This is a genomic window from Pseudomonas defluvii, assembly GCF_001695625.1.
GTDB lineage: Bacteria > Pseudomonadota > Gammaproteobacteria > Pseudomonadales > Pseudomonadaceae > Aquipseudomonas > Aquipseudomonas defluvii.
Genome location: NZ_MBPN01000030.1, coordinates 1 through 54,779, shown reverse-complemented (window position 1 = coordinate 54,779; position 54,779 = coordinate 1). Strand labels below are relative to the sequence as shown.

Genomic DNA, 54,779 nt, shown 5'->3' with positions numbered 1-54,779 from the left:
GAAGATATCCTGACCCCCGGCCGTTCACTTGTGAACGTGCCGGGCGGCAGTAAAAAACGCGTACTCGAACACATTGCCAACCTGATTGACCGGGAAGTACCGGATCTGGAAATGCAAGATGTCTTCGAGAGCCTGATTGCCCGCGAAAAACTGGGTTCAACCGGTTTCGGCAACGGTATCGCCATTCCACACTGCCGCCTCAGTGGCTGCACCGCACCGATCAGTGCGCTGCTCCACCTGGATGCCCCCATAGATTACGACGCCATCGATGGTGCTCCCGTAGACCTGCTGTTCGTACTGCTGGTTCCGGAAGCCGCCACCGACGAGCACCTGGAGCTGCTGCGCCAGATCGCCAGCATGCTTGACCGCAAGGACGTTCGCGAAAAACTGCGTGCGGCCGGCGATAGCCAGTCCCTGTATCAGGTCGTACTGGATGTACAGAACGGGCACTGAACATGCGTTTGATCATCGTCAGCGGCCGGTCCGGCTCAGGTAAAAGCACTGCCCTCGATGTGCTTGAGGACAATGGCTACTATTGCATCGACAACCTTCCAGCCGGCTTGCTGCCGCAGCTTGCCGAAAATGCGCTGATCAATACCGAACTGATGCAACCCAAGGTTGCCGTGTCCATTGATGCACGCAACCTGCCAAGCCATCTATCCCGGTTCCCGGAACTGCTTGAAGATGCACGCAACCGGCATATCCAATGCGATGTGCTGTATCTGGACGCCGATGAAGAAACCCTGCTCAAGCGCTTCTCGGAAACCCGTCGCCGTCACCCGCTGACCAACGCTCAGCGCTCGCTGGCTGAGGCCATCCGGGTCGAGACCGAACTGCTCGGTCCTATTTCCGATCTGGCCGACCTGAAGATCGACACCACCAACCTCAACCTGTACCAGCTCAAAGACTCGATCAAGCTTCGCCTGCTCAATCAACCCGAGCCGGGTACTGCGTTCCTGGTCGAATCATTCGGCTTCAAGCGTGGAATGCCCGTAGACGCTGACGTGGTGTTCGATGTGCGCTGCCTGCCCAACCCCTACTGGAAGCCAGAACTGCGGGATCACTCCGGGCTTGAGCAACCGGTAATCGACTACCTGGCCGCCCAGCCGGATGTCGAAGACATGTTCCAGGATATCTCCGGGTATCTTCTCAAATGGCTACCCCGCTTTGCCGCCAGCAACCGTGCGTATGTCACCATTGCCATCGGTTGTACCGGTGGTCATCATCGCTCGGTCTATCTGACCGAACGCCTGGGTCAGTTGCTGCAGCAATCGCTGAAGAACGTCCAGGTCCGCCACCGCGACCTCTAGCCACAGGACTCTTGTGCGATGCCTGCTCTTGAAATAACCATCATCAACAAGCTGGGCCTGCATGCCCGCGCAGCCGCAAAATTCGTTGGCGTTGCCGGCCGTTTTCCTTGCCAGGTACGAATTGGCCGTGCACCGGACAAACTGGTCGATGGCAAGAGCATCATGGCCGTGATGATGCTCGCAGCAGGCAAAGGTACTCAGGTACACCTGCACACCGAAGGTGAAGACGACACAGAGGCACTCAACGCACTGGTTGAGCTGATCAACAATCGCTTTGACGAAGGCGAATAACGCACAAGCATTCTACTGCCCCCTTGTCTCACACAGCCGCGTGCCCTTCTGGTAGCCCAACACCAAGCCGAGCTACCAGACGTAGGATCCACTACGACAGTTGCTCAATCACTCACGATATCTAGTTGTTCAATCAGAAGCGAGCGCCCCAATGAGCGTCCAACGGGCTCGCGATCACGGCCTACAGCAACGATTTGCTTGAACAGTGCGTTCATATTGCCCGAGACAATAAACGGGTTCAGCGCATGCTGCACCTCGCCATGCTCAATCCAGAAACCAATGCCGCGCATGGAGAACTCACCGCTTCATCAGGCGAGAATCCCTCATTCAGGTCGATGCTCACCTCAGCCTTGCACTGACCAACGTAGACTGCCAGCCCAAGCCAAGCTGTAGCGTCGGTGTACAGGGGTCCACGTGATCATCTGCCACCCGCTGCACACGGTGTGCCGTACGCAGCGCAAGCGCTTCACAGGCATCGGCACCTTGTGCGCGAGCCTCAGCAAGCAGCACTTCGACATGCGCCTTCAAGTCGGGCAGATTTTCAGGCCCTACAGCCTCCGGCGCCTTGTTCACATCATTCATCATTGGGAAATCCTTTTCTTGAGCCAGGTAAAGTGAGGCCTGCGCAGCGCTAACGCGCACGTTCGCCGGGCAAGCGATACGTTCAAGAAGGACGAACAGCGAAGAAGGGCTTACGCCACGACAGTACGAGAGTCCGTTTCAGTGTTCGTATCCTTATCGAACGACAGAACGGACTCTACGCCTGCAAACAGATGACCTGATCCTACATAGTTATGGCCAGGCCCAAGGGAATCAGCTACCAGCGACCGTCATTTTCTCGATCAGTACGGAGCCAGTGTGGATATTGCTGCGGGTTTCCAGATCATTACCGATTGCAACGATTTGCTGGAACATGTCTTTCATATTGCCGGCGATCGTCACCTCCTGAACCGCAAACTGGATCTCACCGTTCTCCACCCAGAAACCTGCCGCGCCACGGGAGTAATCGCCTGTCACCATATTCAGGCCATGCCCCATCAGTTCAGTGACCAACAGGCCGCGCCCCATGCGACGCAGCAGTGCAGCCTGATCTTCATCACCATGGGTGACAAACAGGTTGTGCACACCACCGGCGTTGGCGGTGCTCGGCATGCCCAGTTTGCGCCCGGAATAAGTGCCCAGAACATAAGACACCAACTCACCGTTTTTGACGAATGGCTTGGCATAGGTTGCCAGCCCATCACCATCGAAGGCCGCACTGCCCAAGGCACGCTGCAGGTGCGGACGCTCATCCAGGGTCAGCCAATTCGGGAACAACTGCTGGCCCATGGCGCCATCGAGGAACGACGATTTGCGGTACAGGTTTCCACCGGAGATCGCCGACAGGAAGCTGCTGAACAGCCCACCGGCCAGTTCCGCCGAGAACAGCACCGGCACCTCGCAGGTGGGTACCGGGCGCGCGCCCAGACGGCTGGCAGCACGCTGCGCAGCGCGCCGGCCAATGCTCTGCGGGTCGGCCAGCAACTCGCCCTGACGATTGACGTCATACCAGTAGTCGCGCTGCATCTGCCCATCGCCCTCGGCGATCATCACGCAACTCAAGCTGTGACGCGTCGAGGCATAACCGCCGATGAAACCATGGCTGTTGCCGTAGACGCGGCAGCCCTGATGGGTATTGAGGGTGGTGCCATCAGCATTCTTGATCCGTGGATCGGCCTCGAATGCCGCCGCCTCGCAGGCCAAGGCCTTCTCGATGGCCTGTTCCGGAGTGATGTCCCAGGCATGGTAAAGATCGAAGTCCGGCAAATCGCGAGCCATCAACGCGGCATCAGCCAGCCCGGCGCAATCGTCTTCGGAGGTGTGCTTGGCAATCGCCAGTGCGGCAGCAACGGTTTCACGAATCGCCTCACTGCCGCTGGCCGAGGTGCTGGCCGAACCTTTGCGCTGACCAACGTACAAAGTGATACCAAAGCCTTGGTCACGGTTGAACTCAACCGTCTCTACTTCACGTTGACGCACCGAGGTCGACAGCCCCTGCTCCAGCGAAACGGCTACTTCGCAGGCACTGGCGCCTTGGCGCCGGGCCTCGGCAATGATCTGCTCGACCTGCTCCTGCAGTGCCGGCAGGGCTTGCGGACCTACGCTCTGGACTGAACTCATGGTCTTCTCCACTCAAAATCTGCTCTCGGCACGGGTCAACTCACGACCGGGCCGGACAAGCGGCCCCCGACTGGTTATCATGGCGGCGTTTCCACGCGGACTGCCACCATGGTTGATTCTTACGACGATGCCTTCGACGAAGGCGAAAAAAGCAAAACCCAGATCAAGCGCGAACTGCATGCGCTGGTCGACCTCGGCGAGCGCCTTACAACGCTCAAGCCGGACACCCTGGCACGCCTGCCGCTGACCGACGCCCTGCGCCGGGCCTTGGCCGATGCCAGCAAACACACCGCCCACATTGCCCGTAAACGCCACTTGTCGTTCATCGGCAAATTGATGCGCGATCAGGACATCGAGGCCATTCTTGCGCTGCTGGACCAACTCGATGCCTCCACTCGCCAGTACAACGAACGATTCCACAACCTTGAACGCTGGCGCGACCGTCTGATCGGCGGCACCGACGAAGACCTCGAGCGTTTCGTCAACGAATACGCCGAAGCGGATCGCCAACAGCTGCGCTCGCTGATCCGTCAGGCCCAGCATGAGCTGGCGCGCAACAAGCCGCCAACTGCCAGCCGCAAGATCTTCAAGTACATCCGCGACCTCGACGAAACCCAGCGCGGCCTGCGCTGATCTTCGTAGCCGAGCCGGCACCCTGCCGGCTCGACCTTTTCGTCATGCGCCCGTGCCACCCACGGTGATCGCATCGATCTTCAGCGTCGGCTGACCCACACCCACAGGCACCGATTGCCCATCCTTGCCACACGTGCCGACACCACTGTCCAGCGACAGGTCGTTACCGACCATCGACACACGGCTCATGGCCTCCGGCCCGTTACCGATCAGGGTCGCTCCCTTCACCGGCGTGGTAATCTTGCCGTCCTCGATGAGGTAGGCCTCACTGGTGGAAAACACGAACTTGCCACTGGTGATATCCACCTGCCCGCCGCCAAGGTTTGCGCAGTACAGGCCACGCTTCACCGAAGCGATGATTTCAGCCGGGTCGCTATCACCGGCGCGCATGTAGGTGTTGGTCATGCGCGGCATCGGCAAGTGTGCATAGGACTCACGCCGGCCGTTACCGGTGCGCGCCATCCCCATCAAGCGGGCATTGAGCTTGTCCTGCATGTAGCCTTTGAGGATGCCGTTCTCGATCAAGGTGGTGCATTCGGTGGGGGTACCTTCGTCATCGACGCTCAGCGAGCCGCGGCGCCCTTCCAGGGTACCGTCGTCGACAATGGTGCAGAGACTGGACGCGACCTGCTCCCCCAAACGACCGCTATAGGCCGAGCTGCCCTTGCGGTTGAAATCACCCTCAAGACCATGGCCGACCGCTTCATGGAGCAACACCCCTGACCAGCCCGGGCCGAGAACCACCGGCAATGTCCCGGCCGGCGCCGGAACCGCCTCAAGGTTGACCAAGGCCTGACGCAATGCCTCACGGGCATAGCCCATGACACGCTCATCGGTGAAGAAACGGTAGTCGGTGCGCCCGCCGCCGCCGTGGCCGCCGCGTTCACGGCGACCATTCTGCTCGACGATCACGCTGACGTTGAAACGCACCAGCGGTCGCACATCGGCAGCCAGGCTACCGTCGGCGGCCGCGACCAGGATGCGCTCCCAGACGCCGGCCATGCTGACACTGACCTGCTGGATACGTGGGTCCAGCTTGCGGGTTGCCGCATCGACACGCTTGAGCAGCTCGACCTTCTCGGCACGGCTGATGACCTCAAGTGGATTGTCCGGCGAGTACAACTGCACCACGTCCTGGCTTTTGAACGCCTGAACACTGCCGTTCTGTCCAGCTCGGGAAATTGAACGGGCAGCACGAGCCGCCGAGCTCAAGGCCTCAAGGTTGATCGCATTGCTGTAGGCGAAACCGGTTTTTTCACCGGATTGGGCACGAACACCTACCCCCTGATCGAGGTTGAAGCTGCCCTCTTTGACAATGCCGTCCTCCAGTGCCCACGACTCGGAAATCTGCCCCTGAAAGTACAGGTCGGCGGCATCGATACCGGGCCCGGCCAGCTCACCGAGCACCGACTGCAGGCTGTCCAGGGTAAGACCACCTGGCGCCAGCAGGTGCTCACTGACGGTGGATAACAACTCGCTCATAGTCACTCCGAGGTGTGCGCAGGCCGCAAGGCGTCCTGCGAAAAAAAGCGCCGGTGCAAGGCCACCGGCATCCGCGCCCGGATGGACGCCTGTTCGCTGCTGTCGCGTTCGGCCAGCAGCACGGCTTCGCCGGTGTCCTGTTCGGCGACGATGCGCCCCCATGGATCGACGATCGCCGCATGACCAAAGGTTTCCCGTGGACCGGGATGAGTGCCGCCCTGAGCCGCAGCCAACACATAACACTGCGTTTCAATAGCCCGGGCACGTATCAGCACTTCCCAGTGTGCGGCACCGGTTACCGCGGTAAACGCCGCCGGCGCACTGATCAATTCAGCCCCCGCTTCGCGCAAGGCGCTATAGAGCTCCGGAAAGCGCAGGTCATAGCAAACACTGAGCCCCAGACGGCCAACCGGCGTATCGGCCACGACCACCCGACTTCCATGGGCATAATCATCGGACTCACGATAACGGCCACGGTTGTCGGCCACATCGACATCGAACAGGTGCAGCTTGTCGTAGCGCGCCACCTGCTGCCCCTGATCGTCGATCAGCAACGAACAGGCATGGGCTTTCGCGTCGGGCTGCCCGACCGGCGGCAAAGGCACGGTTCCGGCCACAATCCATAACCTGAGGTCACGTGCCGTCTGTTTCAACCACGGCAGGATTGGCCCCTCGCCAAGCGCTTCGGCTCGGCCGATTGCGGCACTGTCACGACGCCCCATGGCCGCAAAGTTTTCTGGCAAGACTGCCAGCCGCGCACCGCCATGGGCTGCACGCTCAAGCAATGCGTGGGCCTGGGCCAGGTTGCCAGCAATATCGCTCTGGCTGACCATCTGAATCACGGCTGCTTTCATCAACGGTTCTTCTCGAAAGGTTTGATAAAGCTAATCTTAGGCTCTTTCCACGGGCCTTCGACGCGATAGTGCACGCTGGCATAACGTGCCACCCGATCCCCCAGCAGGCGGTCAACCAGGAACAGGGCACCGCCAATGGCCGGCGCACCGACAATCAACGCCGCCAATGGCAGGTTGTTGGTCACCGGCAAGGTCACCAGCAGGTTGGCATCGATCTGGTCTCGAACCATGTCCAGTGTGCCATCCAGCTCCAGATTACTTGAGGGCCCCGTCACGGTGATCGGTTCACGCGTCACGTAGACGCCCTCACTGGCGACCAACAAGCCTTTGACCCGGTCATAACTCAGGCCTTTGCCAAGCAGGTCGGAGAAGTCCAGGCGCAAGCGACGGCCAATCGAGTTGAAGTTCAGCAGACCAAACACCCGCAGCGCCTGAGCACCACCTTCCACCTCGACAAACTGGCCTTTGCGTAGCGAGGCATCAAGGCTGCCGGAAAACCGCTTGAGGCCAACCCAGGCGGGCGAGCCTGGCCAGCGGCCGTCGGCGTCCAGACGAAAATCCCGACTGGTCACGGTCGGTGCGAACTTCCAGGCCTTGAGCACATCTGCCACGTCCTTGCCTTCCAGACGGCCCTTGTACCAACTACTGCTCGCCCCCGGCACACCCTCCCAGCCAGCGTTGCCATCAATCATCAAGCCTTTGAGATTGAGGTCCAGATCCTTCAGCGCTACGCCCTTGGCCGTGGGCCGCAGCTTCAGCGACCAACTGCCCAACAGATCGTCACCCAGGAACAACTTGCCGATGGTCAGGTCGACTGCAGGAATTTTGCGCGGATCGACAGTAGCCAAGGGGTCAGGGGCATCCGGGGCCGTAACCTCAGCGGGATCAGCCGACGGCAGATGAATGGTCTGCAAATTAAGGGTGATCGGTTGTGCCTGGTTATCCGGCAGGCGCGCATTACCTATGACCTCCTTGCTGTCCAGGCGCACGCCCCAACTGTCATTGCTACGGTTGACACGAACCACCGCCTGGTTGAGGTCAAGACCGAATGCCTTGACCTGCCCAATGCTCACATTGGCACTCTGGAGGGCTTGCCGGGCACTGCCGCCTGGATCGTTTCCGGCATAACGTTCCAGCTGTTTCTGCCAAAGCGCCACGTCCAGCTCGGCCAGCTTGCCACTCAACCGCACGCCCTGGGCAGAGGGCAACTGGGCATTGCCTTCGCCAAACAACAGTTCGCCGCGCCCTTGGCCGGGCTTGCCCACCGGCGATGCGTACACCAGGTTGGCAAGGTCTGCGTAATCAACATCGTAACGGCGCTCAGGGCCTTGCAGGTTCATCCGAAACTGGCTGTTACGCACCTCGCCAGCGGATTTGCCAAACGGTGCAGGCAAGTCGATTGCCAGCCCCTTGAGCGTGGAGTTGATCGTCAGTTGATTGCTGCGGCTACCCAAGGCTACCTGCAGCTCGTAGGGCAGTTCGCCAGACAGCGGCAAGGCTTGGTTGAACTGCAGCCAGTCGGTCAGCGCCTTGAGCCCGATCTGCCCCTTGGCAGCGAGGCGGGTCTGCAACTGACCGGGCTTGCCTTCCGCGAAAATCTGCGCAGTGAACGGCTTGTCGAACGCCCGGGCCGTAATGCCCTGACCGCTCAGACCTTTGTCATAATCAAATCGAAAATCGCCCTTGAGCTGGCTCAATTCCAGCGCCGGCTCACGGATCTTGAGGCGTGCATCAGCCGTACTGAAGTCCACAAGCACCTTGGGCTGTTGCCCCTTCACCAGTGGAACATCGAGCTTGAGCTTGCCCACCAGGCTGCCCTCGCCCTCCCAACCGGCAAAGGTCGGCCCGGTGCCAATAGGTGCCTCCTGGAGAATCTTCAGACCATCGCCAAGCCCGCCGGAAAATTCGCCATCAAGGTACAAGTGGCTGTGCTCGCCACTGTCCACATGGGGAATATCGACTATCACGTTGCTGACCTGGGTATTGAGCAACTCCCCACTGCGGGCCTTTACCCGCACCCCGGCATCGTCGATGAACACGTCGCCGTCGACGTTGCGCACCGTCGGCCAGCCCGGCTGAAAATCGAGGGCCGCATCATGCACCTTGAAAAACAGGCTGATGCTCCGAGCCTCAGGGGATGCCCCGTGGTTCAGCGAGCCCTGGTACTGAAAATAGCCCTCATCGACCGCACCCTTGAGAATTGCCGTGCGCAGCCACTCATCCAATGCGGGGCTCAAGACTGCCGGCAGGTACTTGCCAGTGTAACGACCGTCACCCTCGACCAGACCGACACGCAGGTCCATGTAGTCCTCAAGCGCAGGGTCGAAGAGCAGACGAATCAGGAAATCGCCAGCGATCTTGCCTTCCTCTCCCAGCACCTTGAGGTAAGGCGCAATGAGGGTGAAGCCGTCCTGATCCAGACGCCAGGTCAAGCGTGCATTGGCTTTCTGGTAATGCCAGGGTTTGGCGAAGATAGGATCGAGATGCAGCATGAATGCATCGGTATCAAGGCGTAGCTCACCCTGACCAAGGTCACCACTGATGCTGCCACTGACGTTTCCTGCCGCCGGTGCACCGTGGTAGGCCGAAAACCCCACCCGGTCGAGGTTGGCTGCAAAGCTCAGGCGCTGATCGCCACTGGCCTTGGGTCGAATATCCAGCCGCACGTTGCGCAAGCCACCGGTCACCTTGAGACCATCAACCACGGCCATCAGAGTGTCCGGCAGCGGAGCCAGGGCATCGATCAACGGCGTGAGCGGGGCAAGGTCCAGGCGATCGGCCTGCACCTCCCAGGTTTCTTCGGTTTTCTCGGTGGCCGCCAACTGGCGCAACTGGATACGAGATTCCCAGCGGATTTCGCCCAGGCTCATCGCCAGGGAGTCTACGGCCACTTCGAAGCCCTGCTCGCTACGCTGGAACCAGGCGTTGAGGGCCAGGTTATCCAGGGCGATGGCTTTGCGCCCGGTATAGGCACCGCGCAACCGCGGCGCGTTCATGCGCACCACCGCACTGCTCACCGCACCGTTCGACCAGTTGAGCCAGACCTCGCCGCCACTACGCAACTGCTCGGCCTTCCACTGCCCCAGCCATTTCGGCGGTATCCACTTGGCCCAGTCACTCTGCGGCAGGCTCAGGTACGCCTCTAGTTGCGCCTCACGCCATTGAGCCGGGCGAATCCGGCTGCGCAGGCTCAAGGCCAGCGGCTGGCCGTCGGGCAGGGTCGCACGCGCATCAAGACGCTGGCGCACACTGCCGGTCTGTAGCCCGAGGCTGACATAGGTAAGGGTTGTCGGATCACGCTGGAACGGCTCAAGGGTCACCTGGCTGTCGAACAGGGAAACCTTCGAGACCACCTGAAGTTGGGTCAGCACCTGCTCAGGGTCGAGTGATTGCGCTTGCGTGACGGGCAAACCCTTCAGCGCCCAACGGCCATTCTCATCTTCATGCAGGCTCACCTGCAGGCCACCCAACTCGATCTGGGCAATGCGTAGCTGACGCTCCATCAAGCTGGCCCAAAGGTCTGGCACGACCCTGACCGCATCCAGGCGCAAGGCGTTGGGGCCATCACCCAACTGCACATCACGCACCAGCAAAACCGGCGCCAACCCACTCCAGCGCCCCTCCAGGGCGCCGATATGGACAGGCATGCCCAAGGCCTGCTCGGCCTTGTCCTGAGCGTCATTCCGGTATTCAGCCACCAACGGCACCAACTGCCGCCCAAGGCTTACGTAAAGTGCGACAAGCACTGTCAGCAGGGCGCAACCGCCCAAGCCCCAGCGAGTCAATGCGATCAGAACGCGCGTCAGACGTTCCATGTCGATGTCTCCCCGAGTCGAGCTTTAACTATGGCCCGGACTACCGGCTTTGCCAGCAGCCACAGCTCAAATGAACAACAAAAGCGAATCAGAGCAGCACCACATCATATTGTTCCTGGGAATACATCGACTCGACCTGGAAGCGAATCGTTCGCCCGATGAACGCCTCAAGTTCGGCAACATTGCCAGACTCCTCGTCGAGCAACCGGTCCACCACCTTCTGGTTGGCCAGCACTCTATAGCCTTCAGCCTGATAGGCGCGGGCCTCGCGAAGGATTTCCCGGAAAATCTCGTAACAGATTGTCTCGGGTGTTTTCAGCTTGCCGCGACCATGGCAACTGATGCAGGGCTCGCAGAGCACCTGTTCGAGGCTTTCACGGGTGCGCTTGCGGGTCATCTGCACCAGGCCCAACTCGGTGATACCAATGATGTTGGTCTTGGCATGATCACGTTCGAGCTGCTTCTCCAGCGTACGCAATACCTGGCGCTGATGCTCTTCGTCTTCCATGTCGATGAAGTCGATGATGATGATCCCGCCAATGTTGCGCAGGCGCAGTTGCCTGGCAATCGCGGTTGCCGCCTCCAGGTTGGTCTTGAAGATGGTCTCTTCAAGGTTGCGATGCCCGACGAAAGCCCCGGTGTTCACATCGATCGTGGTCATCGCTTCAGCCGGGTCGACCACCAGATAACCACCGGACTTGAGCGGCACCTTGCGGTCCAGCGCACGCTGGATTTCGTCCTCGACGCCATAAAGGTCGAAAATCGGACGCTCACCCGGGTAATGCTCCAGCCGGTCGGCGATTTCCGGCATCAGCTCGGCGACGAACTGCGTTGTTTTCTGGAACGTTTCCCGAGAGTCGATGCGGATCTTCTCGATTTTCGGGTTAACCAGGTCGCGCAGGGTACGCAAGGCCAGGCCCAGATCCTCATAAATGACGGTCGGCGCCCCCACGGTCTTGATCTGATTACCAATCTGCTCCCAGAGTCTGCGCAGGTAGCGAATGTCCATGAGGATTTCATCGGCGCCCGCGCCTTCGGCAGCCGTGCGCAGGATGAAACCACCGGCATCCTTGATATTTTCCTGGGCCACGCAGTCACTGACCACCTGTTTGAGACGCTCACGCTCGGCTTCGTCTTCGATTTTCAGGGAAATACCGACATGGCTGGTGCGTGGCATGTACACCAGATAACGCGAAGGAATCGAAAGCTGTGTGGTCAGACGAGCGCCCTTTGAGCCGATAGGGTCCTTGGTCACCTGCACCACCAGGCTCTGACCTTCATGCACCAAGGCACTGATGGTTTCGACTGCCGGCCCTTCACGCAGGGAGATTTCCGACGCATGGATGAACGCTGCGCGCTCCAGGCCAATATCGACAAAAGCTGCCTGCATACCCGGCAGTACACGCACCACCTTGCCCTTGTAGATGTTGCCGACAATCCCGCGGCGCTGGGTACGCTCGACATGCACCTCTTGCAGGACACCGTTTTCCACCACCGCCACGCGTGATTCCATCGGCGTGATATTGATCAGAATCTCTTCACTCATGGCTGGCTCTCGTCAAAGGTGTTCAGGTAATGATGGCTCGCTCATGGAAGACTGGCGAGCGCAGGCAGCTTCAGTGCATCCTCGCTCAACAGGCCTGTAGGCGTTGCCAGCAAGGAATGCCGAACCGCGCCAGCAGTTCGGCCGTTTCACAAAGCGGCAAGCCGACAACGGCGGAATAACTACCACTCAGGCCCTGCACAAACACGGCCCCCAAGCCCTGGATTGCGTAAGAGCCGGCCTTGTCATGCGGCTCGCCACTCTCCCAGTAAGCCTGCGCTTCGGCCGGGCTGATCGAGCGAAACGCAACGCGGCTGCTCACAGACAGGCTCTCGCAACGGGAACCGTCGGTAATGGCAACAGCGGTCAACACCTCATGCTCGCGCCCGGAAAGCGCAGCAAGCATCGCCAGGGCTTCGGCACGGTCCTGCGGTTTACCCAAGATCTGCCCATCCAGAACCACCGCGGTATCAGCCCCCAAGACCGCCAAGGGCGCGTGCGCCTCCGTGGCGGCGAGCATTGCCAGCCCGGCCAATGCCTTGCCACGCGCCAGGCGCTCGACATAGGCACAGGCCGACTCACCGGCCAGGGGGGTTTCATCGATGGAGGCACTGATGACCGTGAATGGCACACCAATCTGGGTCAACAGTTCACGACGGCGTGGCGAACCAGAGGCCAGGTACAGCGGGGTCATCTTGACGTCTCCCTGTCAACGGCGGGCAGTGGAATCAGTGGATGCCGAGTCGGCGGCGCAAGCCTTGCAAGGCATAGCTGATCCAGGGCCAGAGCAAGGCACTGACAACGGCAGGCCAGAGCAAGGCGAGGGTCGGCTGGCGGTTACCGGTCAGGGCGCTTAGCCACAGTTGGACCAGCTGCGCCAGACCAAAGATCACCAGCACCACCAGGCTCTGTTGCCACATGGGGAACATGCGCAACCGCTGCTGCAGCGACAGGATCAGAAAGCTGATCAAGGTCAGCACCAGTGCGTTCTGTCCCAACAGGGTCCCACACAGCACATCGGACGCCAGGCCGAGCACAAAAGCCGTAGTCATTCCGACCTTGTGCGGCAGCGTCAGCGTCCAGAACACCAGCAATAACGCCAGCCACAAGGGTCGCAGGTGATCGGAGCCCTCTGGCATGGGGGCAACGCTCAACAGTATGCCGATCACGAAGCTCAGCCAAATGACCCAGCCATTTCTGCTTTGGGTACTAACCATTAGTGTCTCTCCCGGGAGTGGACCGGCGCAGCACCTGCGCCACGGGCCGGGGCAGTTGCCGCGGGAGCAGGTGCAGCAGGCACTGCAACAGGTGCCGTGGCAGCAGGCGTGGCCGGCGCGGGCGCAACCGTGGCCGGGGCATCACCTGGCACGGCGAGCTTCTGCCGGTCCGCGGCTTCCTGGGCCTGAGCCGCTTCGGTGGCACGCTGCTCAGGAGAACGACTGTCACTGAACACCAACAGCATGTAGCGGCTGCGATTGAGTGCCGCCGTTGGCACCGCACGGACAATAGCGAAGGGCTGGCCTGAGTCGTGAATGACTTCCTTGACCGTGGCCACCGGATAACCGGCCGGGAACCGCTGACCGAGGCCAGAGCTGACCAGCAGGTCGCCCTCCTTGATGTCGGCGGTATCGGCAACATGACGCAGCTCAAGGCGCTCCGGGTTGCCGGTACCGCTGGCAATGGCGCGCAAGCCATTGCGGTTGACCTGCACGGGAATGCTATGGGTGGTATCGGTGAGCAGCAGCACACGGGACGTGTAAGGCATCAGTTCGACCACCTGCCCCATCAGGCCGCGAGCATCGAGCACGGGCTGGCCCAGAACGACGCCATCACGCTCGCCCTTGTTGATCAGGATACGGTGGGTGAACGGGTTCGGATCGATACCGATCAGCTCGGCGACCTCGACCTTTTCGTTAACCAATGCCGAGGAATTGAGCAGTTCGCGCAAACGCACGTTCTGTTCCGTCAGGGCAGCCAGCTTCTGCAAGCGACCTTGCAGTAGCAGCGCCTCGGTCTTGAGTTTCTCGTTCTCGGCCATCAATTCGGCACGGCTGCCGAACTGGTTGGAGATGCCCTGCCAGAACTGCTCCGGCAGGTTGGTAACCCAGTAGGCTTTGATCAGTACCCGCGACATTTGCTGACGCACCGGCTGCAACACCGAAAAACGCGCGTCGACCACCATCAGGGCGACCGAAAGCACCACCAGCACGAGCAAGCGAACACCCAGTGAAGGGCCTTTGGCGAAAAGCGGTTTAATGGGCCGTTCCTCGTGGGCGACTATTCAGGAGGTCAATCATACGGCAACACACGTGCCGACGCCTGGCGTAACGCGATGCGGCGCCTGAAGGCGCCGACAACCGCATACAGGTAGCACCCTTGGCACTACCTGTAAACCACACATCGGATGGCTGCCGGCAAGATCACTCGCTGGAGAGCAGGTCCATGGTGTGCTTGTCCATCATCTCCAGCGCACGACCACCGCCACGGGCGACACAGGTCAGCGGATCTTCGGCGACGATGACCGGCAGGCCGGTTTCCTGGGCCAGCAGCTTGTCCAGATCGCGCAGCAACGCGCCACCACCGGTCAGCACCAGGCCACGTTCGGCGATATCCGAAGCCAGCTCGGGCGGTGATTGCTCCAGCGCGCTCTTGACCGCCTGGACGATAGTCGCCAGGGACTCCTGCAGCGCTTCGAGCACCTCGTTGGAGTTCAAGGTGAAAGCACGTGGAACGCCTTCTGCCAGGTTACGGCCGCGTACATCGACTTCGCGGACTTCGCCGCCCGGATAAGCGGTACCGATTTCCTGCTTGATGCGCTCGGCGGTGGACTCACCGATCAGGCTGCCGTAGTTACGGCGCACGTAGGTCACGATGGCTTCGTCGAAACGATCGCCGCCCACACGCACGGACTCGGCATAAACCACGCCGTTCAAGGAGATCAGTGCAATCTCAGTGGTACCACCACCGATATCGACGACCATCGAACCGCGCGCCTCTTCAACCGGCAGGCCTGCACCGATCGCAGCAGCCATTGGCTCTTCGATCAGGAACACTTCACGGGCACCGGCGCCCAGCGCCGACTCACGAATGGCACGACGCTCGACCTGGGTCGATTTGCACGGCACGCAGATCAGCACACGAGGGCTGGGCTGCAGGAAGCTGTTTTCGTGAACCTTGTTGATGAAGTACTGCAACATTTTTTCGCAAACGCTGAAATCGGCGATAACGCCGTCCTTCATCGGACGAATGGCAGCAATGTTACCGGGCGTACGGCCCAGCATGCGTTTGGCTTCGGTACCGACAGCGACGACACTTTTCTGGTTGCCGTGAGTACGAATGGCCACGACCGAGGGCTCATTCAGGACGATACCGCGCTCACGCACGTAAATAAGGGTGTTGGCAGTGCCCAGGTCGATGGAAAGATCGCTGGAAAACATGCCACGCAGTTTCTTGAACATGGGAAAGTGACCCTAGGCAACGCGTGGGTAAAAAAGTGCGGCAAACTCTAACAACGGCGGGGATTTTGGGCAAGGCGCCAATATGTTAAATTGGCAGTTTTTCCGAGCAAGCCAGCACATGATCGCGGCCGTATGACCGTAAAATTGCCGGCATGTTCCTCATCACGGATGAAATCCGTTTTTTTGTTTCCCTGGAGATTCCCATGGCGCTTCAACGCTGCGACGTGGAAAAGATTGCTCATTTGGCCCGTCTGGGCCTGAATGAAAGCGATCTGCCACGCACCACTGATGCCCTGAACAGTATTCTGGGGCTGGTCGACCAGATGCAAGCCGTCGACACCACCGGCATCGAACCACTCGCCCACCCGCTGGAAGCCAGCCAGCGCCTGCGCGCTGACGTGGTCACCGAAAGCAACCATCGCGACCAGTACCAGGCCATCGCCCCGGCGACCGAAAACGGCCTGTACCTGGTTCCGAAAGTCATCGAGTAAGGGAAAAGAGCCTGCCATGCATCAACTGACCCTGGCCGAGATCGCCCGCGGACTCGCCGACAAACGTTTTTCCTCCGAAGAACTGACCCGTGCACTGTTGGCACGCATTCAGCAACTCGACCCACAACTTAACAGTTTCATCAGCATCACCGAAGAGCTGGCCATCAGCCAGGCCCGTGCCGCCGACGCACGGCGTGCTGCTGGCGAGACCGGTGCCCTGCTCGGCGCGCCGATCGCCCACAAAGACCTGTTCTGCACCCAAGGCGTGCGGACCAGCTGCGGCTCGAAGATGCTCGACAACTTCAAGGCGCCCTACGACGCCACCGTTGTCAGCAAGCTGGCCGAAGCTGGCACTGTCACCCTGGGCAAGACCAACATGGACGAGTTCGCCATGGGTTCGGCCAACGAATCGAGCTACTACGGCGCCGTCAAGAACCCGTGGAGCCTCGAGCACGTCCCTGGCGGTTCTTCCGGTGGTTCGGCCGCGGCTGTCGCCGCACGCCTGTTGCCAGCCGCCACCGGCACCGATACCGGTGGTTCGATCCGCCAGCCTGCGGCGCTGACCAACCTGACCGGCCTCAAGCCGACCTATGGTCGTGTTTCACGCTGGGGCATGATCGCCTATGCCTCAAGCCTTGATCAGGGCGGCCCGATGGCCCGCACCGCCGAAGACTGCGCACTGCTGCTGCAAGGCATGGCCGGTTTCGATGCCAAGGACTCCACCTGCATCGATGAGCCCGTGCCCGATTACAGCGCCAACCTGAATGCATCCCTTGAAGGCCTGCGCATCGGCCTGCCGAAGGAGTACTTCGGTGCCGGTCTCGATCCGCGCATTGCCGACCTGGTCCAGGCCAGCGTCAAAGAGCTGGAGAAGCTCGGTGCGGTCATCAAGGAAATCAGCCTGCCGAACATGCAGCACGCCATTCCGGCCTACTACGTGATCGCGCCGGCAGAAGCCTCTTCCAACCTGTCGCGCTTCGACGGCGTGCGCTTCGGCTACCGCTGCGAAAACCCGAAAGACCTCACCGACCTGTACAAGCGCTCGCGCGGCGAAGGCTTCGGTGCCGAAGTACAACGCCGGATCATGGTTGGCGCCTACGCCTTGTCGGCGGGTTACTACGATGCCTATTACCTGCAGGCGCAGAAAATCCGTCGGTTGATCAAGAACGACTTCATGGCCGCCTTCAACGAGGTCGACGTCATTCTCGGCCCAACCACGCCGAACCCGGCCTGGAAGATTGGCGCGAAGAACAATGATCCGGTTGCTGCGTACCTGGAAGACGTCTACACCATCACCGCCAACCTCGCGGGCCTGCCGGGCCTGTCGATGCCGGCCGGGTTCGTCGAAGGTCTGCCGGTCGGCGTGCAATTGCTCGCCCCGTATTTCCAGGAAGGCCGCCTGCTCAACGTCGCGCACCGCTATCAGCAAGTGACTGACTGGCACACCCGCGCACCTAAAGGCTTCTGAGGAATACACACATGCAATGGGAAGTTGTTATCGGGCTGGAGATTCATACCCAGCTCGCCACCCAGTCGAAGATTTTCTCCGGTAGCGCCACCACCTTTGGCGCCGAGCCGAACACCCAGGCCAGCCTGATCGACCTGGGCATGCCCGGCGTGCTGCCGGTGCTGAACGAAGAAGCCGTGCGCATGGCCTGCATGTTCGGCCTGGCGATCGACGCCGAGATCGGCAAGCACAACGTGTTCGCCCGCAAGAACTACTTCTACCCTGACCTGCCCAAGGGTTACCAGATCAGCCAGATGGAGTTGCCGATTGTCGGCAAGGGCCACCTGGACATCGCCCTGGAAGACGGCACCGTCAAGCGTATCGGCATTACCCGCGCGCACCTGGAAGAAGACGCCGGCAAGAGCCTGCACGAAGACTTCAGCGGCGCCACCGGCATCGACCTGAACCGTGCTGGCACCCCGCTGCTGGAGATCGTCTCCGAGCCGGAAATGCGCAGCGCCAAGGAAGCCGTGGCCTACGTCAAGGCGATCCATGCGCTGGTGCGCTACCTGGGCATCTGCGACGGCAACATGGCCGAAGGCTCGCTGCGTTGCGACTGCAACGTCTCGATTCGTCCGAAAGGCCAGGCCGAGTTCGGCACCCGCTGCGAGATCAAGAACGTCAACTCGTTCCGCTTCATCGAGCGTGCGATCAACAGCGAAGTGCAACGCCAGATCGACCTGATCGAAGACGGCGGCAAGGTCATCCAGGAAACCCGCCTGTACGACCCGAACAAGGACGAAACCCGCTCGATGCGCAGCAAGGAGGAAGCCAACGACTACCGTTACTTCCCCGACCCGGACCTGCTACCTGTGGTCATCGAAGAGGCCTTCCTCGAAGCCACCCGCGCCACCCTGCCGGAGCTACCACCGCAGAAACGCGAGCGCTTCCAGAGCCAGTTCGGCCTGTCCAGCTACGACGCCAACGTGCTGGCTTCCAGCCGTGAACAGGCAGACTACTTCGAACAGGTGGTTGGCGTATGTGGCGATGCCAAACTGGCCGCCAACTGGGTCATGGTCGAACTGGGCAGCCTGCTGAACAAGCTGGGCCTGGAAATCGAGCAATCACCGGTCAGTGCCGCACAACTGGGCGGTATGCTCTCGCGCATCATCGACAACACCATCAGCGGCAAGATCGCCAAGATGGTCTTCGAGGCGATGGCCGCCGGTGAAGGCGATGCCGACACCATCATCGAGGCCCGCGGACTGAAGCAAGTCACCGACAGCGGCGCGATCGAGAAAGTGCTGGACGAAGTGCTGGCAGCCAACGCCGAGCAGGTCGAGCAGTACCGCGCAGCCGATGAAGCCAAGCGCGGCAAGATGTTCGGTTTCTTCGTCGGTCAGGCAATGAAAGCGTCCAAAGGCAAGGCCAACCCGCAGCAAGTGAACCAATTGCTCAAGAGCAAGCTCGAAGGGTAATTGCATCGCCGGCAACGCTGGCTCCTACCAGGCCTGCACCTTGTAAGAGCCAGCCTTGCCAGCCATGCACACACCTCGGAGTATATGATTCATGTGGCGTCCGCTTAGTGCGCTAGCACTGTTCACCCTGGTTGCCGGCTGTGCCAGCCACGACATCGACCCTCACGGTTACGATGAAAGTGGTACGGCCTCCTATTACGGCGCCCGTCACCACGGCAAGCGTACTGCCAGTGGCGAACCGTTCAATCAACGCGCACTGACCGCTGCGCACCGCAGCCTGCCCTTCGGCACACAGGTACGCGTCACCAACCTGAACAACCAACGCAGCGTGGTGGTGCGCATTAACGACCGCGGCCCGCACACCCGCGGCCGGCTGATTGATCTCTCCCGTGCTGCCGCCGAACAATTGGGCATGATCCGTAGCGGAACGGCCCGCGTACGGGTACAAGGTCTTAGCGACTGACCTTTGAGGGAGCACGACCATTTTTGACCTGGCCTCATTACCGACCTTCAGCCTGCTGCAACTGATCAGCGGCCTGCTGCTGTTGATCACAGGTGCCGAGCTGCTGGTGCGTGCCGCCCTGCGCATGGCCGAAAGCCTGCAGGTGAGGCCGCTGATCATTGGTCTTAGCCTGGTAGCTTTCGGCAGCAGCGCACCACAATTGACGGTCAGTATTCAAGCGGCCTACAGCGGCGCGCCAGATGTCGCCGTCGGCAGTGTCATCGGCAGCAACATCTTCAACGTTCTGGTAACCCTTGGCTTGGCCGCACTGATTATTCCACTGCGGGTTTCCCGACAACTGGTAAGGCTGGACATCCCCTTGATGATCGGCGCCAGCCTGCTGGTCTATCTACTCGCGCTCAATGAACTGCTTGGCCGCCTGGAAGGCGCCCTGCTGCTCTGCGCACTGGTCGCTTACCTGAGCCTGCTCTGGCACCAATCCCGGCACCACGCGCGCACCTATCCGGCCCCAGGGCCAAGGCCACAGCGCAGCGCAGGTTTCTGGTTCAATAGCCTCTTGCTGATGGCTGCCGGCCTGGGACTTCTCAGCCTGGCCGGGCATTTGCTGCTGGAAGCCTCGGTCGAGGTGGCAGTCGACCTGGGACTCTCCGAACGAATCATTGGCCTGACAGTAGTTGCGGTCTGCACCTCACTGCCCGAGTTGGCCACCTCACTGATCGCCGCCTTGCGTGGCGAACGGGAGATCGCCGTGGGCAACGTCATTGGCAGCAACCTGTTCAACCTGCTCGCCGTGCTGGGCCTGACCAGCGTGCTGGCCCCGACGCCCTTGTCGATTTCCCCCAATGCACTGGACTTCGACTTGCCAGTGATGCTCGGCGTTGCTGTCCTGACCCTGCCAGTGTTCTATTCTGGCTACCGGATCACCCGCGCCGAAGGTCTGGTGTTTCTCTGCCTGTACCTGGCTTATGGTCTGCACGTGGTGGCTTTCACCACCGGCATGCCGCTGGCGACGAAGCTTGAGCGATTGATGCTGTTCTATGTCCTGCCAGTGCTCGCGGTGACGCTGCTTTACACCAGCCTGCAAGCCTGGCGCCGTCAACACTAAGGAGAACACGATGGGTGACAGCGAGAAACGCGGCGAACAGGTCCGCCGCCAGGTAATGGGTGACGCTTTCGTTGACCGCGCACTGGGTAACGCTACCGATTTCACGGCGCCGCTGCAGGCATTCGTCAACGAACATGCCTGGGGCAGTGTCTGGAGCCGAGAAGGCTTGCCGCTGAAAACCCGCAGCCTGATCACCCTGGCCGCACTGACCGCATTGAAGTGCCCGCAAGAACTCAAGGGCCACGTGCGCGGCGCCTTGAACAACGGCTGTACCGTAGAAGAGATTCGCGAAGCGTTGCTGCATTGCGCGGTGTATGCAGGCGTTCCAGCAGCAATAGACGCCTTCCGTGCCGCCCAGGAAGTGATCGACAGCTACCAACAGGGCTGATCGATCACTCGCCTGCCTTCGGCGCGTCAGTTGGAAACAGCGGCAGCCTTCTCGTTGCGTTTTTTCAGCCAGAAGGCCAGCCGCAATAGCACCAGCCAGACCGGAATCAGCATCACTGAGATGTTGATGCCCGGGGTCAAGTACATCACCACCAGAATCAGGGCCAGGAAGGCCAGGCAGATGTAGTTGGTCAGCGGGTAGCCCCAGCTTTTGTAGAACGTCGTTTCTCCGGCAGCCTGCTTGGCCCGGCGGAACTTCAAGTGGGTGATACTGATAATGCCCCAGTTGATCACCAACGATGACACCACCAGTGCCATTAGCAACTCAAAGGCCTTGGCCGGCATCACATAGTTGATCAACACACACAGCCCGGTGGCCACTGCCGAAACCCCCAGCGCCGCCAGGGGCACACCTCGTGCGTTGACCGTGAGCAGGCGCCTCGGCGCATCGCCTTGTGTTGCCAGGCCAAACAGCATGCGACTGTTGCAATACACGCAACTGTTGTACACCGACAGCGCTGCCGTCAGCACCACCAGGTTGAGTACCGTGGCCACCACGTTGCTATCAAGCGCATGGAAAATCATCACGAAGGGGCTGCCGCCCTGAACCACTTTCTGCCATGGGTAGAGCGACAACAGCACCGCCAGCGCCCCGATGTAGAACAGCAGAATGCGGTAGATCACCTGATTGGTCGCCCGCGGGATGCTGTAGCGCGGATTGTCGGCCTCAGCGGCGGTAATGCCGACCAGCTCCAGGCCGCCAAACGAGAACATGATCACCGCCATGGCCATCAACAACCCGGTCAGGCCGTTGGGAAAGAAACCACCGTATTGCCAAAGGTTGGCCACACTGGCGTCCGGGCCGCCATTGCCGCTGAACAGTAACCAGCCACCGAAGGCGATCATGCTGACAATCGCCACGACCTTGATCAAGGCAAACCAGAACTCCATCTCGCCATAGACCTTGACCTGGCTGAGGTTCATCAGGTTGATCAACACAAAGAACACTGCTGCCGAGGCCCAGGTCGGAAAGCCTGGCCACCAGTACTGGATGTAGATCCCCACGGCGGTCAGCTCGGCCATGCCCACCAGCACATAGAGCACCCAGTAGTTCCAGCCCGACATGAAACCGGCGAACTCACTCCAGTAACGGTGTGCGAAGTGGCTGAACGTACCCGATACCGGCTCCTCGACCACCATCTCGCCCAACTGTCGCATGATAAAAAATGCAATCAGCCCGGCAACCGCATACCCCAGCAAAATCGAAGGGCCAGCCAGCTGGATGGTTTGGGCAATGCCGAGAAACAAGCCAGTACCGATGGCACCGCCCAGGGCGATCAACTGGATATGGCGATTCTTCAGCCCACGATGCAAGCGCTCGGGCGTGATCTCGTCTTGCATGGAATGTCCTCGGACAGGTCAGGCAGCGTTTGAATTGTTTTGTGACAGGATCTAGATCCAGCCGCCCCACTGCAAGAGGAAGATGCCGATATTTGTCGTCAGCGCCGCCGCCACTGTGGTGATGACAATGATCGATGCCGCCAGCTCATGGTTGCCGTTGACGGCGCGGGCCATCACGTAGCTGGCAGCTGCCGTCGGGCTACCGAAGTAGAGGAACAGAATACCCAACTCGGCACCTCGGAAACCCCACAACCACGCGCCGACAGTACCGATCAGCGGCAACCAGACCATTTTCAGCAGGCTGGCACTGATGGCCAGACTGCCGCTGTTGCGCAACGATGCCAGCGACAGCGTGCCACCGATACAGATCAACGCCAACGGCAGTGTCATCTGCGCCAGATAGTCGCTGGAGGTCAGTAACCAGTTCGGCAATGGCACCTGTCCATACGCCATTGGAGTGGCCAGCAGCACGCTGATGATCAGCGGGTTACGCAAAATGCTCTTGAGAATGCTCCACGGGTCGGACTTGGTGCTGGAGCTGTAGACCGCCAGCACCACCGCCGCCAACGAGTTGTAGAGCAGGATCACCAGGCCCGCCAGAACCGCACCGAGCGAGATGCCGTAATCACCGTACATACTCGCCGCCAACGCCAGACCAATAACCCCGTTGTTGCCACGAAATGCACCCTGGGTATAGACACCACGGTCTTCACGCGGGCAACGCCACAGGGCATAGGCCCAAGCCAGGGAAAAACCACCCAGTGTTGCAACCACAAAGTACAGCAGCAAACCCGGCTTGACCGCCGCACTCAGGTCCGCGTGGTAGATACCCAGGAACAACAACGCTGGCATACAGACGTTGAAGACCAGGGACGAGGCGGTATGGATAAAACCGTCGTTGATGGCATTAATGCGCTTGAGCAGCACCCCCATGAACAACATCGCAAACACAGGCGCAGTGATGTTCAGCGTCTGAAAAAAGAGGGCGAGCATGCAGGCGATCCCGTTGGCTGGCTGTCGTTAGGTGGCTAATGATACGCCAGCAAAGGCGATATCTTGATGGGGATTTTTCGCCACACGCAATAAATTTCAGATCAGCGCGTACAGGTCTGAATCAAGTGTCGCATCCGACCAAACAGTGCGGGCTGCACAGGCAGAAAAGCCACTGAAAAGATATTCAATAGCGCAAATACAAGCGCCGGCTCGACAGCCCTGAGTCACTCCGTTTGAGCAACACTATCCTCGCGCCCTGTATCAACGAGCGCCTGACAGAAAACTTCCACCTACATCCAAGACAAGTTACAAGACAACTACAGAAATCACTAACTTTCTTGCAGCCCACCCCCACGAACTTGCACCTCAACAACACTCATTATAGAAACGATCACAACTCAGTTTGTGTAAGACGCTTACCCACCTTAGCCACCTGAGTTTCCACTTGATACTTCTTAGATCGACAAGGACTTCACCGTGCGCACAGAAATCATCAGCCTACATGGATTAACCTTAAGAACGTGGGATGCAGCGGATATACAGGGTTACGCCTCACTGGTAAGCGACAGTGAAACGATGCAATTCATTTCTGCTGGCACCACACGAACCGAGCAGGATGCCGCCGCCGAAGTGGCGACCTTCCAGGAAGCGCACGCCAAACAAGGCTGGTCGCGCTGGGCAGTAAGCCTTGGCCTTGGCTCGCCCTTCATAGGCTACGCGGGGTTTGCTGAAAAAGAGTGGGGAATAAACTTTGGAATGCGCTTTTTAAAGCCCTACTGGGGAACACCTTATCCCTTCACCGCCGCTCATATGGCCGTCACCTATGCCTTTGAAACATTGGGGTTTGAGAAAGTTTATACATTGACAAACCTGAAGCACACTGCAGCACTCAACATGAACAAAAAACTGCTGAACCTGGAAGTACTTCCGGATTGCATTATCGAAACCCCGTTTGGTCCGCATGTAAAAATCGATGTCACCAAACAAAAAATCCTCGAAGTCCGCGCCAAGAACGCCGCCCGTATCGAATCCTTGATCAACTACTTTGAACAGAAACGTGAACGCGCTCTTGAAGCGCCTAAACAGGGCGCGCACCATGCAAATGTCTAAGCAATCGAATGAACGGATTACCCCTCGGGTCAGTGACCTTTCGGACATGAGCGCCTGGCAACCCCGTAGCGGTGTATCCGCCGTACTGCGTTACCTGTACCTGCCTGTAGGCATCATACTTCTGGTACTGCGCCTGTTCAGTCTGTTCTTGGCTAGCCTGATCGCGTTGGTTTTACCTCGCGCAGGTAAAAGGGCGCTGTATCGATGCCTCTTGAAAGCCATGAATATACGCATCAAGTGCGCGATGACGCCTCAGCAGGTAGGGCAGCATACTGACGGCTGCGTCGTCGCGCTCAATCACATCAGCGTGTTTGATCACTACCCGGTACTGGCAATGCCTTTCGCCACGGTGATGGTGGTAAAAACCGACAGCATCATCGGCAAACTGACCGGGCACCTGCTGTTTCAGTGCTCAGGCTCAAGCTACTGGCAAGTGACCGATGATAAACGGCAACTCGCCGGGCATTTCCGACAATGGCAACGCGCCCCCGAAGGCACGGCGCTCTACATCACCCCCGAAGCGACCATCAATAACGGCAAAGGCCTTTTCCGTTTTCGCCCGGAGTTCATGGTGCGCCGTCGCCCGGTGGTACCACTGGCAATGAAGCTCAAAACACCCCTGGGACTGAACCCCAACCCGCTTGAAGATCCGGGCGCGATGAAATTCCTGCGGCTCCTGGCCATGCCCTGGCTCGAATTTGAACTGACCTTTCTCGCCCACCAGTCACCCGCTGCGGAGCAGTCAGATCAGGACTTCGCCGATCAAGTACAGAACGCCATCGCTCAGCACCTGCAGATAGCCGCCACTCAGTGGACACGCGAAGACAAGTACCACGACCTTGAACAGCGCAGGCTTCAGCCATGAAAGCTCACGTGATTTTCGATTTTGACCAGACACTGCTTCCCGGCGAAAGCACAGTCGAAGTCATCAAGCTCAGCCTGGAAGGATGCCAGGACGCGCCGCAAGTGATTCAACGGCTTGCCCACATCGCCCCAAAGGCTCTGGCAGGCCAGGCCAGCCTGGCAGAATTGCTGACACTGATGAAAATCATCCCCAGAATCCGCCGAGAGCATGTTCAACGCTACATCCGCGAACAGGCAAACTGCCTGCCTGAGGCGCTGCGCACAACCCTGCGCCACCTTCAAGAACAGCAGGTCGGTATACACATCATCTCGGGCGGTTACATGGAGTGGATCGTGCCGCTGGCAGCATCATGGGGGATCAACCCGCAGCACGTCATCGCCAACCGTTTTTTCTGGCTTGGCTCGCGCGCACTGGCCATTCGCCCCTCTCCCTTGCTGAGTTCAAGCAAAGGCAAGTCTGCAATTGTGCGCGAATGGCGGGCCAAAGGCCGTCTGAATGGGCCTGTAATCATCGTCGGGGATGGCGCCGCAGACCATCGTGTACTGGTTAATGGCCTTGTGGATGATTTCATCTGCGTCGATTACTACGCTAGCGCTCCCCTGGACTGTGCAACATCCATAAAAAGAGCGGAGCACCCGACGGAAGTACTAGGCCTGATCCGTCAGGCCCTGGCAAAACACGGTAGCGAGATCTGATACCGCTCAGCGTCGGACCGGGCGCTTTTGCAGCTTGCGCTGCAACGTGCGGCGGTGCATGCCCAGTGCCCGGGCCGTCGCAGAGATATTGCCCTCATGCTCGGTGAGTACCCGCTGAATGTGCTCCCACTGCAAGCGGTCCACCGACATCGGGTTTTCCGGTACCAGGCTGTCCAGGTCTGCGTGCTCGGACAACAATGCAGCCAGCACGTCGTCAGCGTCAGCGGGTTTGCACAGGTAGTTGCAGGCGCCGCGCTTAATCGCCTCAACCGCGGTAGCAATGCTTGAATAGCCGGTCAGAATGACCACGCGCATTTCCGGATCGAGTTCGAGCAGCTTGGGCAGCAGCACCAGGCCCGAATCGCCTTCCATCTTCAGGTCCAGTGTCGCGTAGTGGGGGATGTCCTGCTGAGCCACCACCAACCCTTCCTCAGCCGAGCCAGCAATGCTCACACGAAAACCGCGACGGCTCATGGCTCGGGCCATCACGCGGGTAAAGGTGGCATCATCGTCCACCAGCAACAGATGCGGCAGCTCTTCGCCTTCGACCTGGGTTTCATCATTCATTGTTGATCTCCTCGCGCATCACGCGGCAGGCGTAGCTCGGTCAGCGTACCGCCTTCCTCGTGACTATAGAGTTTTACCGAGCCACCAGCACGCGTGACGCTGGCCTTGCTCAGAAACAGGCCCAGGCCGAAGCCCTTGCCCTTGGTGGTAAAAAAGGGTTTCCCGATCGACTCGGCGATGGCCACCGGCACGCCGGGGCCATGGTCGCGGATGTTGATCACGATGTCCTGGTCGTTCCAGTCCAGATGAACTTCAAGCCCATCCGGGCAGGCATCGGCGGCATTGTTCAACAGGTTCAGCAGCGCCTGGGTCAGATCCGGTGGTGGCGCCAGGCGGGGTATGCTGCCTTGGCCAAGGCGCTGGAAGCGGTAGCTGGCCTCTGGGCGCATCAAGTGCCAGCGGTTCAGTGCCTCGTCAAGCCAGAAGGTGACGTCCTGATCTTCCACGGCCATGCGCCGGTTGGCTTCGGCGGCACGCACCAGTTGCTGCAAGGTTTCCTTGCACAGTTTGACCTGATCCTGCAGCACTTGCAGGTCTTCCTGCAGTAGCGGGTCGGAATGGTCCTGGCGCATTTCCTTGATCAACACACTCATGGTCGCCAGCGGGGTTCCCAACTCGTGGGCCGCGCCTGCCGCTTGGGTGGCGACGGCCAGCAACTGCTCGTCACGCAGGCCTTCCTCGCGACGCTGGGCGCGCAACTGCTCCTGACGGCGCAGCTCCTCGGCCATCTTGGCGGCGAAGAAGGTAATCACCGCTGCAGCCAGCGCAATGCTCAGCCACATGCCATATATCTGCATTTTTTCCCGTGCAACCGGGAAGGTTTCCAGCGGATAGAACTGCACCAGCAACAGGCTGTAAGCGATAAGTGCGATGCCTGACAGGATCAGTGAGTAGACCCACGGCAAGGTCACGGCAGCAATGGCCAGCGGTACCAGGTAGTACGAGACAAACGGATTGGTCGACCCGCCGGAGTAATACAACAGGGCGCTGTGAATAAGCAGATCACAAGCCAGCTGAAAGGCGTACTCCAGCTCGGTGACGGGCAGGGAAAGGCGCAAGCGCAAGGCCGTGAAGGCGCATAGCAACGTCGACAAGCCCAGCGTGATAACCAACGACAACCACGGCAGCGGCAGCAGATCAGTCCAGTAGGCAACAGCCACGGAACCGGCCTGGGCCGCCAAAACCAGAATGCGGATGAACGTCAGGCGCCAGAGGTTCTGACGGGTAGCAGAGAGTATTTGTACGGGGGCGAGCATGAGCTCTCCTGATGAGTGCTCCAGGTGAATCGTCGCGAGTATACCGAAGGTGAGGCCTGGTCTGCAGCGATGCGGCAACACACCACAGTTTTTTACAGGCCCATACTGGCATTTTTGAACCTCGCTACACTGCCAAGGGTCTTAAGTGTCTGCGTGAAAATGGATGACCATCAACCACGCCTTTTTTCAAGGAGCCCTACATGTATTTCCCTCGTCGCAGTGCTGCAATGCTATTGGCCGCTGGTCTGATGGCCAGCCTCCCGGTGCTGGCTGAAGAACCTCGTTACAATCAAGTATCCCTGCGCGCTGAAGTCAGCAAGGAAGTGGCTCGCGACCTGATGAGCGTAACCTTGTACAGCGAAGCGCAGAATAGCGACCCTGGCAAGCTCGCAGCCGAAATCACCCGAACCATGAACAAGGCCCTGGAGCAGGCACGCTCAGTCAAGGGCATCAAAATCAGCCAGGGCAGCCGCAACAGCTACCCCATTTACGACACCAAAGGCCAAAGAATTACCGGCTGGCGTGAACGTGCAGAGCTTCGCCTGGAAAGCACCGACTTCCCGGCGCTGTCGAAACTGACCGGTGAACTGCTGCAAGACCTGAAAATGGCCGGCATGGACTTTGCCATTGCACCAGCCACCCGCAAGGCCAGTGAAGATGAACTGCTCAAAGATGCCGTCAACGCCTTCAAGAGCCGTGCGCAACTGGCCACCGAGGCACTGGGCGGCAAGGGTTACAAAGTACTCAACCTGAACCTCAACAGCAGTGGCTATCCGCAACCCTATGCCCGTGGCCCAGTCATGATGATGAAAGCCAGTATGGATGCCGAGGCCGCACCCAGCCCGCAGGTCGAAGCCGGTACCAGCCAGGTCAGCATGAATGCCGACGGTACGATCGAAGTACAAATGCCCTGACATCCGCTCACTGCGCGGCGATTTTCACTCGCCGCGCAGCCGCACCTACACGAAATCATCATAAAAAAACATAAACATTCACGATTAAGCGTTAAACAAGCCAGATAGTTATACCAACGCGACATCCATGTACGATCGCTCCACATTTTCCCCATACTCAGTACGCTGAATATTGCATTGGCAATGGGGCCTGCTTAAGTATCCGGCAGGCCGGCTCACGAGGCCGTCCTCAGATCAAAATGACAACAATGAGGCCACCATGCTTAAACATGCAGTCATTCCGCTTCTTCTAGGTGCAAGCCTACTCTCCAGCGCCCCCCTCACCCTCGCAGCAGGCAACCTGGTGTTTTGCTCAGAAGGTAGCCCGGCGGGCTTCGACCCCGGCCAATACACCACCGGAACCGACTTCGATGCCTCAGCCGAAACAGTCTTCAACCGCCTGACGCAATTTGAACATGGCGGCACGTCCGTTATCCCGGGCCTTGCAACCCGCTGGGATACCGCCGAAGACGGCCTGAGCTACACCTTCCACCTGCGTGAGGGGGTGAAGTTCCATACCACCAGCTACTTCAAGCCAAGCCGTGAGTTCAACGCCGACGACGTGCTGTTTACCTTCAACCGCATGCTCGACCCAGACATGCCATTCCGTAAGGCCTACCCCACCGAGTTCCCCTACTTCACCGACATGGGGATGGACAAAAACATCAGCAAAGTCGAAAAAATCGACGAACACACAATCAAATTCACGCTAAAGACCGTAGACGCCGCATTCATTCAGAACCTGGCGATGAGCTTCGCCTCGATTCAATCAGCCGAGTACGCCGACAAGCTGCTCAAGGAAGGCAAACCCGCCGACATCAACCAGAAGCCGATCGGCACCGGCCCCTTCGTATTCAGCAAGTACCAGAAAGACGCGCAGATCCGCTTCAAGGGCAACAAGGACTACTGGAAGCCCGAGGACGTGAAGCTGGACAACCTGATCTTCGCCATTACCACAGACGCCTCGGTACGCATGCAGAAACTGAAGAAAAACGAATGCCAGGTCACCTTGTTCCCGCGCCCGGCGGACATTCAATCGCTGAAAAGCGACCCGAACCTGCAAATGCCCGAGCAAGCCGGCTTCAACCTCGGGTACATCGCCTACAACGTGATGGACAAGATCAAGGGCAGCAATGAGCCCAACCCGATGGCTCAGCTCAAGGTACGCCAGGCCCTGGACATGGCTGTGAACAAGAAGCAGATCATCGACTCGGTCTATCAGGGTGCGGGCCAGGAAGCCGTCAATGCCATGCCGCCCACCCAGTGGTCGTATGACGACACCATCAAGGCCACCCCCTACGACCCGGAAAAAGCCAAGGCATTGCTCAAGGAAGCCGGGATCAAGGAGGGCACCGAAATCACCCTGTGGGCCATGCCGGTTCAGCGCCCCTACAACCCCAACGCCAAACTGATGGCCGAAATGCTGCAATCGGACTGGGCCAAAATCGGCATCAAGGCCAAGATCGTCACCTACGAGTGGGGCGAATACATCAAACGCGCCAAGGCTGGCGAGAACGGCGCCATGCTGATCGGCTGGAGCGGCGACAACGGTGACCCCGACAACTGGCTGGGCACGCTTTACGGCTGCGACGCGGTGGACGGCAACAACTTCTCTAAATGGTGCAACACCGAGTACGACACGCTGATCAAGCAAGCCAAGGCCACCTCCGACACAACCAAGCGCACCGCGCTATACAAGCAAGCACAACACATTATCAAGGACCAGGTGCCGATTACCCCTATCGCACACTCAACGGTTTACCAACCCATGCGCAAAACCGTGCAGGGCTTCAAGATCAGTCCGTTTGCCTTGAATGCCTTCTACGGAGTCGACATCAGCCAGTAGATACTGGGGGGACCCCGGTACCGCCAGACGGCGTACCGGGGCCAGCCTTTAACAAAGGCCAATATCCTGCCGACGCCCCATCAAGACACAGCCTACGCATCAATCAGAAACATCCTACTCACACCCTCCGCTTTCTTACCTTCCTGAATGCCCCCCGCCCCCCTAACGTCGAAGGTGCATCCGGCCAGGCGCGAGCTTGTGGCCGACTGCATGCCATTGACCTGTTCAACAAGAAGAAAAGAAAGGGACCTCCATGCGATACACCCCCGTATTTGCAACCTTGCTCGGCCTTGGCCTACTGGCCCAGACACCCCTGGCATTGGCCACTCAGGTTCAGGCCAAAGGCAGCCTGGTATTTTGCTCGGAAGGCAGCCCCGCAGGTTTCGATACCGCCCAGTACACCAGTGCCACCGACAATGATGCGGCCGAGCCGATCTACAACCGACTGGTGGAATTCGAACGAGGCAGCACTGTCGTCAAACCGGCACTGGCAACCCATTGGGAGGTATCCAGGGATGGTTTGCACTACACCTTCCACTTACGTGAAGGCGTCACGTTCCACAGCAACAAGGCCTTCACCCCTACCCGCACGTTCAACGCCGATGACGTGCTGTTCACCTTCCAGCGCATGCTCGACAAAGCCCATCCGTTTCGCCAGGCCTACCCTACCGAGTTCCCCTACTTCGTGAGCATGAGCCTGGACAAGAACATCGCCAAGGTGGAGAAACTCGACGCGCATACCGTCAGGTTTACCCTCAACAGCATCGATGCCGCATTCATCCAGAACATGGCCATGAGTTTCGCCTCGATCCTCTCTGCCGAGTACGCCAACCAGTTGCTGGCCAGCGGAAAACCGAGCGACATCAACCAGCACCCCATTGGCACCGGCCCCTTTGTCTTCCAGCGCTACCAAAAAGATTCGCAGATACGCTACCAGGCCAACAAAGCCTATTGGGACCCCAGCCAGGTCAAGGTCGAGCGCCTGATTTTCTCGATCAACGTCGACCCATCGGTGCGCGTCCAGAAACTGCGCAAGAACGAATGCCAGGTGACCCTGAATCCGCGCCCGGCCGACCTCGATGCACTCAAGCAGGACCTGAAGCTGCAGGTGATCGAAAAGCCTGGATTCAACCTTGGCTATATCGCCTACAACGTCCAGCGCGCACCGTTCGATCAGTTGCAGGTGCGCCAGGCCATGGACATGGCGGTCAACAAGCCCGCCATCGTCAATGCGGTTTACCAGCAGGCTGGGCAACTGGCCGTCGGCAGCATGCCGCCGACCCAGTGGTCGTATGACGAAACCCTCAAAGACGCCGGGTACAACCCGCAAAAAGCACGCGAACTGCTCAAGGCCGCAGGCGTCAAGGAAGGGACCGAAATCACCCTGTGGGCCATGCCCGTGCAACGCCCTTACAACCCCAACGCCAAGTTGATGGCCGAGATGCTGCAAGCCGATTGGGGCAAGGTCGGCTTCAAGGTCAAGATCGTCAGCTACGAGTGGGGGGAATACCTCAAGCGCACCAAGGACGGTGAACACGACATCTCGCTGATCGGCTGGACAGGCGACAACGGTGACCCGGACAACTGGCTGGGCACGCTGTACAGCTGTGACGCGATTGGCAGCAACAACTACTCCATGTGGTGCGATGCGGACTATGACGCGCTGGTTAAAAAGGCCAAGACCGTCACCGACCGCGTGCAACGTACCGCGCTCTACCAGCAAGCCCAACAGCGCCTGAAGCTACAGGTCCCCATCACGCCAATCGCTCACTCGACCGTCAATCAGCCGCTCAGCGCCAAGGTCGAGGGCTTCAAGGTGAGCCCGTTCGGCCGCAACAACTTCTCAGGTGTCAGCGTGGATTGAACGCCTGGTTCATCCAAACCAGTTCCACCGCAGTACCCGCACGGCTCACGAGGCTGGACGGTTAATAGAAAGAGAAGAAAGGGAGTTTTACCTTGAGACGAACCAAGAACGCAGTACTGGCCTTATCCCTCAGTAGCCTGTCCACACTGGCCCTGGCAGAACCCATCAGCCAGGCATTCGTCCCGGTGACGGTCAAATCCACCAGCGATCAAAACGAAGCCAAAGGCTTCATCGAAGGGCAGAGCCTGTCCGGTTCGACCCGCAACTGGTATGCCCATGAGCGTGCTACCCGTGCACCCCTGTGGAAATACTACAAACGTGATGGTAGCCGTCATGACACCCATAGCCGTAACAACTGGGTACAGGGCACCATTCTCAACTACACCTCCGGTTTCACCGAAGGCACTGTCGGCTTCAGCACCGAAGTCGCCGCCTACAACGCCATTGCGCTTGAGCAAGGCCGCGCCGCCGTCGCCGGGCCAAACAACCGCACCCTGACCCACCGCGACGGAGAGGTCATCGGCCAATGGAGCAAAATGGGCCTGGCCAACCTCAAGGCGCGGGTCTCCAACACCACCCTCACAGCAGGCCGTCAGTCCATCGACACGCCGGTTATTGCCTACATTGGCAACCGTGCACTGCCTTCCAGCTTCCAGGGTGTCAGCATCCACAGCGCAGAGTTCGAGAACCTGTCGTTCGATGCCGGCACCTTCGACCGCGTCTCGACCCGAACCGAGCAAGGCCAGAGCAAGTTCCGCTCCGAATATGGCGACAGCAACCAGTACACCGACCGCATCAGCATGGCCGGCGTCAACTATCAGCCACTCAAGAGTTTGAACACCAGCCTCTACCTGTCCAATGTCGAAGACCTTTGGAACCAGTACTATTTCGGCGCCACGCACGAGCTGGGCGACAGCGCATTGCTGAGCCTGAGTACGGGGCTGAACTACTACAAAACCCGGGACGAGGGTAAACGCAAACTGGGAGAGATCGACAATGACACGTACAGCCTGTCGCTAGGCCTGACCCATCAGGCGCACAAACTCAGCGTTTCCTACCAGCAGGTAAACGGCAACGAGTACTTCGACTACCTCCATGATACCAACGCCATCTTTCTGGCCAACTCACTGCTCTCGGACTTCAACGGCCCGAACGAAAAATCCCTGCAGGTCGCCTACACCCTGAACATGGCCGGGTATGGTGTTCCGGGGCTGAAGTTTAATATCTATAACGCCCGTGGCTGGGGCATCGACGGCACGCACTACACGGGCACGGGCTACGACGTGCGTGGCCTTGAGGGTGAAAACCACTACGAGTACGGCATTGGCAGCAGTTACACCGTGCAGAGCGGCTCGCTCAAAGACACCACGGTACGCGCCACCTACACCGCGCACCGTGCCAGCAAGGCCCAGGCCGACGGTAGCCTGGACGAGTTCCGGGTCGTGACCACCATTCCATTCAACATCCTTTAGGGGGCATGGCCACGGGGGATTAGACGAATCGCCCGTGGCAACTAACCTGCTTTAATTGATCGCTGGGAGCTTTCATGAAACTGCGACCCCTTCAGGCTGCCCTGGCAGCCCTACTGTTGAGCACTGCAGCTGGCGTGGCAGCCAAGCCACTGGTGGTATGTACCGAGGCCAGCCCGGAAGGCTTCGACATCGTTCAATACACCACCGCAGTGACGGCCGATGCGGCCGCCGAAACCGTGTTCAACCGGCTGGTAGACTTCAAGCCGGGCACCACCGACATCGAACCGGCCCTGGCCGAGCGCTGGGAAATCAGCCCGGATGGGCTGACGTACACGTTCTACCTGCGCCGGGGCGTGAAGTTCCACAAAACCGACTACTTCACCCCAAGCCGTGAGTTGAATGCCGACGATGTGCTCTGGAGCTTTCAGCGCCAACTCGACCCCAAGCATCCCTGGCATGACAAGGCCAGCGTCGGCTTTCCCTACTTTGAAAGCATGGGTTTCAAAGACCTGCTCAAAGGTGTCGAGAAAGTCGACGAGCACACCGTCACCTTTACCCTGACACGCCCGGAAGCACCGTTCCTGCGTGACCTGGCCATGGCCTTCACCTCGATCTATTCGGCCGAGTATGCCAGCCAGTTGCTGGCGACCAACAAGACGGCCAACCTCAACAGCCAACCAATCGGCACCGGCCCATTCATTTTTCAGCGCTACAAAAAAGACGCTCAGGTGCGCTTCAAGGCCAACCCCGAGTATTTCCGGGGCAAACCACCCAGCGACCCTCTGGTGCTGACCATCGCCACCGACAACAATGTGCGCCTGCAAAAACTCAAGGCCAATGAATGCCAGGTCGCGCTGTACCCCAAGCCCGATGACATCCCCAGTATCCGCAAAGACCCGGACCTGAAAGTTGATGAACTGGAGGCCCTGACCACCGGTTACATCTCACTGAACACCGAGCACAAGTACCTCAGTGACGTGCGGGTACGCAAAGCGATCAACCTGGCTTTCGATAAACAGGCCCATGTTGATCAACTGTTTGGCAAAGGCAACGCGCTGATCGGCATAAACCCCTACCCGCCCACACTGATTGGCTTCAACAACGCCAACCAGAACCCGCCCCGGGATCTGGATAAAGCCCGAGCCCTGCTCAAGGAAGCCGGCGTACCGGAAGGCACCGTATTGACCCTGTACACCCGTAACGGTGGTGGCCCGACCAACCCCAACCCGCGATTGAGCGCAGAAATGCTCCAGGCCGACATGGCCAGGATTGGTCTTAAGGTCGACATCCGCGTGATGGAATGGGCAGAAATGCTCAAGCGCGCGAAGAAGGGAGAACCCGACATGGTCTCGACCGGCTGGGCCGGTGACAATGGCGACCCGGACAACTTCCTCAGCCCGCTGCTGAGCTGCGACGCCGTAAAAAGTGGCGAGAACTACGCACGCTGGTGTAACCCGACCTTCCAGGCGCTGATCACCAAAGCCCGCGAGACCATCGACACGGGTGAGCGCGCAGCACTCTATGAGAAAGCCCTGGCGGTGTACGATGAAGACCAACCGTGGATCAGCATCGCACATCCGAAGATGTTTACCGCCATGCGCAAGAACGTCGAGGGCTTCCACATCAGCCCGCTGACCACCAACAACTTCGCTACCACCCTGGTGAAGTAGAACAACAACGCCCGCCCGCGCCTTATCCGGGCGTTGGCGGGTACGCCTAACCGGCTGATGAGGTACACCAGAACATGTTTAGTTTTATTGCCCGACGACTGGGACTGTTGATCCCGACCTTCTTCGGCATCACCTTACTGACGTTCGCGCTCATACGATTGATACCAGGTGATCCGGTCGAAGTGATGATGGGCGAGCGTCGCGTTGACCCTGAAATGCACGCACAAGCCATGGAGCGGCTGGGGCTGAACAAACCATTACCGGTGCAGTACCTGGACTACATTAGCAAGCTTGCCCAGGGTGATCTGGGCGAATCGCTGCGCACGCGCGAAAGCGTCTGGAAAGAGTTTCTCACCCTGTTCCCGGCCACCCTGGAGCTGGCGCTTGCCGCCCTGCTGTTTGCTGGCATGTTCGGCCTGTTGGCCGGGGTGGTCGCCGCCATCAAGCGCGGCTCGCTACTCGACCACGGGGTGATGGGGATCTCGCTGGCCGGCTACTCCATGCCGATTTTCTGGTGGGGCCTGATCCTGATCATGTTCTTCTCGGTCAGCCTCGGCTGGACACCCGTTTCCGAGCGTATCAGCTCGCTCTACGACATCGAGCCCATCACCGGTTTCATGCTCATCGATACCCTGTTCAGTGAAGAGGAAGGCGCCTTCAAGGATGCACTCATGCACCTGATTCTGCCGGCCATCGTCCTGGGCACCATCCCGCTGGCGGTGATTGCACGCATGACACGCTCCTCGATGCTCGAGGTGCTGCGCGAGGACTACATTCGCACTGCCCGCGCGAAAGGCCTGTCGCCTACCCGCGTGGTCTTCGTGCATGGCCTGCGCAACGCATTGATCCCGGTTCTGACCGTGTTCGGCCTGCAGGTCGGCACCCTGCTCGGCGGCGCCGTGCTGACCGAAACCATCTTCTCCTGGCCGGGCATCGGCAAGTGGCTGATCGAAGCCATCGGCGCCCGTGACTACCCCGTGGTACAGAATGGCATCCTGCTGATCGCCTGCCTGGTGATCCTGGTGAACTTCGTCGTGGATATCCTCTACGGCCTGGTCAACCCACGCATTCGCCACCAGCGCTGAGGCCAAGACAATGACTGACCCAATCGTAAAATCCGCCTCTGCCGTGCCACCCAGCGCCGTGGACCAGAGCCTGCTCTACCCATCGCCGTACACCGAATTCTGGCAGGCCTTCGCCCGCAACAAAGGCGCCTTCGCCGGCCTGCTGTTCATGTGCCTGATCGTATTCTGTGCGCTCTTCGCGCCATGGGTCGCGCCCCATCAGCCAAGCGAACAGTACCGAGATTTCCTGCTGACCCCGCCGGTCTGGCTCGAAGGCGGCACCTGGCAGTTCATCCTCGGCACCGACGAGCTCGGCCGCGACCTGCTCTCGCGACTGATCCATGGCTCGCGACTGTCCTTGCTGATCGGCCTGTCCTCAGTGGTCATGTCGCTGATTCCCGGAGTGCTGATGGGGCTGTTGGCCGGGTTCTTTCCACGCCTGCTCGGCCCGTCGATCATGCGCCTGATGGACGTCATGCTGGCCCTGCCTTCGCTGCTGCTGGCCGTGGCCATCGTAGCCATTCTCGGCCCTGGCCTGATCAACACCGTGATTGCCATTGCCATCGTTTCGTTGCCGTCCTACGTGCGCCTGACCCGTGCCGCGGTGATGGGAGAACTGAACCGTGACTACGTGACCGCTGCGCGCCTGGCCGGTGCCAGCTTGCCACGGCTGATGTTCATCACCGTATTGCCCAACTGCATGGCGCCGCTGATCGTCCAGGCCACCTTGAGTTTTTCCTCGGCCATCCTCGATGCCGCGGCCCTGGGCTTCCTCGGCCTGGGCGTACAACCGCCAACTCCCGAGTGGGGCACCATGCTGGCCTCGGCCCGCGATTACATCGAGCGCGCCTGGTGGGTCGTGAGCCTGCCCGGCCTGACCATTTTGCTCAGCGTGCTGGCAATCAACCTGATGGGCGACGGGCTGCGCGACGCGCTGGACCCGAAACTCAAGAATGCCGCCTGAGGAGACGCCCATGTCACTGTTGCAGATCAACAATCTCAATGTGCGCTTTGGCGATGCCAAGGCGGTCCCCGTGGTCGACGGTCTCGACCTCAGCGTGGAAAAAGGCGAAGTGCTGGCCATCGTCGGCGAGTCCGGTTCGGGGAAATCCGTGACCATGATGGCACTGATGGGCCTGATCGACGCCCCCGGCATCGTCACCGCCGACAGCATGACGTTCGACGGCAACGACATGCTCAAGCTCAGCGCGCGGCAACGGCGCAAGGTCGTCGGCAAGGACCTGGCGATGGTCTTCCAGGACCCGATGACCGCGCTCAATCCCAGCTATACCGTCGGTTTTCAGATCGAGGAAGTGCTGCGCCAGCACCTTGGTCTGCGCGGCAAGGCAGCCCGCCAGCGGGCGCTGGAACTCCTCAAGAAAGTCGAAATTCCGGCGGCTGAAAGCCGGCTGGACGCCTACCCGCACCAACTCTCGGGCGGCATGAGCCAACGCGTGGCGATTGCCATGGCGATTGCCGGCGAGCCCAAGTTGCTGATCGCCGACGAGCCGACCACCGCACTGGACGTCACCATTCAAGCGCAGATCATGGAGTTGCTGCTCAACCTGCAACAGGAGCAGGACATGGCCCTGATCCTGATCACCCATGACCTGGCCGTGGTCGCCGAAACAGCCAGGCGCGTATGCGTCATGTACGCCGGCCAAGCCGTTGAAATTGGCCAGGTTCCAACGCTGTTCGAGGTGCCTGCGCACCCTTACAGCGAAGCGCTGCTGGCGGCCATTCCCGAGCACAGTGAAGGCGCTGCACGCCTGGCAACCTTGCCCGGTATCGTTCCAGGGCGCTATGACAGACCACAGGGCTGCCTGCTCTCACCGCGCTGCCCCTACGTTCAGGATCACTGCCGCCAGCAACGTCCGAACCTGGACAGACAGGCTCACAGCCTGGTCCGTTGTTTCTACCCGCTGAACCAGGAGGTGGCGTAATGAGCGTCGTTCTTACCGCCCGTGAGCTTACCCGTCACTACGAAGTCTCACGTGGCCTGTTCAAAGGCCACGCACTGGTCCGCGCGCTGAATGGCGTCTCCTTTGAACTGGAAGCCGGCAAGACCCTGGCAGTCGTGGGTGAGTCCGGCTGTGGCAAATCAACCCTGGCCCGGGCCCTGACCCTTATTGAAGAACCCTCCTCCGGCTCCCTGAAAATTGCCGGGCAAGAAGTCACGGGCGCCAACAAGGCTCAGCGCAAACAACTGCGCAAAGATGTGCAGATGGTTTTCCAGAGCCCCTATGCTTCGTTGAACCCTCGACAGAAGATTGGCGACCAACTCGCCGAACCCTTGCTGATCAACACCAACCTCTCCAAAGCCGAACGACGAGAGAAGGTTCAGGCGATGATGCAACAGGTCGGCCTTCGCCCTGAACACTACCAACGCTACCCGCATATGTTTTCTGGCGGTCAGCGCCAGCGTATCGCTCTCGCCCGAGCCATGATGCTGCAACCCAAGGTGCTGGTGGCCGACGAGCCAACCTCGGCGCTGGACGTGTCTATCCAGGCGCAAGTGTTGAACCTGTTCATGGACCTGCAAAATGAGTTCAACACGGCGTATGTGTTCATCTCCCACAACCTGGCCGTGGTGCGACACGTGGCCGACCAGGTCCTGGTGATGTACCTCGGCCGCCCGGCAGAAATGGGCCCGAAAGAAGACATCTACAACAGGCCACTGCACCCCTACACCCAGGCCTTGTTGTCAGCAACCCCGACCTTGCACCCGGACCCGCTCAAACCGAAAATCAAGATCGCTGGCGAACTGCCCAACCCGCTGGACCCACCATCAGGTTGTGCATTCCACAAACGCTGCCCCCACGCCACCGAACGTTGCGCCCAGGAGGTACCGGCGTTCCGTCAGGTGGAAACACGGCAGGTCGCCTGTCACTACGCAGAGCAGTTCCTCTAGCAGAGACATGGCAGTGTCAGCAGCACCCTTGAAATAAATATCACCTTTGAGACACCGCACCCCGGCACCGTGAACCCACCGCCGGGGTGCTGCGTTCACGTACAGCAGCCCGGACAGCCTAACCACCTGCCGAGACTGTGCCATGAGCCTCAATACCCTCCCGTACTATCACACCGATGCACTGCACAAACGCTTTGAAGATCACCTGCAAGACGCCGCCTCTGCTGAACGTATTAGCGCCGTGGAGGCAAACCAGCTCTCACGCCTGACCAGCACGGCGCCTCAGCCCGACGCTCGCGCGGATACACGCGTGGACTACCTCGATGCGGTGAGCGCATCCGGTCAAACCATTGCCCTGATCTCGACACTGCTGATCAGCCACTCCACGCAAACAGCAGTGTTCATCTACAACCCTGTACTGGGCATCATGAAATTCGATGATCGTCTGCAGGCTCGCAATGCACTCATCCAGATGCTCGGTAACGCCGAGACCGCCATGGCACTGCTGCAGTACACCGATGCTGAAGCCTATCGACAATGGCGTAACGACCCGGTCGTGGACCTGGAAGACAACCTGATCGAAGGGGCGATATTTGAGTGGTTGATGCTGAGCATCAATTCACGTCTCGGCCAGAACCTGACCACCCTGCAAACCCTGCTCCTCAACCAGCCGGCTCCCGAAACGCTACTAACCCAAGCCTTCGTGACCCAACTACGCGTGCAGTGGCCCGATGCAGCCATCAACCCCGCTACTCGGGAAGTCAAAGTGTCCGCTCAGCGCCTGTCCAACCGCGCCCAGGGGCAGGATTATCACCAAAGCCTGAACGATACCCTTCTGGAAACGCTGGCAGACCCCACACTCATTGGAAACGGGGCACATGAACTGCTGAACCCCGACGGCACGCGAGCCAGCGCGCAAGACCAAAAAAAACTCAATACCGCACTGCGCCTGACTCGGGCGCAGCTGAGTGAGCACTGCACCACTCAGCTTGATAACCACTGGGCAGCATCACGCTCCGAGGGCCTGAGCCCTACCGAGCAACTGACCCATGCGTTACGCAGCCGTTTTCTTGAAGCCCTAACCCAGCTCGCCTGGAGTAACGACCTGAGCAACCAGGAGTACAGGACCCTGATCAAATGGTCCAAGGCAGAACACTTACCGGAGCTGCAGGCCTGGTACCTGAAACCCACAGCCTCGACAACCGCGACAGTTCCGCTGGAAACCGTCATGTTGCTGGGCACTGCGGATGCGCCGTCAACTCCGTGCTATAGCTACACCCCTACCGGGGGGCTGAAGCGTCACACAAACCGCCAGGCGTTCTTGGATACACTGGCAATCGGTGACGTGCCGCTGCTACCCATGCAGGCTCCGGCCCTGCAAACCTACACCCAACGCCTACTGAGCGTACCGCGCCAGCGCCTGACCCAGGCCCTGCGGCAACAAGGCCCATTGGCGTTTGTCAGTGTCTGTCAGAAAGCCCTTGAGCTGGAGAGCTTGATTGATCCCTGCCTGCCACGCCTGATGATGCCGTATGTCCGCAAGGATAGAGAGAGCAGCGCCTCGCTCACGGCAATCAAGCATGACTTGAACAGCGAAACGCTTTCGCTCCAAGACCTGAAGCACATCAAACGCCGCGTGGAACAGAACAACACACAACTGCTGGAAGCCCGTCCAAGCCTGGATTCCGTCACCCTGTCGCTGATTGAAAACAACCTGTGCTACCTACTCGGCTCCATGCCGGCAGCGTCTGTCCTACTGCAGAACGGCGCCGATGGAACCCCCAACCAGAGCCTCAGTGAGTTGATCTGGGAAAACCTGAGCAAACGAAATGCGACGTCGGCGACTCAACAGCCGGCAGAACACCGCCTGGCCGCCAACGCTCAAGCGCTGCTGCCGCAACTGACAGCCCCGGTCATCAACCAGTGTGTCGACAAAGTGACCGGCTCACTTCGTCATTATCTGGCCCATGCAGTCGTGCGTAATCAGAACCAAGAGCGACACACGGCACAAAACCTGTACGGCTTGACACTGCGGCTGGAACTGCGGCTGGCTCGTCAGAAAAACACCCTCGAACAACCGGCAATCGACCTCATCCAAGCGGTGCTCAACTACCCGATATCACGCACCCGGCCGCTGCTGGAGGGTGCTCCGGCCATGGTTTGGCAACTGAACATTACCTACGAGGGCAAGCACGAAACGCAGGTTGCCAACCTCTTGCTACTGTCACGCACCCCCCTGGAAACAGCAGAAGCCCCCCTGATCCTGTGGACACGGGCATTAGGCTTCGAAACCTTCACGTCACTCCAGTCCCTCAACCAGAAGCTTCAGGCGCGGCTAACCAACTTTCACAGCGCAGAATCACTCTACGATTGCGTTGCAGAAGAGGATAGCGTGCTGCCGGATAACGCCCCTATGGCGCCGCAAGTGACGCCACCGACCTTGAACTGGAGCCCGATAAAGAGCAATGTGCTGCAACGGCTCGAAGCCCTCGACAGCAACCTTCGCCAGCGCAACACCCTGTTCGTCTTCGATCAGATCATCAATGCCGGGCTGTCGGGCAGTGGTCTGCCGGAACTGCTGCATACCTATACGCCCATGGACAGCAGCGAAGTACAGTTGCTGCGCTTCAAGCATGAAATACGCGAACAAACCGTGCGCGCGGCAATCCCGAAGTGGCTGCTGGATGCAACCTACCAGGAGAAATTCGATTATCTGGAAATCCTGGGGCGCAACCTGCTCAATATCACCTCGGAAGAGGATTACCTCTCCGATATGCCCACCATCGCGGACTATGCCTATGAGCGACTGGCCACTCAGCTTGATAGCGACTTTCCGGCCAAACGCTATCCGCCGGATGCCATTTTCATCACCACCATCGCCTGCATCTCAACGCTACCGCCCACTGGCGAAGTGCCCTCAGGCTCTACAGGCGAATGCATCCACCATCGACAAACATTGGTCGAATATGCACTGAATCACTTCCGAGACTGGAGCAACCCCATCACCGCACTGGAATTGGAAAACGGTGCAGCGCCCCCCACAGCAATGAACGTGGACTACATCAAGGACCTGGTCAGGCGCCTGGACATTGGTAGCAACTATCAAACATTGTTCAGTCAGACATTTGACCCTGCCAGCCCCGGCTTCAACCATCGCCTAGAGCTGTTTTGCCGCCAAGTACCCGACCAAATGCTTGAACGTGCATTCAATGCCTACCTGAGGCGAAACCTGAGTAAAACTGCAGTAGCCTTTGTGAAGCAAGTGGTACAAATGCCTGATGCGACCGCCCGCTTACCGCTGGACGGCAAGCGCATCCAACTGACACCGCTGGCGCTGATCGCACAATCGGATTTACCCGCCGATATTGTCCCTGACCTCTACCTGTTTCGAGCAGAAGACACCGACCCCGTAGTGCTCTATGCCCCGTACTGCGAAAGTTTTACGTTCAAGGAATTCAGCAGCACCACAGCACTACTGGCGCAACTGAAGACAGACACCGCGTTGCAAGCCCTGGTTCTCGCCCAGTTACCAGAGCCCTTGCGCAGACGCTATGACAACAATGGCTTCGACGAACCCCACTTGCCCTTCAGTGCAGAATCGGACTTCGACCTGCCGTTATCGAGACCAGGCCCCGTTACCCTTGCCAACCTGCCGGTCAAGGGCAACGCGCTGCATTACCTGTTCGAGGAAAACATTCGCACCCTCAAGCGCATGCTGGACGCCCAACTGATCAGCACCGAAAAGGCTGACTGGGAGTCGCTCAAACATATCCTCGGGCTTGTGTTCAACCAACTGAGTTTTTTCGTACCGGGCAAGATTGGACTGCTGCTCGGCGCCTGGCAGGCAGAAATGACGGTGCTAAAAATTGCACGTAACGACGAGGGCAGCGATTGGCCGGCGCATACCGCCGAACTGCTGTGCGTATTGGTGCAAAGCCTGCTGATTGGCCACAGCGCCAGCACGCTGGGCGACGTAGAAAACCTTAATGCCGAACGCCAGTTCTGGCAAAACCTGTACCTTGACGAGCACTCCCCCATACCCTTGGCACGCTATGAAGCACCCACCCAAGCGCTGGAGTTAATGGTGTTCGACAGCCTGACTCAGGTCTACAGAGACGCGGCCACAGGCAAACACTATGTCAATATCAATGGACACGTATACCGGGCAACCTTCTCGGACGCCAACTGGTACCTGATCGATGAGGCTGAAGATAACCTTGGCCCTCGTTTGCGCCTGAGCGCCGCCAACCGATGGGAGATCGACCCGACGCTGCCGCTTCCGATAGAGCATGGCGCTGTCCTCACTCGGCTAGGTGGCCAGTACACGCGCTGGAAGGCTCGCCGGGAAAACGTCATTATCGTCGCGAGCGGAATGCGGCAGATTCAAAACATGATGCCCAGCCGCGCGCAAAAAATACGCCAGGCACATCGCACCGCCATGATGTACTTGACGAACTGCCTGAAAAACCTGCGCAACGCCGATCCAGCCACACACGTCCCGGTAGAAACCCAACGCATCATCAGCGACTTCTTCGGTGTACCGGCCCTGACCGAGCCACTCCGGCAATCCATGCATGAGTCGGTCAATGCCGTCATCGATATGATGGGATCGGGCAGCTACTCGCCGCAGTCCTCGTCACGCTACATCATCGGTACAAGCACAATTAACAGCCAAGGACTGGCGTTCACGGTGCCTTCGGATCTCGAGAAGCAGATTTTCATGCTCGACGGCTACTTTGACTACAATTTCGCCAACCAATTCACCTTCCGTGCCGGCTACACGCAAGACGATGCTGCCGCGATTTTCAGGGCAGCCGTGCTGGTTCACGAGTTCACGCACCTGGCCTACAACACGCGCGACATCTGCTACAACGAAGGCACCTTGCCCTTCCTGAACCTGCTGGCGCCTGTTCCCAAGACACTCTGGCTGAGGCAACGCCAAGACACCACATTCTCACACCGCACACCGGCCAATGAGTTGTTTGTCATACAGGATCACCCGAATGGCGCCCCACGCGACATTCGTGACGATGATCGAAAGGGGCGGCGATTCATCCTGCAGACCACGGGCGCTAAAAACCTCGACGATGCCCGTCAGGTTTTTCTGAACGATGCAGAAAAGCGTGCGCAAATCATGCTGAAAAACGCCGACTCGTTGACCTTGCTGATCTTCCGCATGGGTGAACGTCTGCATAGCCCGAGCGTACCGGCAGCTCGCGTAGGCGGCTAACGCGACACCTGTACGCAGGCAAGCCCGTCGCCCACAACAGCCTCAGGCGTGCTGGGTTGCAGGAACGGGCTTGCCGGCGAGGTTTAGTGGTGCTCGCGCGTGGCGCGGAACTTCACATCTGGCCAGCGCTCTTCCATCAGTGCCAGGTTGACCCGGGTCGGCGCCAGGTAGGTCAGGTGACCACCACCGTCGATGGCCAGGTTTTCCATGGCCTTGACCTTGAATTCCTCGATCTTCTTCTTGTCGTCGCACTGGATCCAGCGGGCCGACCACACGGTGATCGGCTCGTAGGCGCATTCAACCTTGTACTCTTCCTTCAAACGGCTGGCGACCACATCGAACTGCAGAACACCCACGGCACCGAGAATGATGTCGTTGCTGCGCTCGGGGAAGAACACCTGGGTCGCGCCTTCTTCGGCCAACTGCTGCAGGCCCTGACGCAATTGCTTGGACTTGAGCGGGTCTTTAAGGCGAACGCGGCGGAACAGTTCAGGGGCAAAGTGAGGAATGCCGGTGAAGCCCAGATTCTCACCTTCCGTGAAGGTGTCGCCAATCTGGATGGTGCCGTGGTTATGCAAACCGATGATGTCGCCGGCCCAGGCTTCCTCCAGTTGCTCACGCTCGGAGGAGAAGAAGGTCAGAGCATCGCCGATACGCAGGTCTTTGCCGGTGCGTACATGGCGCATCTTCATGCCCTTCTCGTAACGGCCCGAACAGATCCGCATGAAGGCGATACGGTCGCGGTGTTTCGGGTCCATGTTCGCCTGGATTTTGAAGACGAAACCGCTGAACTTCTCTTCGGTCGGCTCCACCGTGCGCTCATTGGCTACACGCGGCAGCGGACGCGGCGCCCAGTCGACCACGGCGTCAAGGACATGGTCCACACCAAAGTTGCCCAGCGCGGTACCAAAGAACACCGGCGTCAACTCACCGTTCATGAACTCGTCCTGGTCGAACTCATGGCAAGCGCCCTGAACCAGTTCCAGTTGCTCGATGAAACGCTCGTATTCATCACCCAGGTGCGCGCGGGCCTCGTCCGAGTCGAGTTTCTCGATGATCTTCACCTCGGTACGCTCGTGACCGTGGCCCGGGGTGTAGACAATGATGTAGTCGCCGGACAGGTGGTAAACACCCTTGAAGTCCTTGTAGCAGCCGATCGGCCAGGTGATCGGCGCGGCCTTGATCTTCAGGACCGCTTCGATCTCGTCGAGCAACTCGATCGGGTCACGAATATCACGGTCGAGTTTGTTGATGAAGCTGACGATAGGCGTGTCGCGCAGGCGGCAGACATCCATCAGGGCAATGGTACGTGGCTCAACGCCTTTACCGCCGTCGAGGACCATCAGCGCCGAGTCCACCGCTGTCAGCGTGCGGTAGGTATCTTCAGAGAAGTCTTCGTGGCCCGGGGTGTCGAGCAGGTTGATCATGTGATCGCGGTAAGGGAACTGCATCACCGAGGTGGTGATGGAGATGCCACGCTGCTTCTCCATTTCCATCCAGTCGGAGGTGGCATGGCGATCGGACTTTCGCGATTTCACCGTACCGGCGACGGCAATCGCCTTGCCCATCAGCAGGAGCTTCTCGGTGATGGTGGTTTTACCCGCATCGGGGTGGGAAATAATGGCGAAAGTGCGACGCTTCGCGACTTCGGCGGCCTGGTTGGTCATGGGAAATCGCCTGACTGGGGATTCAAAAGGGCCAAAATTATACCCGAACTTGCCGGTGGACCAAAGTCGAGACTCCCAACGGCCGCGGCAGGCTCACACACGGCGATCGTACGGCGGCCAAGCCCCGGTACAACGGCCGCAGCAATGGCCTTGGCATGAGCCGATGTGGACTGTTTTCAAAGACATCCAGCTGTCATGCGGCTCGGTTACAAAGAGACTGCGCAACGCCGGGCGACAGACGTGTGCAAAAACGCGACATTTTTTGTTGATCTTGAACCCCTCAAGTCCTAAAGTTCGCGCCGAGCGTCCATGCTGGAAACGATCCATCCGGCTCAAGTACTGACGACGAGACAGCAAGGTCACCCGTAGCGCCTTTTTCACCGCACGGTTGACCTTTTTGCTTTCGGCGACATGCCTTGGGAAGTAGGCGAACCAAAGTGGGGATACGGAGGGCGCTCAGCTGCAGCCACTTATTTTTTTAGTTTGCCCATGGAGTCCCTAAGCATGTCGATTCAGGTCGAAGACTACTTCGCGCGCGAAACCTTTCAAAAAATGAAGGCGTTCGCCGACAAGCAAGAAACCCCGTTCGTACTTATCGACACCCAGATGATCAGCCAGGCCTATGACGACCTGCGTGCTGGCTTCGAATTCGCCAAGGTCTACTACGCGGTCAAGGCCAACCCGGCGGTCGAAATCATCGATCTGCTGCGCGACAAGGGTTCGAGCTTTGACATCGCCTCGATCTACGAGCTCGACAAAGTGCTGGGCCGCGGTGTCACCCCAGACCGCATCAGCTATGGCAACACCATCAAGAAATCCAAGGACATCCGCTACTTCTACGAGAAGGGCGTGCGCCTGTATGCCACCGACTCCGAAGCCGACCTGCGCAACATCGCCAAGGCCGCACCGGGCTCGAAAGTCTACGTGCGTATCCTGACCGAAGGTTCGACCACCGCTGACTGGCCGTTGTCGCGCAAGTTCGGTTGCCAGACCGACATGGCCATGGACCTGCTGATCCTCGCCCGCGACCTGGGCCTGGTGCCTTACGGCATCTCCTTCCATGTGGGTTCGCAACAGCGCGACATCAGCGTCTGGGACGCGGCCATCGCCAAGGTCAAAGTGATCTTCGAGCGTCTGAAAGACGAAGACGGCATCGAACTGAAGCTGATTAACATGGGTGGCGGCTTCCCGGCCAACTACATCACCCGTACCAACAGCCTGGAAACCTACGCCGAGGAAATCATCCGCTTCCTGAGGGAAGACTTCGGTGACGACCTGCCAGAAATCATCCTTGAGCCTGGCCGCTCGCTGATTGCCAACGCCGGTATTCTGGTCAGCGAAGTGGTGCTGGTCGCCCGCAAATCGCGTACCGCGGTTGAGCGTTGGGTCTACACCGACGTGGGCAAATTCTCCGGCCTGATCGAAACCATGGACGAGTCCATCAAGTTCCCGATCTGGACCGAGAAAAAAGGCGAGATGGAAGAAGTCGTGATCGCCGGCCCAACCTGCGATAGCGCCGACATCATGTACGAGCACTACAAGTACGGCCTGCCACTGAACCTGGCTATCGGTGACCGCCTGTACTGGCTGTCGACCGGCGCCTACACCACCAGCTACAGCGCGGTAGAGTTCAACGGCTTCCCGCCGCTGAAAGCGTACTACCTGTAAACGGCTGAACCTTATCGCCGGCACGCTCGGCTCCTGCAGCGGTTGCAGGAACCGGCCTTGCCGGCGATTGCTTTACAGCATCACGCCAAGCTCGCCAAGCCGAGTGCGATAGGCCAGCGCCATGGCTCGAATCTCGGGCTGTGTCGCCTGCTCCAACGCAGCGGCAGCAACCGTCAGAAAATTTGCATTCCCCGCAACCAGCGCCTGACGCAACCAGCCCAGCGCCTGCTCGACCTGCCCCCGCGCCGCCAAGACCCCGGCGTGGCTGAACTGCCCACGAAAGTCCCCGCCTTCAGCCGAGCGTCGATACCAGTCGTGTGCCGCCGACACATCGGCCGGGCAATGCACACCCTCCTCAAGGTAGCGCCCCAACAGGTTCATGGATTTCGCATGCCCTTGCTCAGCGGCTTGCCGATAACAGCGCAGTGCCGCACCAGGATCTATCGCGACACCACGCCCCGTGGCCAACAGGTTGGCATAGTTGTACAGCCCCCAATCAAGCCCGGCCTCTGCCGCGAGGCGGTAACGGCGAGAGGCTTCGACAACATCCACCTCGCCCCCCCAGCCATGCTCCAGACAACGCCCGAGCATGTTATGCGCCATGGCACTGCCCTGATTGGCAGCAATGGCAAACCAGCGCCGGGCCAACGCCGGATCGCGCTCGATACCGCGCCCGTCCAGGAGTATCTGCCCCAGCAGCAACTGAGCCTCGACGATCCCCTGCCCCGCGGCCATCAACAGCGCTTGGGCCGCCTTGGCCGGGCTTTCTTCAAGCATCTGGCCCAGTTGATCGCCGTCGAGCACTTCTTCACGGCGTAGGTGAAAGGCCATGCGTCAGACCTCGGCCCAGCGACGCAGCAGGTTGTGGTACGTCCCCGTCAACTGAATCAGTGATGGATGATCGGGAACGTCGGCAGTCAGCTGCTGAATTGCGTTGTCCATCTCGAACAACAGCGTACGCTGGCTGTCTTCGCGGATCATGCTCTGGGTCCAGAAAAACGCCGCATAACGCGCGCCGCGAGTGACCGGGTTGACCTTGTGCAGGCTCGTCCCCGGGTACAACACCATATCGCCAGCCGCCAGCTTGACCCGCTGCAGTCCGTAGGTGTCCTGAATTTCGAGCTCACCGCCGTCGTACTCCTCAGGTTCACTGAAGAACAGCGTCGAAGACAGATCGGTACGCACCCGCTCGTGACTGCCACGGGGCTGGCGAACGGCATTGTCGATATGAAAACCAAAGTTGCCGCCTTCGCGGTAGCAGTTGACCAGCGGCGGGAAGACCTTGAAGGGCAAGGCCGCAGACATGAAACGGGGGTTGGCCCACAAGCGCTCAAGCATGGCCGCGCCAATCTCCTTGGCCAATGGATGGCCCTCGGGCAACTGGAGGTTGTGCTTGGCCTTGGCCGACTGGTAACCCGCCGTGATCTTGCCGTCAGCCCAATCGGCCTGCTCCAGCGCCTCACGAATACGCAGCACTTCCTCGCGCGTAAACAGACCAGGAATGTGTAAAAGCATGGCGCGGATACCTAAGGCCGTAAGAGACATCAATGATATTGATTCTTATTGCATCACTACAAGCCCTTAGCGCTTGCCAAGACGAATGAGCCCGCAAAAAACACAGGATGAAAATGTAAAGATTGTAAATTCAACACGAATAACAATTCTTCTCAATTGATAGTCGTATGTATTTACATTACATTTCGCGGCCTTGAAACCTTGGGAGGGGTCATAACAATGTCGCGCCACTACGTGCCAACCGCTGTCAGTTCACCACGCTTGCTCGCTTCTGCCATCGGTGTGGCCATTACCGCCACCTCTACTGCGCACATAGCGTACGCTGCCGAAGCTGCACCGGCCAACGATGGGGCGATTGCTCTGGATGCCACCAGCATCAACAGCGTGCAGGATGAAACCTCTTACAAGACCGACACAGCAACCTCAAAGAAATACACTGCCCCACTACGAGAAACGCCTAAAAGCGTGACCGTTATTCCGCAACAAGTGATCCGTGATACAGGCGCAACCAGCCTGGCCGACGCCTTGCGCACAACCCCAGGGATCACCTTTGGTGCAGGTGAAGGCGGTAACCCAGCAGGCGACCGCCCGATCATTCGCGGCTTCAACGCAGAGAGCGACGTATTTGTCGACGGTATGCGCGATGTCGCCTCGCAAAGCCGAGAAATCTTCAACATCGAATCGGTAGAAGTCAGCAAGGGCCCTGGTTCAGCGTTCACTGGCGCCGGTTCCACCGGTGGCAGCCTGAACCTGGTGACTAAAAGTGCCAAACTTGGCGATGCCTATAACGGTGGATTTACCTGGGGCTCGGACCAAACCAAGCGCACCACCCTGGACCTTAACAAGCAGCTGACCGACACCTCGGCATTTCGCCTGAACCTCATGAAGCATGAGGCCAACGTTGCCGGGCGTGACGATGTCGACGTAAGCCGCTGGGGGGTCGCACCTTCCTTTGCCTTCGGCCTGGGTACCGATACCCGCGTCAGCGTCGGCTACTACCACCTGGATACAGATGATATGCCGGACTACGGCATTCCACTGACCAAGAGTGCAAACCGCAGCAAGTACAACGTCGACAAGCCCGCAAACGTCGATCGCGACAACTTCTACGGTTTAAATGATCGCGACTACCGCAAGAGCAGCAACGACAGCGGGACCATCAAGATCGAACACGATCTGAATGAGAACCTGACACTGTCCAACAGCTTCCGCATGTCGCGCTCCACGCTCGACTATATCGTTACCAACCCTGACGACAGTAAAGGCAACGTGGCCAACGGCCTGGTCTATCGCTCGACCAAAAACCGCAACTCGACCTCAAAAGGCTGGGTCAACCAGACCGACCTGAGCGCCAAATTCAATACTGGATTTATTGAGCACAGCATGGTCACCGGCCTGGAGTTTTCCTATGCCGACACCCATAACCGTGGCTACGTCATTACCTCTGATGCGGGAAAAAGCACCACATGCAGCCCTGCCCTGCTAGCCTCGGGTGACTGCACCAGCCTGTATGATCCATCGCCTGATGACAGCTGGTCAGGAACCATTACCGACAGCCCGGCGTATACCGACACAAACACCAAAACCAGTGCGGCATATGTCTTCGACACCCTGAAATTCAACGAACAATGGTCGCTGAACCTGGGTCTTCGATATGACGACTACCAAACCAAGTCAAGCGGTTACGCAACGGCAGGCCGCACGACCCCTGCGGGTAGCTTCTCCCGCGAGAACAACGCCCACCTCTGGAACTACCAACTTGGCGTGGTCTACAAGCCGCTGCCCAACGGCAGCATCTATGCCGCCTGGTCGACCTCAAGCAACCCTTCGGGTGAAACCAGCGGTAACGGTGGTCTGGAGCTGACAGCAGCCAATGGCAACCTCGAGCCGGAACGTAACCGCAACTATGAAGTAGGCACCAAGTGGGATTTCTTCGACGAGAACTTGTCGCTGACAGCAGCCCTGTTCCGCACCGACAAGACCAACGCCCGCGTCACCGATCCGGACAACGCCACCTACCAAGTGCTTGATGGCGAGCAACGTGTCCAAGGCGTCGAGCTCACCTACTCGGGCAACCTTTCGTCGAAGTGGAAGGTCTATGGTGGCTACACCTACATGGAAAGCGAGATAGTGAAGACCTCTACCGCCGCGAACGAAGGCAATCACATGCCGAGCACGCCACGTAACAACTTCACCTTCTGGTCGACCTACGACATCGTTCCGAAACTGACCGTTGGTGCCGGTGCAACCTTTGTCGACTCGCGCTTCGGTGATGAGGCCAACTCGGTAGAAGTGCCTTCCTACTGGCGTTATGACGCGATGGCAACCTATCGCCTGACCAAAAACGTGGACCTGCAACTGAACGTGCAGAACCTGACCGACAAGCGCTACTTCGATCAGGTATTCCAAACCCATTACGCTCATGTCGCAGCAGGGCGTACCGCATTGATGAGCGCGAACTTCCACTTCTAAGGCAGTTCAACGCAAAGCCCCGCCCACTTCAGTGAGCGGGGCTTTTATGTATCTCGACAGCGTGCATACCCCGCACAGGTATACAGCAAGACAAGGTGGTCGATGTGGTGAAAAAAAACCTGTTTCAACTGCACTGGTTCTTCGGTATCACCGCAGGCCTGGTACTCGCACTGATGGGCATTACCGGCGCAGCGGTGTCATTTCAGGATGAGCTGCTGCGTCTGTTCTACCCCGAAGCCCTCAAGGTTCACGTGCGTGAAGGCGGTGTATTGCCGCCGGCTGAACTGGTACGCCGGGTAGAGGCCGAGCACGGCGACAAGGTTGCCATGCTCTGGGTCGATACCCGCACCGATAACGCCGCGCGGGTATTCTTCACCCCGCCACCTGGCGAGCGGCGAGGCGAAATGCGCTATGCCGACCCATACACTGGCGCGCTGCAAGGCGATGTCAGTGGCCAGGACTTTTTCGGCCTGATGCTGCAACTGCACCGATTCCTGGCCATCGGCGACACCGGTCGGCAGATCACCGGCGCCTGCACCCTGATGCTGGTGTTCTTCTGCCTTTCTGGCCTCTACCTGCGCTGGCCGCGCCAGGCGCTGAACTGGCGTAACTGGCTGACCCTGGACTGGGCGAAAAAAGGCCGCGCCTTCAACTGGGACCTGCACGCGGTTGCCGGCACCTGGTGCCTGGTGTTCTACCTGCTCGCAGCACTGACGGGCCTGTTCTGGTCTTACGAGTGGTATCGCGAAGGCCTGAACAAACTGCTGGCCGACGGGCCGGTGGCGGGCGAGCAACGCAAACGCGGTGAAGGCCGCGGCCGCCCACCTGCACCAGACAAGAACGCACCGCCTCTGGTGGTTGACTACGATGCGATCTGGTCCAGCCTGCAAACGGCTGCCGGGCCAGGCCTGAGCACCTACAACCTGCGCCTGCCACCTGCTGGTGGGCAACCGGCCACCCTGTTCTACCTGCTTGACAATGCCGATCACGAAAGAGCCTTCAACACCCTGACACTCGACCCTGCCACCGGTCAGGTGCGTAAACACGAACGCTTCACCGACAAGTCGTTCAAGGCCCAACTGCTGGCCAGTGTCTATGCCCTGCACGTCGGCAGTTACTTCGGCCTGACCGGGCGCATCCTGATGATGCTGGCCAGCCTGAGCATGCCACTGTTCTTCATCACCGGCTGGTTGCTGTACCTCGACCGTCGGCGCAAGAAACGCCAGATCCGCGTCGCACGCAACGGTATGACCACGCCTGCATCGGGTGAAAACAGCTGGTTGGTGGGCTTTGCCAGCCAGAGCGGTTTCGCCGAACAACTGGCCTGGCAAAGCGCCGGGCAGTTGCAGGCGGCGGGCTTTGCGGTAAACGTGCGAGCCTTGGCTGACTTGAGCGAAACCGACCTGCGCCAGGCGAACAAGGCCCTGTTCGTGGTGAGTACCTTTGGCGACGGCGAAGCACCGGACAGCGCCCGTACGTTCGAGCGCAAGGTGCTCGGCCAGCCCTGGGCGCTGGGCTCACTCGACTATGCCCTGCTCGCCCTCGGTGACCGTCAATACACGCAATTCTGCGGTTTCGCCAAACGCCTGCATGACTGGCTGGGAACACGCGGGGCCAAAGCCCGCTTCGCCCCGGTAGAAGTGGATAACGCCGACCCACACGCCCTGCAGCAGTGGCAAGAACAACTGGCACAGTTGACCGGCAGCCCAGTCGCCAGTAACTGGCAAGCACCAGCCTTCGAAACCTGGACGCTCACCCGGCGCGAACGGCTCAACCCAGGAAGCCAAGGGTCAGCCGTGTACCTGCTCGGGCTGATGCCAGCACAACCGGCACGTTGGGAAGCGGGTGATCTGGTAGAGATCCTGCCGCAGAACAACCCTGCGATCAGCCCCCGGGAGTACTCGATCGCCTCGATTGCCAGCGATGGCATGCTGGAGTTGATCGTGCGCCAGGAGCAACACCCTGATGGCGCACTGGGCCTGGGGTCAGGCTGGCTGACCGAACACGCGCCGCTGGCCAGCCCAATCAACCTGCGCCTGCGGCGTAACAGCGGCTTCCACCTCCCGGCAACGCCTGCACCGCTGATTCTGATCGGCAACGGCACAGGGTTGGCCGGCCTGCGCAGCCTGCTCAAAGCGCGTATCGAAGCAGGCGAGCGGCGTAACTGGTTGCTGTTCGGCGAGCGTAACGAAGCACACGACTTCCTCTGCCGGGAAGAGCTGCAAGGGTGGTTGCGTACGGGTGAACTGGCACGCCTGGACCTGGCGTTCTCCCGTGATCAGGCAGAAAAGGTCTACGTACAGGATCGCCTGCGCGAACAGGCGGCAGAGTTGCGCCAATGGCTGGCCGAAGGGGCGTTGCTTTATGTGTGCGGTAGCCTGCACGGCATGGCTAGTGGGGTCGATGCGGTGCTGAAGGAAGTGCTGGGCACTGCCGAGGTTGAGCACCTGATCGAGCAAGGGCGTTACCGGCGGGATGTCTACTGACGCCTGACGGCCCAGGCGTTGGCAAACCTCCCACAGGCTGCTCGGGTTTTGTTGCAGACTTGCCTGCGATGGCCTCGGTGGGGTGTCCGTGAGTTCGCGGCGTCTGCATCGCGGGCAAGCCCGGCTCCTACGGATTGCATTTTCTGTTGGAGCTGGC

Annotated in this window: 43 protein-coding genes and 1 pseudogene; 26 read left to right on the top strand and 18 right to left on the bottom strand. The window is 59.4% G+C overall.

Features of this window, described 5'->3' with window-relative positions; all coding sequences use genetic code 11:
• The 3 genes from ptsN to EKA13_RS10905 form a co-directional block, all read left to right on the top strand.
• Window positions 1-453 (top strand): PTS IIA-like nitrogen regulatory protein PtsN (gene ptsN / locus EKA13_RS10915; protein ID WP_065759403.1); only part of this gene is annotated, 453 nt, incomplete at its 5' end.
• A gap of 2 nt (window positions 454-455) precedes the next feature.
• Window positions 456-1,310 carry an RNase adapter RapZ gene (rapZ, locus tag EKA13_RS10910; RefSeq protein WP_065759402.1) on the top strand — a complete coding sequence of 285 codons (855 nt, stop codon included), beginning with the start codon at window positions 456-458 and terminating at the stop codon, window positions 1,308-1,310.
• A gap of 18 nt (window positions 1,311-1,328) precedes the next feature.
• Window positions 1,329-1,601: an HPr family phosphocarrier protein gene (locus EKA13_RS10905; RefSeq protein ID WP_065759401.1), complete on the top strand. Its 273-nt coding sequence runs from the start codon at window positions 1,329-1,331 to the stop codon at window positions 1,599-1,601.
• Between the two features lie 104 nt (window positions 1,602-1,705).
• On the opposite strand, the pseudogene EKA13_RS10900 reads toward EKA13_RS10905, so the two are convergent.
• The 3 genes and pseudogenes from EKA13_RS10900 to pmbA form a co-directional block, all read right to left on the bottom strand.
• Window positions 1,706-1,894 (bottom strand): annotated as a pseudogene (locus EKA13_RS10900) (metallopeptidase TldD-related protein); the annotation flags it as partial.
• A 46-nt stretch (window positions 1,895-1,940) separates the two neighbouring features.
• Entirely contained in the window at window positions 1,941-2,186 is a 246-nt protein-coding gene (locus EKA13_RS10895; protein WP_065759399.1) for a hypothetical protein, read from the bottom strand.
• Between the two features lie 228 nt (window positions 2,187-2,414).
• Window positions 2,415-3,761, bottom strand: a complete 1,347-nt coding sequence (gene pmbA, locus EKA13_RS10890) for a metalloprotease PmbA (RefSeq protein ID WP_065759398.1) — start codon at window positions 3,759-3,761, stop codon at window positions 2,415-2,417.
• Window positions 3,762-3,869: 108 nt separating this feature from the next.
• Between pmbA and yjgA the strand changes: the two genes are divergently transcribed.
• Window positions 3,870-4,394, top strand: a complete 525-nt coding sequence (yjgA, locus tag EKA13_RS10885) for a ribosome biogenesis factor YjgA (protein ID WP_065759397.1) — start codon at window positions 3,870-3,872, stop codon at window positions 4,392-4,394.
• Window positions 4,395-4,436: 42 nt separating this feature from the next.
• Here the strand turns inward: yjgA and tldD are convergent, their stop codons facing one another.
• The 8 genes from tldD to mreB all read right to left on the bottom strand — a co-directional run bounded on the left by tldD (window position 4,437) and on the right by mreB (window position 15,546).
• Entirely contained in the window at window positions 4,437-5,876 is a 1,440-nt protein-coding gene (gene tldD / locus EKA13_RS10880; RefSeq protein ID WP_065759396.1) for a metalloprotease TldD, read from the bottom strand.
• Window positions 5,877-5,878: 2 nt separating this feature from the next.
• The gene (locus tag EKA13_RS10875; RefSeq protein WP_065759395.1) at window positions 5,879-6,730 is read right to left on the bottom strand and encodes a carbon-nitrogen hydrolase family protein; all 852 of its coding nucleotides are present in this window, start codon (window positions 6,728-6,730) and stop codon (window positions 5,879-5,881) included.
• Entirely contained in the window at window positions 6,730-10,545 is a 3,816-nt protein-coding gene (locus EKA13_RS10870) for a YhdP family protein (RefSeq protein ID WP_065759394.1), read from the bottom strand. Before EKA13_RS10870 ends, EKA13_RS10875 begins: the two co-directional genes overlap by 1 nt.
• Window positions 10,546-10,633: 88 nt before the next feature.
• Window positions 10,634-12,091 (bottom strand): ribonuclease G, encoded by a 1,458-nt coding sequence (gene rng / locus EKA13_RS10865; protein WP_065759393.1) that lies wholly within the window; start codon window positions 12,089-12,091, stop codon window positions 10,634-10,636.
• A gap of 85 nt (window positions 12,092-12,176) precedes the next feature.
• Window positions 12,177-12,782 carry a Maf family protein gene (locus EKA13_RS10860; protein WP_065759392.1) on the bottom strand — a complete coding sequence of 202 codons (606 nt, stop codon included), beginning with the start codon at window positions 12,780-12,782 and terminating at the stop codon, window positions 12,177-12,179.
• Window positions 12,783-12,816: 34 nt separating this feature from the next.
• Window positions 12,817-13,305, bottom strand: a complete 489-nt coding sequence (gene mreD, locus EKA13_RS10855) for a rod shape-determining protein MreD (RefSeq protein ID WP_065759391.1) — start codon at window positions 13,303-13,305, stop codon at window positions 12,817-12,819.
• Window positions 13,305-14,369 carry a rod shape-determining protein MreC gene (gene mreC / locus EKA13_RS10850; protein WP_083199786.1) on the bottom strand — a complete coding sequence of 355 codons (1,065 nt, stop codon included), beginning with the start codon at window positions 14,367-14,369 and terminating at the stop codon, window positions 13,305-13,307. The genes mreD and mreC overlap by 1 nt, the downstream gene beginning before the upstream one ends.
• Before the next feature lie 139 nt (window positions 14,370-14,508).
• Window positions 14,509-15,546, bottom strand: a complete 1,038-nt coding sequence (gene mreB / locus EKA13_RS10845) for a rod shape-determining protein MreB (RefSeq protein WP_008371426.1) — start codon at window positions 15,544-15,546, stop codon at window positions 14,509-14,511.
• Between the two features lie 203 nt (window positions 15,547-15,749).
• On the opposite strand from mreB, the gene gatC reads away from it, so the two are divergent.
• The 6 genes from gatC (at window position 15,750) to EKA13_RS10815 (ending at window position 20,918) form a co-directional block, all read left to right on the top strand.
• Window positions 15,750-16,037, top strand: a complete 288-nt coding sequence (gene gatC, locus EKA13_RS10840) for an Asp-tRNA(Asn)/Glu-tRNA(Gln) amidotransferase subunit GatC (RefSeq protein ID WP_065759404.1) — start codon at window positions 15,750-15,752, stop codon at window positions 16,035-16,037.
• 16 nt (window positions 16,038-16,053) lie between these two features.
• Window positions 16,054-17,505, top strand: coding sequence for an Asp-tRNA(Asn)/Glu-tRNA(Gln) amidotransferase subunit GatA (gene gatA / locus EKA13_RS10835; RefSeq protein ID WP_065759390.1), 1,452 nt, complete (start codon window positions 16,054-16,056; stop codon window positions 17,503-17,505).
• 11 nt (window positions 17,506-17,516) lie between these two features.
• Window positions 17,517-18,962 carry an Asp-tRNA(Asn)/Glu-tRNA(Gln) amidotransferase subunit GatB gene (gatB, locus tag EKA13_RS10830; RefSeq protein WP_065759389.1) on the top strand — a complete coding sequence of 482 codons (1,446 nt, stop codon included), beginning with the start codon at window positions 17,517-17,519 and terminating at the stop codon, window positions 18,960-18,962.
• A gap of 91 nt (window positions 18,963-19,053) precedes the next feature.
• A complete protein-coding gene (locus EKA13_RS10825; protein WP_065759388.1) occupies window positions 19,054-19,425 on the top strand; it encodes a septal ring lytic transglycosylase RlpA family protein in 372 nt (123 codons plus the stop codon).
• Window positions 19,426-19,486: 61 nt separating this feature from the next.
• On the top strand, window positions 19,487-20,530 hold the full coding sequence (locus EKA13_RS10820) for a calcium/sodium antiporter (RefSeq protein WP_099773631.1): 1,044 nt from the start codon (window positions 19,487-19,489) through the stop codon (window positions 20,528-20,530).
• Window positions 20,531-20,540: 10 nt separating this feature from the next.
• Complete coding sequence (locus tag EKA13_RS10815) at window positions 20,541-20,918, top strand: carboxymuconolactone decarboxylase family protein (RefSeq protein WP_065759386.1); 378 nt, start codon at window positions 20,541-20,543, stop codon at window positions 20,916-20,918.
• A 26-nt stretch (window positions 20,919-20,944) separates the two neighbouring features.
• Here the strand turns inward: EKA13_RS10815 and EKA13_RS10810 are convergent, their stop codons facing one another.
• Entirely contained in the window at window positions 20,945-22,318 is a 1,374-nt protein-coding gene (locus tag EKA13_RS10810) for an amino acid permease (protein WP_065759385.1), read from the bottom strand.
• A 51-nt stretch (window positions 22,319-22,369) separates the two neighbouring features.
• The gene (locus tag EKA13_RS10805) at window positions 22,370-23,311 is read right to left on the bottom strand and encodes an AEC family transporter (protein WP_065759384.1); all 942 of its coding nucleotides are present in this window, start codon (window positions 23,309-23,311) and stop codon (window positions 22,370-22,372) included.
• 477 nt (window positions 23,312-23,788) lie between these two features.
• On the opposite strand from EKA13_RS10805, the gene EKA13_RS10800 reads away from it, so the two are divergent.
• From EKA13_RS10800 to EKA13_RS10790, 3 genes are read left to right on the top strand one after another with little or no spacing between them, the layout of a single operon-like run.
• Window positions 23,789-24,421, top strand: a complete 633-nt coding sequence (locus tag EKA13_RS10800; RefSeq protein WP_157767117.1) for a GNAT family N-acetyltransferase — start codon at window positions 23,789-23,791, stop codon at window positions 24,419-24,421.
• The gene (locus EKA13_RS10795; RefSeq protein ID WP_125862926.1) at window positions 24,408-25,286 is read left to right on the top strand and encodes a lysophospholipid acyltransferase family protein; all 879 of its coding nucleotides are present in this window, start codon (window positions 24,408-24,410) and stop codon (window positions 25,284-25,286) included. The genes EKA13_RS10800 and EKA13_RS10795 overlap by 14 nt, the downstream gene beginning before the upstream one ends.
• Window positions 25,283-25,981 carry an HAD family hydrolase gene (locus tag EKA13_RS10790; RefSeq protein ID WP_065759381.1) on the top strand — a complete coding sequence of 233 codons (699 nt, stop codon included), beginning with the start codon at window positions 25,283-25,285 and terminating at the stop codon, window positions 25,979-25,981. The genes EKA13_RS10795 and EKA13_RS10790 overlap by 4 nt, the downstream gene beginning before the upstream one ends.
• Window positions 25,982-25,987: 6 nt before the next feature.
• On the opposite strand, the gene EKA13_RS10785 is transcribed toward EKA13_RS10790, so the two are convergent.
• Both EKA13_RS10785 and EKA13_RS10780 read right to left on the bottom strand, forming a co-directional pair.
• On the bottom strand, window positions 25,988-26,548 hold the full coding sequence (locus EKA13_RS10785) for a response regulator transcription factor (protein ID WP_065759380.1): 561 nt from the start codon (window positions 26,546-26,548) through the stop codon (window positions 25,988-25,990).
• A complete protein-coding gene (locus EKA13_RS10780) occupies window positions 26,545-27,804 on the bottom strand; it encodes an ATP-binding protein (RefSeq protein WP_065759379.1) in 1,260 nt (419 codons plus the stop codon). Before EKA13_RS10780 ends, EKA13_RS10785 begins: the two co-directional genes overlap by 4 nt.
• A 200-nt stretch (window positions 27,805-28,004) precedes the next feature.
• Between EKA13_RS10780 and EKA13_RS10775 the strand changes: the two genes are divergently transcribed.
• The 10 genes from EKA13_RS10775 to EKA13_RS10730 all read left to right on the top strand — a co-directional run bounded on the left by EKA13_RS10775 (window position 28,005) and on the right by EKA13_RS10730 (window position 44,814).
• Window positions 28,005-28,718: an SIMPL domain-containing protein gene (locus EKA13_RS10775; protein WP_065759378.1), complete on the top strand. Its 714-nt coding sequence runs from the start codon at window positions 28,005-28,007 to the stop codon at window positions 28,716-28,718.
• Between the two features lie 259 nt (window positions 28,719-28,977).
• Complete coding sequence (locus EKA13_RS10770; protein WP_065759377.1) at window positions 28,978-30,603, top strand: ABC transporter substrate-binding protein; 1,626 nt, start codon at window positions 28,978-28,980, stop codon at window positions 30,601-30,603.
• A gap of 253 nt (window positions 30,604-30,856) precedes the next feature.
• Entirely contained in the window at window positions 30,857-32,467 is a 1,611-nt protein-coding gene (locus tag EKA13_RS10765) for an ABC transporter substrate-binding protein (protein WP_065759376.1), read from the top strand.
• A 92-nt stretch (window positions 32,468-32,559) separates the two neighbouring features.
• On the top strand, window positions 32,560-33,939 hold the full coding sequence (locus EKA13_RS10760) for an OprD family porin (RefSeq protein ID WP_065759375.1): 1,380 nt from the start codon (window positions 32,560-32,562) through the stop codon (window positions 33,937-33,939).
• A gap of 74 nt (window positions 33,940-34,013) precedes the next feature.
• Window positions 34,014-35,609, top strand: a complete 1,596-nt coding sequence (locus EKA13_RS10755; protein WP_065759374.1) for an ABC transporter substrate-binding protein — start codon at window positions 34,014-34,016, stop codon at window positions 35,607-35,609.
• 74 nt (window positions 35,610-35,683) lie between these two features.
• Complete coding sequence (locus EKA13_RS10750; protein WP_065759373.1) at window positions 35,684-36,694, top strand: ABC transporter permease subunit; 1,011 nt, start codon at window positions 35,684-35,686, stop codon at window positions 36,692-36,694.
• A gap of 10 nt (window positions 36,695-36,704) precedes the next feature.
• Window positions 36,705-37,637, top strand: a complete 933-nt coding sequence (locus tag EKA13_RS10745; protein ID WP_065759372.1) for an ABC transporter permease subunit — start codon at window positions 36,705-36,707, stop codon at window positions 37,635-37,637.
• A 10-nt stretch (window positions 37,638-37,647) separates the two neighbouring features.
• The gene (locus EKA13_RS10740) at window positions 37,648-38,616 is read left to right on the top strand and encodes an ABC transporter ATP-binding protein (RefSeq protein ID WP_065759371.1); all 969 of its coding nucleotides are present in this window, start codon (window positions 37,648-37,650) and stop codon (window positions 38,614-38,616) included.
• Window positions 38,616-39,584 carry a peptide ABC transporter ATP-binding protein gene (locus EKA13_RS10735; protein ID WP_065759370.1) on the top strand — a complete coding sequence of 323 codons (969 nt, stop codon included), beginning with the start codon at window positions 38,616-38,618 and terminating at the stop codon, window positions 39,582-39,584. The genes EKA13_RS10740 and EKA13_RS10735 overlap by 1 nt, the downstream gene beginning before the upstream one ends.
• A gap of 142 nt (window positions 39,585-39,726) precedes the next feature.
• The gene (locus tag EKA13_RS10730) at window positions 39,727-44,814 is read left to right on the top strand and encodes a dermonecrotic toxin domain-containing protein (RefSeq protein WP_065759369.1); all 5,088 of its coding nucleotides are present in this window, start codon (window positions 39,727-39,729) and stop codon (window positions 44,812-44,814) included.
• A gap of 83 nt (window positions 44,815-44,897) precedes the next feature.
• On the opposite strand, the gene EKA13_RS10725 is transcribed toward EKA13_RS10730, so the two are convergent.
• Window positions 44,898-46,481 (bottom strand): peptide chain release factor 3, encoded by a 1,584-nt coding sequence (locus EKA13_RS10725; RefSeq protein ID WP_065759368.1) that lies wholly within the window; start codon window positions 46,479-46,481, stop codon window positions 44,898-44,900.
• A gap of 504 nt (window positions 46,482-46,985) precedes the next feature.
• Between EKA13_RS10725 and EKA13_RS10720 the strand changes: the two genes are divergently transcribed.
• Window positions 46,986-48,149 carry a type III PLP-dependent enzyme gene (locus tag EKA13_RS10720; RefSeq protein ID WP_065759367.1) on the top strand — a complete coding sequence of 388 codons (1,164 nt, stop codon included), beginning with the start codon at window positions 46,986-46,988 and terminating at the stop codon, window positions 48,147-48,149.
• 72 nt (window positions 48,150-48,221) lie between these two features.
• On the opposite strand, the gene EKA13_RS10715 is transcribed toward EKA13_RS10720, so the two are convergent.
• Window positions 48,222-48,980, bottom strand: coding sequence for a tetratricopeptide repeat protein (locus EKA13_RS10715; RefSeq protein WP_065759366.1), 759 nt, complete (start codon window positions 48,978-48,980; stop codon window positions 48,222-48,224).
• 3 nt (window positions 48,981-48,983) lie between these two features.
• Complete coding sequence (locus EKA13_RS10710; RefSeq protein ID WP_065759365.1) at window positions 48,984-49,664, bottom strand: Fe2+-dependent dioxygenase; 681 nt, start codon at window positions 49,662-49,664, stop codon at window positions 48,984-48,986.
• A gap of 219 nt (window positions 49,665-49,883) precedes the next feature.
• On the opposite strand from EKA13_RS10710, the gene EKA13_RS10705 reads away from it, so the two are divergent.
• Window positions 49,884-52,136, top strand: coding sequence for a TonB-dependent receptor (locus EKA13_RS10705; RefSeq protein ID WP_065759364.1), 2,253 nt, complete (start codon window positions 49,884-49,886; stop codon window positions 52,134-52,136).
• Between the two features lie 104 nt (window positions 52,137-52,240).
• Window positions 52,241-54,622, top strand: coding sequence for a PepSY domain-containing protein (locus EKA13_RS10700; RefSeq protein ID WP_065759363.1), 2,382 nt, complete (start codon window positions 52,241-52,243; stop codon window positions 54,620-54,622).
• The last annotated feature ends 157 nt before the right edge of the window (window positions 54,623-54,779 follow it).

Coding starts and splice junctions, on each gene's coding strand:
- rapZ (WP_065759402.1), top strand. CDS start 456: ATGCGTTTGATCATCGTCAGCGGCCGGTCCGGCTCAGGTAAAAGCACT.
- EKA13_RS10905 (WP_065759401.1), top strand. CDS start 1,329: ATGCCTGCTCTTGAAATAACCATCATCAACAAGCTGGGCCTGCATGCC.
- EKA13_RS10895 (WP_065759399.1), bottom strand. CDS start 2,186: ATGATGAATGATGTGAACAAGGCGCCGGAGGCTGTAGGGCCTGAAAAT.
- pmbA (WP_065759398.1), bottom strand. CDS start 3,761: ATGAGTTCAGTCCAGAGCGTAGGTCCGCAAGCCCTGCCGGCACTGCAG.
- yjgA (WP_065759397.1), top strand. CDS start 3,870: ATGGTTGATTCTTACGACGATGCCTTCGACGAAGGCGAAAAAAGCAAA.
- tldD (WP_065759396.1), bottom strand. CDS start 5,876: ATGAGCGAGTTGTTATCCACCGTCAGTGAGCACCTGCTGGCGCCAGGT.
- EKA13_RS10875 (WP_065759395.1), bottom strand. CDS start 6,730: ATGAAAGCAGCCGTGATTCAGATGGTCAGCCAGAGCGATATTGCTGGC.
- EKA13_RS10870 (WP_065759394.1), bottom strand. CDS start 10,545: ATGGAACGTCTGACGCGCGTTCTGATCGCATTGACTCGCTGGGGCTTG.
- rng (WP_065759393.1), bottom strand. CDS start 12,091: ATGAGTGAAGAGATTCTGATCAATATCACGCCGATGGAATCACGCGTG.
- EKA13_RS10860 (WP_065759392.1), bottom strand. CDS start 12,782: ATGACCCCGCTGTACCTGGCCTCTGGTTCGCCACGCCGTCGTGAACTG.
- mreD (WP_065759391.1), bottom strand. CDS start 13,305: ATGGTTAGTACCCAAAGCAGAAATGGCTGGGTCATTTGGCTGAGCTTC.
- mreB (WP_008371426.1), bottom strand. CDS start 15,546: ATGTTCAAGAAACTGCGTGGCATGTTTTCCAGCGATCTTTCCATCGAC.
- gatC (WP_065759404.1), top strand. CDS start 15,750: ATGGCGCTTCAACGCTGCGACGTGGAAAAGATTGCTCATTTGGCCCGT.
- gatA (WP_065759390.1), top strand. CDS start 16,054: ATGCATCAACTGACCCTGGCCGAGATCGCCCGCGGACTCGCCGACAAA.
- gatB (WP_065759389.1), top strand. CDS start 17,517: ATGCAATGGGAAGTTGTTATCGGGCTGGAGATTCATACCCAGCTCGCC.
- EKA13_RS10825 (WP_065759388.1), top strand. CDS start 19,054: ATGTGGCGTCCGCTTAGTGCGCTAGCACTGTTCACCCTGGTTGCCGGC.
- EKA13_RS10815 (WP_065759386.1), top strand. CDS start 20,541: ATGGGTGACAGCGAGAAACGCGGCGAACAGGTCCGCCGCCAGGTAATG.
- EKA13_RS10810 (WP_065759385.1), bottom strand. CDS start 22,318: ATGCAAGACGAGATCACGCCCGAGCGCTTGCATCGTGGGCTGAAGAAT.
- EKA13_RS10805 (WP_065759384.1), bottom strand. CDS start 23,311: ATGCTCGCCCTCTTTTTTCAGACGCTGAACATCACTGCGCCTGTGTTT.
- EKA13_RS10795 (WP_125862926.1), top strand. CDS start 24,408: ATGCAAATGTCTAAGCAATCGAATGAACGGATTACCCCTCGGGTCAGT.
- EKA13_RS10790 (WP_065759381.1), top strand. CDS start 25,283: ATGAAAGCTCACGTGATTTTCGATTTTGACCAGACACTGCTTCCCGGC.
- EKA13_RS10785 (WP_065759380.1), bottom strand. CDS start 26,548: ATGAATGATGAAACCCAGGTCGAAGGCGAAGAGCTGCCGCATCTGTTG.
- EKA13_RS10780 (WP_065759379.1), bottom strand. CDS start 27,804: ATGCTCGCCCCCGTACAAATACTCTCTGCTACCCGTCAGAACCTCTGG.
- EKA13_RS10775 (WP_065759378.1), top strand. CDS start 28,005: ATGTATTTCCCTCGTCGCAGTGCTGCAATGCTATTGGCCGCTGGTCTG.
- EKA13_RS10770 (WP_065759377.1), top strand. CDS start 28,978: ATGCTTAAACATGCAGTCATTCCGCTTCTTCTAGGTGCAAGCCTACTC.
- EKA13_RS10765 (WP_065759376.1), top strand. CDS start 30,857: ATGCGATACACCCCCGTATTTGCAACCTTGCTCGGCCTTGGCCTACTG.
- EKA13_RS10755 (WP_065759374.1), top strand. CDS start 34,014: ATGAAACTGCGACCCCTTCAGGCTGCCCTGGCAGCCCTACTGTTGAGC.
- EKA13_RS10750 (WP_065759373.1), top strand. CDS start 35,684: ATGTTTAGTTTTATTGCCCGACGACTGGGACTGTTGATCCCGACCTTC.
- EKA13_RS10745 (WP_065759372.1), top strand. CDS start 36,705: ATGACTGACCCAATCGTAAAATCCGCCTCTGCCGTGCCACCCAGCGCC.
- EKA13_RS10740 (WP_065759371.1), top strand. CDS start 37,648: ATGTCACTGTTGCAGATCAACAATCTCAATGTGCGCTTTGGCGATGCC.
- EKA13_RS10735 (WP_065759370.1), top strand. CDS start 38,616: ATGAGCGTCGTTCTTACCGCCCGTGAGCTTACCCGTCACTACGAAGTC.
- EKA13_RS10730 (WP_065759369.1), top strand. CDS start 39,727: ATGAGCCTCAATACCCTCCCGTACTATCACACCGATGCACTGCACAAA.
- EKA13_RS10725 (WP_065759368.1), bottom strand. CDS start 46,481: ATGACCAACCAGGCCGCCGAAGTCGCGAAGCGTCGCACTTTCGCCATT.
- EKA13_RS10720 (WP_065759367.1), top strand. CDS start 46,986: ATGTCGATTCAGGTCGAAGACTACTTCGCGCGCGAAACCTTTCAAAAA.
- EKA13_RS10715 (WP_065759366.1), bottom strand. CDS start 48,980: ATGGCCTTTCACCTACGCCGTGAAGAAGTGCTCGACGGCGATCAACTG.
- EKA13_RS10710 (WP_065759365.1), bottom strand. CDS start 49,664: ATGCTTTTACACATTCCTGGTCTGTTTACGCGCGAGGAAGTGCTGCGT.
- EKA13_RS10705 (WP_065759364.1), top strand. CDS start 49,884: ATGTCGCGCCACTACGTGCCAACCGCTGTCAGTTCACCACGCTTGCTC.